At 72.3% G+C, this 43,757-nt stretch carries 44 protein-coding genes; 27 read left to right on the plus strand and 17 right to left on the minus strand.

Features of this window, described 5'->3' with window-relative positions:
* Positions 1–148 precede the first annotated feature (148 nt).
* The gene (locus ACFRCG_RS41215; protein ID WP_380041254.1) at positions 149–1,174 is read left to right on the plus strand and encodes an AraC family transcriptional regulator ligand-binding domain-containing protein; all 1,026 of its coding nucleotides are present in this window, start codon (positions 149–151) and stop codon (positions 1,172–1,174) included.
* On the opposite strand, the gene ACFRCG_RS41220 is transcribed toward ACFRCG_RS41215, so the two are convergent.
* From ACFRCG_RS41220 to ACFRCG_RS41230, 3 genes are all read right to left on the minus strand, one after another.
* A complete protein-coding gene (locus ACFRCG_RS41220; RefSeq protein ID WP_380041256.1) occupies positions 1,161–1,709 on the minus strand; it encodes a GNAT family N-acetyltransferase in 549 nt (182 codons plus the stop codon). The genes ACFRCG_RS41215 and ACFRCG_RS41220 overlap by 14 nt on opposite strands.
* 146 nt (positions 1,710–1,855) lie before the next feature.
* Positions 1,856–2,611, minus strand: a complete 756-nt coding sequence (locus ACFRCG_RS41225; RefSeq protein WP_380041258.1) for a class I SAM-dependent methyltransferase — start codon at positions 2,609–2,611, stop codon at positions 1,856–1,858.
* 28 nt (positions 2,612–2,639) lie between these two features.
* The gene (locus tag ACFRCG_RS41230; RefSeq protein ID WP_380041260.1) at positions 2,640–3,464 is read right to left on the minus strand and encodes a hypothetical protein; all 825 of its coding nucleotides are present in this window, start codon (positions 3,462–3,464) and stop codon (positions 2,640–2,642) included.
* Between the two features lie 318 nt (positions 3,465–3,782).
* Here ACFRCG_RS41230 and ACFRCG_RS41235 point away from each other — a divergent pair, with 318 nt between their 5' ends.
* Positions 3,783–4,760, plus strand: coding sequence for an acetylxylan esterase (locus ACFRCG_RS41235; RefSeq protein WP_380041261.1), 978 nt, complete (start codon positions 3,783–3,785; stop codon positions 4,758–4,760).
* A gap of 8 nt (positions 4,761–4,768) precedes the next feature.
* On the opposite strand, the gene ACFRCG_RS41240 is transcribed toward ACFRCG_RS41235, so the two are convergent.
* Both ACFRCG_RS41240 and pip read right to left on the minus strand, forming a co-directional pair.
* Positions 4,769–5,257, minus strand: coding sequence for a GNAT family N-acetyltransferase (locus ACFRCG_RS41240; RefSeq protein ID WP_380041263.1), 489 nt, complete (start codon positions 5,255–5,257; stop codon positions 4,769–4,771).
* Between the two features lie 67 nt (positions 5,258–5,324).
* A complete protein-coding gene (gene pip, locus ACFRCG_RS41245) occupies positions 5,325–6,281 on the minus strand; it encodes a prolyl aminopeptidase (protein ID WP_380041265.1) in 957 nt (318 codons plus the stop codon).
* A gap of 92 nt (positions 6,282–6,373) precedes the next feature.
* On the opposite strand from pip, the gene ACFRCG_RS41250 reads away from it, so the two are divergent.
* The gene (locus tag ACFRCG_RS41250; protein WP_380041267.1) at positions 6,374–6,964 is read left to right on the plus strand and encodes a MarR family winged helix-turn-helix transcriptional regulator; all 591 of its coding nucleotides are present in this window, start codon (positions 6,374–6,376) and stop codon (positions 6,962–6,964) included.
* On the opposite strand, the gene ACFRCG_RS41255 is transcribed toward ACFRCG_RS41250, so the two are convergent.
* Positions 6,933–7,823 (minus strand): hypothetical protein, encoded by an 891-nt coding sequence (locus tag ACFRCG_RS41255; protein WP_380041269.1) that lies wholly within the window; start codon positions 7,821–7,823, stop codon positions 6,933–6,935. The two genes, ACFRCG_RS41250 and ACFRCG_RS41255, sit on opposite strands and share 32 nt — an antisense overlap.
* Before the next feature lie 200 nt (positions 7,824–8,023).
* Here ACFRCG_RS41255 and ACFRCG_RS41260 point away from each other — a divergent pair, with 200 nt between their 5' ends.
* Together ACFRCG_RS41260 and ACFRCG_RS41265 are read left to right on the plus strand one after the other, a co-directional pair.
* A complete protein-coding gene (locus ACFRCG_RS41260; RefSeq protein WP_380041271.1) occupies positions 8,024–8,455 on the plus strand; it encodes a hypothetical protein in 432 nt (143 codons plus the stop codon).
* Between the two features lie 79 nt (positions 8,456–8,534).
* A complete protein-coding gene (locus ACFRCG_RS41265) occupies positions 8,535–8,966 on the plus strand; it encodes an ankyrin repeat domain-containing protein (protein WP_380041273.1) in 432 nt (143 codons plus the stop codon).
* A 12-nt stretch (positions 8,967–8,978) separates the two neighbouring features.
* On the opposite strand, the gene ACFRCG_RS41270 is transcribed toward ACFRCG_RS41265, so the two are convergent.
* Positions 8,979–9,887: a Gfo/Idh/MocA family protein gene (locus ACFRCG_RS41270; protein WP_380041275.1), complete on the minus strand. Its 909-nt coding sequence runs from the start codon at positions 9,885–9,887 to the stop codon at positions 8,979–8,981.
* Between the two features lie 594 nt (positions 9,888–10,481).
* On the opposite strand from ACFRCG_RS41270, the gene ACFRCG_RS41275 reads away from it, so the two are divergent.
* The 10 genes from ACFRCG_RS41275 to ACFRCG_RS41320 all read left to right on the plus strand — a co-directional run bounded on the left by ACFRCG_RS41275 (position 10,482) and on the right by ACFRCG_RS41320 (position 19,607).
* Positions 10,482–11,501, plus strand: coding sequence for an ACP S-malonyltransferase (locus ACFRCG_RS41275; RefSeq protein WP_380041277.1), 1,020 nt, complete (start codon positions 10,482–10,484; stop codon positions 11,499–11,501).
* A gap of 37 nt (positions 11,502–11,538) precedes the next feature.
* Complete coding sequence (locus ACFRCG_RS41280; protein ID WP_380041279.1) at positions 11,539–13,305, plus strand: SpoIIE family protein phosphatase; 1,767 nt, start codon at positions 11,539–11,541, stop codon at positions 13,303–13,305.
* Between the two features lie 161 nt (positions 13,306–13,466).
* Positions 13,467–13,937 (plus strand): hypothetical protein, encoded by a 471-nt coding sequence (locus ACFRCG_RS41285; RefSeq protein WP_380041281.1) that lies wholly within the window; start codon positions 13,467–13,469, stop codon positions 13,935–13,937.
* Positions 13,938–13,940: 3 nt separating this feature from the next.
* A complete protein-coding gene (locus ACFRCG_RS41290) occupies positions 13,941–14,666 on the plus strand; it encodes a class F sortase (protein WP_380041283.1) in 726 nt (241 codons plus the stop codon).
* A 206-nt stretch (positions 14,667–14,872) separates the two neighbouring features.
* On the plus strand, positions 14,873–15,034 hold the full coding sequence (locus ACFRCG_RS41295) for a hypothetical protein (protein WP_380003951.1): 162 nt from the start codon (positions 14,873–14,875) through the stop codon (positions 15,032–15,034).
* Between the two features lie 309 nt (positions 15,035–15,343).
* Positions 15,344–15,865, plus strand: coding sequence for a MauE/DoxX family redox-associated membrane protein (locus tag ACFRCG_RS41300; RefSeq protein WP_380041285.1), 522 nt, complete (start codon positions 15,344–15,346; stop codon positions 15,863–15,865).
* The gene (locus ACFRCG_RS41305; RefSeq protein WP_380041287.1) at positions 15,865–16,389 is read left to right on the plus strand and encodes a hypothetical protein; all 525 of its coding nucleotides are present in this window, start codon (positions 15,865–15,867) and stop codon (positions 16,387–16,389) included. The genes ACFRCG_RS41300 and ACFRCG_RS41305 overlap by 1 nt, the downstream gene beginning before the upstream one ends.
* Positions 16,386–18,206: an ABC transporter ATP-binding protein gene (locus ACFRCG_RS41310; protein ID WP_380041289.1), complete on the plus strand. Its 1,821-nt coding sequence runs from the start codon at positions 16,386–16,388 to the stop codon at positions 18,204–18,206. Before ACFRCG_RS41305 ends, ACFRCG_RS41310 begins: the two co-directional genes overlap by 4 nt.
* Positions 18,203–18,874, plus strand: a complete 672-nt coding sequence (locus ACFRCG_RS41315; protein ID WP_380041291.1) for a S26 family signal peptidase — start codon at positions 18,203–18,205, stop codon at positions 18,872–18,874. Before ACFRCG_RS41310 ends, ACFRCG_RS41315 begins: the two co-directional genes overlap by 4 nt.
* Before the next feature lie 145 nt (positions 18,875–19,019).
* Entirely contained in the window at positions 19,020–19,607 is a 588-nt protein-coding gene (locus tag ACFRCG_RS41320; RefSeq protein WP_380041293.1) for a septum formation family protein, read from the plus strand.
* Positions 19,608–19,838: 231 nt separating this feature from the next.
* Here the strand turns inward: ACFRCG_RS41320 and ACFRCG_RS41325 are convergent, their stop codons facing one another.
* The 3 genes from ACFRCG_RS41325 to ACFRCG_RS41335 form a co-directional block, all read right to left on the minus strand.
* Positions 19,839–20,804: an ABC transporter substrate-binding protein gene (locus ACFRCG_RS41325; protein WP_380041295.1), complete on the minus strand. Its 966-nt coding sequence runs from the start codon at positions 20,802–20,804 to the stop codon at positions 19,839–19,841.
* Between the two features lie 82 nt (positions 20,805–20,886).
* Positions 20,887–22,131 carry an ABC transporter permease gene (locus ACFRCG_RS41330; RefSeq protein ID WP_380041297.1) on the minus strand — a complete coding sequence of 415 codons (1,245 nt, stop codon included), beginning with the start codon at positions 22,129–22,131 and terminating at the stop codon, positions 20,887–20,889.
* The gene (locus ACFRCG_RS41335; protein WP_380041299.1) at positions 22,128–22,901 is read right to left on the minus strand and encodes an ATP-binding cassette domain-containing protein; all 774 of its coding nucleotides are present in this window, start codon (positions 22,899–22,901) and stop codon (positions 22,128–22,130) included. The genes ACFRCG_RS41330 and ACFRCG_RS41335 overlap by 4 nt, the downstream gene beginning before the upstream one ends.
* Before the next feature lie 337 nt (positions 22,902–23,238).
* On the opposite strand from ACFRCG_RS41335, the gene ACFRCG_RS41340 reads away from it, so the two are divergent.
* The 4 genes from ACFRCG_RS41340 (at position 23,239) to ACFRCG_RS41355 (ending at position 27,487) form a co-directional block, all read left to right on the plus strand.
* The gene (locus ACFRCG_RS41340; RefSeq protein ID WP_380041301.1) at positions 23,239–24,543 is read left to right on the plus strand and encodes an AGE family epimerase/isomerase; all 1,305 of its coding nucleotides are present in this window, start codon (positions 23,239–23,241) and stop codon (positions 24,541–24,543) included.
* Between the two features lie 103 nt (positions 24,544–24,646).
* On the plus strand, positions 24,647–25,678 hold the full coding sequence (locus ACFRCG_RS41345; RefSeq protein ID WP_380041303.1) for a LacI family DNA-binding transcriptional regulator: 1,032 nt from the start codon (positions 24,647–24,649) through the stop codon (positions 25,676–25,678).
* The gene (locus tag ACFRCG_RS41350; RefSeq protein WP_380041305.1) at positions 25,675–26,658 is read left to right on the plus strand and encodes a carbohydrate kinase; all 984 of its coding nucleotides are present in this window, start codon (positions 25,675–25,677) and stop codon (positions 26,656–26,658) included. Before ACFRCG_RS41345 ends, ACFRCG_RS41350 begins: the two co-directional genes overlap by 4 nt.
* 301 nt (positions 26,659–26,959) lie before the next feature.
* On the plus strand, positions 26,960–27,487 hold the full coding sequence (locus tag ACFRCG_RS41355) for a nucleotidyltransferase domain-containing protein (protein ID WP_380041307.1): 528 nt from the start codon (positions 26,960–26,962) through the stop codon (positions 27,485–27,487).
* Positions 27,488–27,848: 361 nt separating this feature from the next.
* On the opposite strand, the gene ACFRCG_RS41360 is transcribed toward ACFRCG_RS41355, so the two are convergent.
* Both ACFRCG_RS41360 and ACFRCG_RS41365 read right to left on the minus strand, forming a co-directional pair.
* Positions 27,849–28,592 carry a YqjF family protein gene (locus ACFRCG_RS41360; RefSeq protein ID WP_380041309.1) on the minus strand — a complete coding sequence of 248 codons (744 nt, stop codon included), beginning with the start codon at positions 28,590–28,592 and terminating at the stop codon, positions 27,849–27,851.
* Positions 28,593–28,659: 67 nt separating this feature from the next.
* Positions 28,660–29,631 (minus strand): ArsR/SmtB family transcription factor, encoded by a 972-nt coding sequence (locus ACFRCG_RS41365; protein ID WP_380041311.1) that lies wholly within the window; start codon positions 29,629–29,631, stop codon positions 28,660–28,662.
* 59 nt (positions 29,632–29,690) lie between these two features.
* On the opposite strand from ACFRCG_RS41365, the gene ACFRCG_RS41370 reads away from it, so the two are divergent.
* The 5 genes from ACFRCG_RS41370 to ACFRCG_RS41390 all read left to right on the plus strand — a co-directional run bounded on the left by ACFRCG_RS41370 (position 29,691) and on the right by ACFRCG_RS41390 (position 35,938).
* Complete coding sequence (locus ACFRCG_RS41370; protein ID WP_380041313.1) at positions 29,691–30,875, plus strand: MFS transporter; 1,185 nt, start codon at positions 29,691–29,693, stop codon at positions 30,873–30,875.
* A gap of 28 nt (positions 30,876–30,903) precedes the next feature.
* A complete protein-coding gene (gene ligA, locus ACFRCG_RS41375) occupies positions 30,904–33,024 on the plus strand; it encodes an NAD-dependent DNA ligase LigA (protein ID WP_380041315.1) in 2,121 nt (706 codons plus the stop codon).
* A gap of 222 nt (positions 33,025–33,246) precedes the next feature.
* On the plus strand, positions 33,247–34,392 hold the full coding sequence (locus tag ACFRCG_RS41380; protein ID WP_380041317.1) for a hypothetical protein: 1,146 nt from the start codon (positions 33,247–33,249) through the stop codon (positions 34,390–34,392).
* Positions 34,393–34,634: 242 nt separating this feature from the next.
* Positions 34,635–34,763, plus strand: coding sequence for a hypothetical protein (locus ACFRCG_RS41385; RefSeq protein ID WP_380041319.1), 129 nt, complete (start codon positions 34,635–34,637; stop codon positions 34,761–34,763).
* Between the two features lie 413 nt (positions 34,764–35,176).
* Positions 35,177–35,938 carry a putative protein N(5)-glutamine methyltransferase gene (locus ACFRCG_RS41390; protein WP_380041321.1) on the plus strand — a complete coding sequence of 254 codons (762 nt, stop codon included), beginning with the start codon at positions 35,177–35,179 and terminating at the stop codon, positions 35,936–35,938.
* 43 nt (positions 35,939–35,981) lie between these two features.
* Here ACFRCG_RS41390 and ACFRCG_RS41395 read toward each other — a convergent pair whose 3' ends face one another.
* A complete protein-coding gene (locus tag ACFRCG_RS41395; protein WP_380041323.1) occupies positions 35,982–36,605 on the minus strand; it encodes a MarR family winged helix-turn-helix transcriptional regulator in 624 nt (207 codons plus the stop codon).
* A 127-nt stretch (positions 36,606–36,732) separates the two neighbouring features.
* Here ACFRCG_RS41395 and ACFRCG_RS41400 point away from each other — a divergent pair, with 127 nt between their 5' ends.
* Positions 36,733–37,278 (plus strand): YceI family protein, encoded by a 546-nt coding sequence (locus ACFRCG_RS41400; protein ID WP_380041325.1) that lies wholly within the window; start codon positions 36,733–36,735, stop codon positions 37,276–37,278.
* 99 nt (positions 37,279–37,377) lie between these two features.
* Here ACFRCG_RS41400 and ACFRCG_RS41405 read toward each other — a convergent pair whose 3' ends face one another.
* Complete coding sequence (locus tag ACFRCG_RS41405) at positions 37,378–38,022, minus strand: HAD family hydrolase (protein ID WP_380041327.1); 645 nt, start codon at positions 38,020–38,022, stop codon at positions 37,378–37,380.
* 50 nt (positions 38,023–38,072) lie between these two features.
* Between ACFRCG_RS41405 and ACFRCG_RS41410 the strand changes: the two genes are divergently transcribed.
* Complete coding sequence (locus tag ACFRCG_RS41410; protein ID WP_380041329.1) at positions 38,073–38,831, plus strand: DeoR/GlpR family DNA-binding transcription regulator; 759 nt, start codon at positions 38,073–38,075, stop codon at positions 38,829–38,831.
* Positions 38,832–38,911: 80 nt separating this feature from the next.
* Here ACFRCG_RS41410 and ACFRCG_RS41415 read toward each other — a convergent pair whose 3' ends face one another.
* The 3 genes from ACFRCG_RS41415 to ACFRCG_RS41425 all read right to left on the minus strand — a co-directional run bounded on the left by ACFRCG_RS41415 (position 38,912) and on the right by ACFRCG_RS41425 (position 40,870).
* Positions 38,912–39,235 (minus strand): hypothetical protein, encoded by a 324-nt coding sequence (locus ACFRCG_RS41415; protein WP_380041331.1) that lies wholly within the window; start codon positions 39,233–39,235, stop codon positions 38,912–38,914.
* A 171-nt stretch (positions 39,236–39,406) separates the two neighbouring features.
* The gene (locus tag ACFRCG_RS41420) at positions 39,407–40,090 is read right to left on the minus strand and encodes a ferredoxin (RefSeq protein WP_380041333.1); all 684 of its coding nucleotides are present in this window, start codon (positions 40,088–40,090) and stop codon (positions 39,407–39,409) included.
* A gap of 174 nt (positions 40,091–40,264) precedes the next feature.
* On the minus strand, positions 40,265–40,870 hold the full coding sequence (locus tag ACFRCG_RS41425) for a TetR/AcrR family transcriptional regulator (protein ID WP_380041335.1): 606 nt from the start codon (positions 40,868–40,870) through the stop codon (positions 40,265–40,267).
* Positions 40,871–41,401: 531 nt separating this feature from the next.
* Here ACFRCG_RS41425 and ACFRCG_RS41430 point away from each other — a divergent pair.
* Positions 41,402–43,684 carry an MMPL family transporter gene (locus ACFRCG_RS41430; RefSeq protein ID WP_380041337.1) on the plus strand — a complete coding sequence of 761 codons (2,283 nt, stop codon included), beginning with the start codon at positions 41,402–41,404 and terminating at the stop codon, positions 43,682–43,684.
* The last annotated feature ends 73 nt before the right edge of the window (positions 43,685–43,757 follow it).

A 43,757-nucleotide genomic window follows, 5' to 3' on the forward strand; every position in this document is an offset into this window, starting at 1 on the left:
TTTCGCACCTGTGGAACACCACTCTCCGCCGCCGAGGCCCGCCCGGGGACACGACGACCCACCGGGGGACACTTCACGTCGACATGGGGACCGAGGACGACAGATCCCACATCCCCATTGCGGCCGACCGTGCGGATATGCTCCGGCAGTGATCGAGTACACGCTTTCCTCGCACGCGGCGCGCGTGGTGCGAGACGCTGCCCTGGAAGCCGGGGTGGCGCTGAGCGAACTCGCGCATCTGCCGGGCTTCGAGCCGGAGACGCTGGCGAACCCCTTGTTGCGGGTGCCCACCGCCAGCGTGGTCCGGACCTGGGAGCTGGCCGTCGCCACCGGCCCGCCCGACGTCGCCGTCCGGGCCGCGAAGAGCGCCACACTGGGTCGGCTGCACGTGTGGGACTACCTGTTCACCTCCGCCGGCTCGTTCGCCGACGGCTGCCGCGACGCCGCGCGCTACGTGTCGACGATGTCCGACCCGGTGGTCGAGATGACCGTGGTCGAGGACGATCGACGCCTCACCGTCACCTACGGCATCGCGAACTACTCGCCGGCCGCGGTCACCGCGATCGACGAATTCGCGATGGCGGTCATGCTCAAGCGGGCGCGCGACGCCCGCGGCCCGGGCGTGGTCCCCGTACACGTCGCCCTCGCGCACGAAGCCCCGAAGAACCACCGGCATCTGATCGAGGCGTTCGGCACGCGCGCCATCGACTTCGGCGCCCGAACGAACTCGATGACCTTCCTCGACATGGACGCCGAACGCCCGCGCCCGGCCCGCCCCGGCGACGACGAACTCGGGCTGATCCTGCGCCGATACGCGGACAACCTGCTGGAGAACGCCCGCCCGGCGGCCGGGTGGCACGGCAGGTTCCGATCGGTATTGGCCGGCTCCCTCGGCGGCGAGGAACTGAGCCTGGAGATGGTCGCCCACCGGATGGCGATGAGTCCGCGCACCCTCCAGCGCCGGCTGAGCGAATTGGAGACCACCTGGCGGGACGAGATCGAATCGGTGCGGCACGAGCACGCCGCCACGCTGCTGCGCGATACGGAGCTGCCGGTCCAGTCGATAGCCGGGCGGCTGGGCTACACCGACGCCCGCGCCCTGCGCCGCGCCTTCCAGCGCTGGACCGGCCAGACCCCCGACGCCTACCGGAGAACCGCCGTCACGGGCGCCTGACCCGCACCGGGGCATCGGCCGCCGGCTCCGCGCCGTCGGCGCCCGGCGACCACTCGATCGTGTAGTGCTTGAGCCCGGCCTCCTCCTTGACGAGCCGCATCCCCACCGCCGCCATCACGCGCTGCGACGCGACGTTGTCGTGCGCGGTGTCCCCGACGACCCGGGTCACGCCCGCGGCTCGGGCGAAGCTCAGCAGTTCACGCAGGGCCTCGGTGGCATAGCCGCGCCCCCGGACCGCCTCGATCAGGCCGTAGCCGATCGTGACCGTGCCGCTTTCGTCCGGCACGCCGTGGAAGCCGATACCACCGACCGCCATGCCGTCCTCCCGGCGGCGGATCTCGTAGTTGCCGAAGGCCCCCGGATCCCCGACGGTCGCGCAGGTACGCAGAAACCGGCCACCGCCGGCCACGTCCCCGGCCGTCGGATAGCCGACCTCCCATCGGTCGTCGGCGGCCGGCTCACCGGCCACCACCCGCTCCGTCTCGGCGACGGTCAACGGGTGCAGTACGAGTCGTGCGGTTTCGAGATCTCCCATGGGAGCCTGGAGTATCACGACCGAAGACCGCCCGCATCCGATTTCCAGCCGCGCCGACCTGCGGGAACACCCACCGACGCACACCCACCGACGCACACCCGCCGACGCACACCCGCCGACGCACACCCGCCGACCCCGCCCCCACCTCAGCCCTTGCGCGCCGCCAGGACCTGTAGGCCCCGCGCGCCCGGGCGGTTGTGCTCGACCGTCAGCCCGACGTCCCGGCAGCGCTCGGCGAGCCAGGTCGGGGCGATCCGCAACTTCGGGTAACTGCCGACGTGCTGGGTCCAGCCGGTGCCGTCGTGGACGTGCAGCAGATCGTGGACCAGGACCGTGTCGTCGTCCGGGTATTCGAGAAAGCAGGTGAACACCCGATCGTCCGTACTCCGTATCGGGATGAACCGGTCGATTCCATGCAGGGTTTCGGTCAGGTCGCGGTAGGTGACGACCAGGCGTCCCCCGGTGGCGAGGGCCTGGGCGATCTCGACGAGCAGCGCGCTCACGTCGTCCTTCGTCGACAGGTGGGTGAGCGTGTCGCCCATGCAGACCACGGCCGCGGCCTCGCCCGGCGCGGTCAACTCGGGCAACACCTTGCGGATGTCCCCGTACACCGGCTCGATCGCGGGCAACTCGGCCGCGTGTCGCGCCAGTTCGGCCAGCAGGATCCGGCTGGTGTCGACCGCCAGGACCCGACCGAAGCCGAGACCGGCCAGAGCCAGGCTCTGGTTGCCGGGCCCACAGCCCAGATCCACGGCCAACGCGGACGTCGCCGTCGGGGCGACGCCCAGTCCGGTCAGCAACTCGCCCTGCCCGGCGGCGATCGGTACCAGGTCCCCACCCAGTGTCCAGGTGTAGTTGGCGGCCAGGATTCGCTCGTAGTGTTCGGCGGCGGCGCGGGTCATCCACGGACTCCTGTCGAAGGTGTGACGCCTACGCCGTCGCGACCACGGCCGCGCGCGTGGGCGCGACCCAGCCATCGCACGCAGGAAGAATCAGAAGCGACTCGAACACTCGTCCCGAACCCCACCCGGACGACTCCGGCGCGGACGCCGTGGGCACGAAGGCGGGAGCGGACAGCAGAGCGGACACCACATCCGACGCGGAACGGGAGGCGGACGCGGACGCGGGGGCGCGCACGAACACCGGCTGCGGGGGCCCGAACACGGGCGCGGGCACGGACGCCGGCGCGGGCACGGACGCGGCGGCGAGCCCGGTCACGGACTCGCCCACGGCGGCACCGGCACCCACGGGCACACCGGCCTCCGCCGCCGCGCCGCCGACCCGCACCTCCACCGCCGTCTCCGTCTTCACTCCGGCCCCGATCCCCGTCTCCGCCTCCGCCGCGTTCGACCGCGCCCGAACCCGAACAACGAAGCGCAGGAAGAGGAACCGAGCGATCCCGGCGATCCCGGAAGCGGTCAGATAGACCGCCTGCTCCTTGACCACGCCGGGCGACGACTGCGCCGCGTGCAGCGCGAGCATCGCCCCGGTGGTGAACAGGTAGCACACCAGCGCGGACAGCGCGGCCTGGACGTGCAGTCGGCCCCGCGCCCGACCCGCGCCGAAGGTGAACCGGCTGTGCAACTCGGTCGCCAGGAGCGTGAAGACCACGGTCACCAGGGCGTTGGCGACGGCTATGGAGAGGTGCCCCGTGAGGGCCACGAGCGCGGCGCTCGACGCGAGTCCGGTGCCACCGCCGCAGACGACGAAGCGCACGAACGCGGCCACGGTCCCCGACTTCCCTGCGGCGCTCATGAGTCCCCTGGTTCCTCTTTGTCGACTGGTCGTCGTCTTCTACTCGACAAATCTAGAGGTCCGAAAGCACCGGTGAATCAGTCGTGTGTAGGTACTGCTGTTACTGCTTGGGGAGGACTCTCCCCTAGGGGTACTACTCCCGACGACGCAGTGGGACGACAAAAGTAGTGCCGGGAACCTACGTCCACGGCCCCCTACTCCTCAGGGAACACCCCTGGATCGGGCACCCGTTCGGTCGGCGCCACGCCCCGGATGATCACCACGATCCGCCGGCCTCGACAATGCCGATCAGAGCCGCCCCTCGGAGAGGAACCCGCCATGCCCCTGAGCGACCTGTCACTGCCGGAGTTGCAGCGATTTCATCCGGAACGATGCGAACCGGCGGACTTCGACGCCTTTTGGACCCGTACGCTCGACGAGGCCGACGCCCACCCCCTCGACCCGACGTTCACGCCCGAGGTCGGTCCGCTGACCGGAGTCGAGGTGTACGACGTCTCGTTCGCGGGTCACGGCGGCCAACGGGTGCACGGTTGGCTGGTACTGCCCGTGCGTCGGGACGGACCCCTGCCGTGTGTGGTGGAGTTCCCCGGATACGGCGGCGGCCGGGGCCTGCCGCACGAGCAACTGCTCTACGCGGTGGCCGGGTTCGCCCACCTCGTGATCGACGTGCGCGGCCAGGGCGGCAGTTGGCGCGCCGGCGCCACCGGGGACGACGCGCCCGCGGGCGACGGCTCCACCCACCCGGGCTTTTTGACCCGGGGCGTCACCGACCCTGATCGGTACTACTACCGCCGGGTCGCCGTCGACGCGGTCCGGGCGATCGCCGTCGCCCGCAGCCATCCGGCCGTCGACCCGACCCGGATCGCCGCGCTCGGCGCGAGCCAGGGCGGCGGCCTGGCCCTCACGGTCGCCGGCCTGGTGCCCGACCTGACCGCGGTGGTGGCCGACGTACCGTTCCTGTGCCACTTCCGCCGCGGCGCGGAGATCGCCGCGACGGGTCCCTACGGCGAACTGGCCCGCTACCTCGCCGTACACCGGGACCGCGTCGACCGGGTGTTCCGCACCCTCGACTACTTCGACGCGGTCAACCACGGCGCCCGCGCGAGCGCCCCGGCGCGGTTCAGCGTGGCGCTGATGGACACCACGTGCCCGCCCTCCACGGTGTTCGCCGCCTACCACCACTACGCGGCGGACAAGCGCATGGAGGTGCATACGTTCAACGGCCACGAGGGCGGCGGCGCCTACCAGGACGGCCTGAACCTGACCTACCTGCGCGGCGCCTTCGGCATCGACTGAACTCGAAGTCAAAGTGCCAAGTGCATGATGTGCAGCCCGACGTAGCCGTGCTTCGGGTGGTCGAACCCCTCCGGCAGGGTGCCGATCACCTCGAAGCCGAGGCTGCGGTACAGCCGCACCGCGTGCTCGTTCGTCGCCACGACCGCGTTGAACTGCATCGCCCGGTAGCCCTGCGCCCGGGCCCACTCGATGGTGTACTCGCACAACGCCCGGCCGACCCCCCGCCCCGAGTGCGCGGGGTCGACCATGTAGCTCGCACTGGCGATGTGCGACCCGTTGCCCATGTGGTTGCGATTCATCTTCGCGGTACCGAGCACCACTTCGGCCTCGTCCACCGCGACCACCGCGCGCGACGGCGGGGCCGGCAGCCACCACTCGCGGCCTTGGTCCATCCCCAGATCGAGCGGATAGGTGAACGTCTCCCCGGCCGCGACGATCTCGTGGAAGAACGGCCAGATCGCCGGCCAGTCGTCGCTTCCCGCTTCCCTGATCAACATTCGCCCAGCATGCCGATCCCACCGCGGACCCGCCACCGCCTTTCGCGGAGGTCGGCTCGGGCGGGGGTCAGGTCGTGGCGAAGCGGTCGAGGGCGGACAGGATCGTGGCGCCCATCGTGTCGCTGCCCAGGTGGCCGGCGTCGTCGATGACCTCCAGCGTGGCATCCGGCCACGCTCGGGACAGGTGCCAGGCGGTGTCGAGCGGGCTGCTCAGGTCGAGGCGACCGTGGATCAGTACGCCCGGGATGCCCGCGAGGCGGCCGGCTTCGCGGATCAGGACACCTTCGGGCAACCACGCGCCGTGCGAGAAGTAGTGCGCGGCGATCCGGACCAGCGCCGTGCGGGCCGCCGGTGGACGGCCGCCGTACGCGCCGGGCCGGCCGTTCGGTTCGCCCCCGACCACCGCGTCCTCCCACGCGCACCACTCCCGCACCGCGTGCTCGCGCACCGCCGGATCCGGGTGCTCCACAAGGCGGGCATAGGCCGCCACCGGGTCGTCGCGCTCCGCCTCGGGCACCACGTCCCGAAAACGCTCCCACTCGGCGGGCAGGAAACGCCCGACCCCGCGATACAGCCAGTCGATCTCGACCCGACGGGTGGTGGTGACGGCCGGGATGACGATCTCGGACACCCGCTCGGGATGGCGCTGCGCGTACGCCAGGATCAGCGTCGACCCCCACGAGCCGCCGTACAACAACCAGCGTTCCACGCCCAGGTGTTCGCGCAGCCGCTCGATGTCGGCGAGCAGATGATCGGTGGTGTTGTGCCGCATGTCGGTGTGCGGATCGCTCGCGTGCGGCGTGCTGCGCCCGCACCCGCGCTGGTCGAAGAGCACGACGCGGTAGCGACTCGGGTCGAACAGTTGCCGTACCCCCGTCGAACAGCCCGACCCCGGACCGCCGTGCACGACGAGCGCGGGCTTGCCGGCGGGGTCGCCGCAACTCTCCCAGTAGACGCGGTTGCCGTCCCCGACGTCGAGCATCCCGTGCTCGTAGGGCTCGATCGGCGGATATCGAACGGTCACGGCCGTCCCACCTTTCACGAGTGGTTCTTCGGTCGAAGAGGTGCGCGCGCAGGGGCCGACTCTAATACAACAGCGCTGTTATATTTACCGTCATGACCCCGCCACCCCCGACGCCGCCCGTCGGAGCGACCCCCGGCCCGCGCCCGTCCTCCGGCCCCGAACTGCTCGGGACCAGGCTGCGGCACCTGCTCGACGTGCTCGACGCGGGCGTCGGCGCGGCCTACGCCGACCTCGGCCTGGCCGGATTCCGCCCGCGTTACACACCCGTCGTCCGGGTCCTGACCGCGCACGGGCCCGCCTCGATCCGCGACCTGGCCGCCGCGATCGGCGTCACCCACTCGGCCGCGAGCCAGACCGTGGCGCACATGGCCAAGGCCGGCCTGGTCACCCTCTCCCCCGGCGCCGACGCCCGCCAACGCATCGTCACCGCCACCCCCGAGGCCGAACGCCTGCTGCCCGTCCTGGACGCCGAATGGACCGCCACCACCACCGCCGCCCGCGCCCTGGAGGCCGAACTCCCGTACCCGCTCAGCCGGTTGATCGACGAGGCACTGACCGCCCTGGACCGCCGCCCGATGCGGGACCGGATCGCCGACGCGATGGCCGCACACGAGGAGCAGCCGCGTCCACTCGCCCGGGAATCCGGACCCCTCAGCGCCCCGGCTCGAACGACTCGACCCTGAACCCCGCCGGCAACATGCCCGAGCCGATGGTCCCGGCCAGTTGCCGGGCATCCGCCTCCGTGTAGGTGCCGGAGATCACCGCGGCCCCGGGGATAGCGGATCGCACCGTCGGCGCGACCAGCACGCGACCGTCCCACACGATCGCGACCCGGTTGGCGGGCTCTTCGCGCCCGGCCGCGTCGGTGGTGAGCGTGGTGAAGGCGGCCTGACCCTTCTGCGTCCATTCGAGCTGTATCTCCCAACCACCCGAGCCCTGGGACGACGCCTTGGCCTCCGCCTTCGCCACATCGGTCCCGGTGATCACGGCGGGCGCCAACGTGAGCTTCTCCGTCGCCTTGTCGTCGCACGCCACGAGCGGCACGGCGGGATCGTCCACGCGCGGCACCGCCGGATCGCCGCACTCCGGCCCGCCCGAGGGCGCCGCCGTACCGCCCGGCCCCCCGGCCGCGGACGGGTACGGCGTCGCGGCCGTCACGGCGCGCACGCTCAACTGTCCGGTGTGCGCGATCGCCGCGAGTCGCTGCCGGGTGTCGTCCCCGGACGGCTTCACCGCGACCCGCACCACCAGCGCGCCGTCCCGCACGGTCACCGACTTCACCGGCAGCCGCCCCGCGCTCGCCCGTTTGCGGACGGTCTCCGCCGAGGCGGCCAACTGCCGCTCGTCCAGGGCACGTTCCGGAACCAGCCGGGCCTCGGCGAAGTCCCGGCCGGATGCCTCGTCCACCGGCTTGGTGTGGTCGCCGTCCTTGAACTTCACCGGGTCGTCCGACGAGCACCCGGCCACCCCCAGCACGGCCGCGACGGCGACGGTGGCGACGAGGGACCGGGCGGCGCGGCGCGTGTGCGTTGGCTGAGTCACCCGCCACACCATGCCGGCTCGCCGAGCCGGTCGGAAACGTCCCCGCCGTCCACGAACCCGTGCCCGAGGGCCCCGCGTCCGGCCGATCCAGGGATGATCCCGACCGAAAAGGGCACCTGTCCCCGATGTGATGCCCGCCGGTCCGCCCGGTCCGCCCGGGGCGGGCGGGTGCGGCCGAGTCGACGTGCGAGGAGACAACCGTGCTGGACAACCGCAACCTCCGTGAGCTGATCCGCCGGTGGCGGGCCACCCCGCAGAGCACCGTCGCGCTCTTCGCCGAGGCCGACGCCGCGATCCGGGCGACCCTCGCGACCAAGGAGCGGGTGTTGTACCCGGCGGTCCGCAACGCCGACGAGCAACGCGCCGGATACATCGACGCCGCGATCGCGCAGGGTCGCCGGATCGAGGCGTTCCTCGACTCGGCCGCGCGAATCGGCCCGGAGGGCCCGGGTTTCCACGACGAGGCGCAGGACGCGGCGTCCGCGATGGACGGCCTGCTCCTGCACGAGCAACGCGACCTGCGCCCCGCCCTGGACCACCTCTCCGAGAACGAGCAGAACCGTCTCGATCGCGACTACGAGGTCGCGTGGGTGCAGGAGAGCACCAGGGCCGCCGCCCGACACCGCGCATAGCACCGACCCGACCCCGGCCCCACCGGCGACCCGGAAAATCGTCGCCCTCGGTCGTGGTCGCCCCGCTACCCTCGCCGGCGTGAACAATCGCGAGCGCAAACGACTGTCGGCTCGGCTGGTGGCCGCCGCCGGACTGGGCCGGTTCGCGGCGGCGGCCGCCGCGTTGCGGGCGGGCGCCGATCCGGAGCGAGCCGACCGGTACGGCACCACACCCCTGTACGCCGCCTCGGTGCACGGCGCCGCGGACGTGGTGGCGCTCCTGCTCCGGGCGGGCGCCGCGCCCGACACCGAGAGCGGACACGGCACCGAGGGCACCCCGCTGTGCGCGGCGGCCTGTTGGGGGCACACCGAGACCGTCCGCGAACTCCTCGCCCACGGCGCGGACCCCCGGCTGCGCGAGGACCACGGCACCGGACACACCCCGCTGCATTGGGCCGAGATCGGCTCCCACACGGACACGGCGGCCGTGTTGCGGGCGGCGATCGCCCGAGCGGATCACGCGACGCGGTGATGGCCGGCCGGCTCAGGCGTTGTGCTTCTCCACCTCGGTGACCACCAGTTCGCACATCTCGTGGGTGCGCAGCACGTCGTCGAGGTCGGGGAAGGCGCCGGTGCGGACGGCGTCCACGAAGGACAGCACGAGCTGCTCGATGCCGCGTTGCCGGGCGATCGGCGTCCAGTCGCCGCGCCGCCGGGCCGTCGGCAGGCCGCGGTCGTGGTCGACCACGTCGGCCAGGTTGTACACCTCGCGCATCGTGTCCCGGCCGGAGACCTCCAGGATCTCCTCGTTCGACCCGCTGCGGAGGTTGAGCGTGCCGATCGCGCTGAACCCCGCGCCGGACAGGTGCAGGACGAAGTGTTGCGCCAGCCCGTCCACGACCCGCGCCCGCACGTCGACGTGCTCGATCGTGCCCGGTGCGAGGAAGCGCAGCGTGTCGACCACGTGGATCAGGTCGTCGAAGACGACGGTGCGCACCTCGCGCGCGGTGTCGACCCGGTTGCGCCGCACCACGATCAGATCGCGCGGCAACTCCCGGCTCGCCGCGTAGGCCGGCACATGGCGACGGTTGAAGCCGACCATCAGGCCGACGCCGCGCTCGCGGGACAACTCCAGCAGGCGCGCGCTGTCGGCCAGGGTGTACGCCAGCGGCTTGTCCACGAACGTGGGCACGCCCGCCTCCAGCAGCCGGGTCACCAGCGCCGGGTGCGCGGAGGTGGCGGCGTGGACGAAGGCCGCGTCCAGCCCCTCGTCGAGCAGCCCGTCGAGGTCGGCGTGGCAGTGCTCGGCGGGCACGCGGTACGCGGCGGCGATCCGGCGCAGCGTCTCGGGCGTACGGGTGTGCAGCCGCAGGTCGAGGTCCGGCAGCGTCGACAGGACGGGCAGGTAGGCCTTCTCCGCGATGTCGCCCAAACCGATGACGCCGACCCTCATCCGAACCCCTCGCGTATGTGCGCAGCCGGGCCGGATGCCCGGGTCGTGGCGTGGTCAGCATAGGGGTGCCCTCGCCGCGCGGGGCTCCCGGCTCCCGGATCCACCCTCGCCGGCTCCGGCGAGGGTGGCGGCGGCGACGGCGGCGAGTGCCCGGCCGCGGGTGATCACGTTCGGCCCAACGATCCGGGTGCGCGTGGGCGGCGGGCGGGCGGCGCTCTCCCCTCGAATCGGCGGCCGGCTCACGGTCGGGGCCACCCGGATGGCATACGGCCGAACGGCCGACGCGGGCCGCCCGGAGCCGGCTCGGGCCCGGTGGGCCGGCGTGTGTGCGGCCGGGCCCGGGGTGGTCGCGGCGTGGGGCGCGGTTGCGGGCATGGGCCGGCTCGACTCTCCTGGAACCCTGGGCCGTCTTCATTCCCGACCCGCCGCCCACGGCCCCGTCCCCAACCGCCCGACCCGGACCGCGCCCGACCCGCGCGCCCGGGCTTCCGCCATGAGCGGGGGCGATCCGCGAGCCGCGCGGCGCAGCCGTCGCCGCGAGGCCCGCGCATCGTCTCCTGGTGCCAGAGACCACCGAGCCAAGGGAGAGTCTCCGTGAGCGTGCCACGTACCGCGATCGTCATGCCCGGTGTTGGCTCCTATGTGCCGGGCGCGTTGCGCCGGCTCCAGGATCGGCCCGCCGTCCGCGACACCCTGGACGAGGTCGACGACGCGGTGGGCGACCGGGCCACCCTGCCGCCGTCGCGCCTGCTCGTCGATCCCCACGCGCCGGACGCGCACGAGTTGATGGATCGGCACGAGTTGGCCCTGCATCTGGCCATCTACGCGGGGGCGCTGGCCGCGTTCCGGTTGTTGGAGGGCGACTTCGGGGTCCATCCCGACGTGTTGCTCGGGCACAGCCTGGGCGAGATGGCGGCGCTGGCCGCGGCCGGGGTGTTCACCGCGGGCGACGGGGCGCGGTTGTACCTGGCGCGGGCCGCGGCGTGCACGCTGTACACCTGCGATCCGGGTGGACTGCTCACCCTGCGGCTGGCCCCGGGGCACACCCTGGAGCTGCTGTGTTCGGCGCAGTTGCCGGGGCTCGATCTGGCCTGTGACAACTCGGCGAAGCATACGGTCGTCTCCGGCCCGGACGAGTCGTTGGCGACGTTCGCCGCGTTGGCCGAGCGGCGGGCGGTGGCCTCGAAGCCGCTGACCGTGCGCACCCTGTTCCACAACCGGTTGCGCGAGTCGGCGGCGACCGAGTGGCGTCGCCTCGGTACCGATGTCGAGTTCCACCCTCCGCGCTATCCGGTGTTGTCGCCGCTGCTCGGGCGCGATTACGCCGACGAGCGGGAGTTGCGCGACGGCGTGGTCGGACAGTTGCGGCACCCGGTGCGCTATCGCAACGCGGTGACCACGTTGCGCGAGCGGGGGATCGAGCTGTTCGTGGAGACCGGGGCCCGGGACGTGCTGGGGGCGTTCGCGCGGGCCGCCGATCCGCGGGTGCGCACCGCGGTGCCGGTGGCGGCCGGCGCCGATTTCGCCGCCGTCGCGGGCACGCTGCGCGCGTGCGGCTTCTCGCCCCTCGACCCGGCCGCGCTCGCCGGTCCGTCGGGGGTGCCCGCGGGCTGAGCGTGGACGGCGGCGGTGGCGGCGAGGAGGGAGTGGCTTGCACAGGGATGTCGACCCGGCGGACGACGAGTTCGACGTGGGCGGACTGCTCGGCGTCGAGTCGCGGTTGTCGGTGCGCGCCCGGCTGCGGCTGTTCCACCGGGTCCTGGCCGAGACCAAGGCGCCGATCGCCATCCTGGACGCGCGGTTGCGGCACGTGTACGTCAATCCGGCGATGTCCGCGATCGACGGTCGGCCCGCGAGCGAGCAGGTGGGGCGGTCGATCGCCGAGGGCTTTCCCGGCCTGGAGGTGCCCGAGGACCTGCTGCGCGCGGTGTTGGCCGACGGGGTCGCGCGCGAGAGCACGATCAGCGGCGTCACCACCGTGCGCGGTCTGCCGCGCAGACGCTGGTGGCATGCCGCGTATCACCGGCTCGACGACGAGGGCGGGGTGTTCGGCGTGGTCGGGATCCTGATGGAGACGACCCGGTCGCGGCGCACCCGACTGGCCCTGGATCAGGCGCACCGTCGGCTCGCGCTGCTCGATCGGGCCGCGCTGGAGATCGGCACCACCCTGGACACCGACACCACGTGCCGCGAACTGGTCGAGCTGCTGGTGCCGGTGCTCGCGGACGTGGTGGGTGTGGAACTTTTGGAGCCGGCCGACCCGGACCAGGACAGCGGTCGCTCGCGCCCGGCGCCGGACACCGTGCGGCTGCGCCGGGCCGCGTGGACGTCGATCCCGAAGCTGCGCCACCTCAGCGCCGTGCTGGGCCGGCCCGGCGAGCACATCGACTATCAGCCGGGCGCCGACGTGGCGCGTGTGGTGCGCACCGGCGCCACCGTGGTGGACAACCGGCCGCCCGACGACCGGTTGCGGGCCACCGCGCCGGACGCGTCGCGGGTGGCGGTGTACCGCAAGGCGGGCCTGCACTCGGCGCTGATGGTGCCGTTGATCGCGCGCGGCGAGATCATCGGCTCCCTCAGCCTGATCCGGGCCGGCTCCTCGCCGCCGTTCACCGAGGACGACGTGGAGATGGCCCGCGACCTCGCGTACCGGGCGGCGACGTGTGTGGACAACGCGCGGCGCTACTCGCGCGAGCACGATGTCGCGCTGGCCCTGCAGCGCGCGTTGTTGTCCCGGCCCAAGGTGCCGCACCCGGACGTGGAACTGGCCACCCGGTATCTGCCCGCCGGGCGCAGCGCGGAGGTGGGCGGGGACTGGTTCGACGCGATCGCGCTGCCGCACGGGCGCACGCTGCTCGCGGTCGGCGACGTGATGGGGCACGGCGTGCAGGCGGCGGTGGACATGAGCCACTATCGGGCGCTGCTGCGGGTGTTGGCGGCCGGTGGGTTGGCGCCGGAGGAGATCCTGGCCCAGGCCGATCGGATGAGCCAGGAGGTGGAGTTGGATCGGGTGGCCACGTGTCTGCTGGTCCTGATCGACCCGCGCGCGGGCATCTCCACGTTCGCCAACGCCGGACATCTGCCGCCGCTGCTGATCCCGCCGGACGGAGCGAGCCGGTTGTTGCGCCTGCCGACCGGTCCGCCACTGGGCACCGGGTGCGGGGGTTATGCGTCGTACATCCGGCCGGACGTGGCCGGCGGGGTGCTGATCCTGTACACCGACGGCCTGGTGGAGCGTCGGGACGAGGACATCGACGCGTCGCTGGCCCGCCTGGCGTCGGTGCCGCTGGCGTCGCACGCGCCGTTGGAGTCGCTGGTGGACACGCTCCTGGACCGGCTGGTGGTGCCGCCCGTGGAGGACGACATCGCGGTGGTGGCGGCCCGGCTGCTGGACGCGGGCTCGGCGCGGGAGCGGTAAACCCCCCGCCGGGCGCGTTCCACCCCCACGCTCGGCGTGATCCACCGTTCGGCGGCGAGCGGTGGCGGGCGATTCGGCGGCTTTTTACGTTCCTTGTAGCGGAACTCCCCCTTGAGCCCGGTCTGTCGGGTTCGGGTTCCGGCTGTCCATTGGAGGACGAAATGCGCTGTGCCCGTCTCGCCGTCGTCGGCACGATCGTCGGTCTCACTGTATGCGGTTCGGCAGGCGCGGCGTTCGCCGCCACGCCGATGCAGGCCGATTCCGGTCGCCCCGGCGACACCGTGTTGTTGTCGGACGACAAGCACTGCACCGCGAACACCGCGACCGCGACCTCGGAGGCGTTCACGTCCTCGGTCACGCTCACCCGTTCCGGCGACGAGCTCAAGGGTCAGGCGACCATCAAGGACGTGGCCACCGGCGACTACGAGGTCAAGGTGGTCTGCGGTGAGGGGCAGGAGCTGATCGGCAGCCTGCACGTGATGGGCGGCGCGCCGACCGCGCCGTCCACGGCCGGCTTCGGCGGCACCCAGGGGGCGGACCCGGCGCTGCTGGCGGCGGGTGGCCTGGTGCTCGCGGGCGCGGCCGGCACCGGCTTCGTCGCGCTGCGCCGTCGGGCCGCGAACCCCGCCTGACCGATGGCCCGTTCCGTACCCGAGGCACCCGAGGGCGCCGCGGATCGGCAGCACCGACGCAGTGGCCGCCGCCTGGTCTGGGCGGCGGCCACCGGCGCGCTGGCGATCTGCGGCATCGGTCTGCTGTCCGCCGGGTTCGACGCCGACCGGCCGCCGCCGCGCCCGCCCGCCGCGGCGGCCGTGCCGATCACCGGGGCGGCTCCGGGGCCGGTGGGCGCGAGCGCGGGGCCGGTGGGCGCCGCCGAGGTGCCCGCGCCCACGCCGGAGGCGGCGCCGATGCGCGCGTCGTCGCCGACCCGGATCCGCATCCCGGCGCTGGGCATCTCTGCGCCGCTGGCGCGGGTCGGTCTGGACAAGGACGGCGGCATCGAGGTGCCCGCGCAGGGCGAGCGCAACCTGGCCGGCTGGTACCAGGGCGGCGTCACGCCCGGACAAAAGGGCACCGCGTCGATCGCCGGACACGTGGACACCGCGGCCGGCCCGGCGGTCTTCTATCCGCTCGGCGCGCTCCCGCGCGGGTCCCGGATCGAGATCGATCGTGAGGACGGCAGCGTCGCGGCGTTCGAGGTGGACGGGGTCGAGGCGTTCGCCAAGGACGCGTTCCCCACCGCCCGGGTGTTCGGCGACGCGGCCCGGCCGGAATTGCGGTTGATCACCTGCGGTGGTGCGTACAGCAAGAAGAATCACTACTCCGGCAATGTCGTCGCTTTCGCCCATCTCGTCCCGTAAGAGCGTCGTATCCAGTCGTATCCATATGTCCGCGCATGGATAAACGAGCCCGCCATTACCTGTCGGGAATTGGCGACGACCGCACCGGGCGATGTTGATCTTCCGGGGGGCGGTCGGAATTTTGGGTCTTGCCAATAAAAAGGGGAACTGGAAATAATCCGATCACCCAATCCAAACGGCCCTACCCGGCCGGGAGAGGAGACGTCATGATGCGTCTCGCCGACCGCCTGCTCAACCGCATGACCCAAAAGGTCACCGTGGAAGCCGGTTGTTCGACCCGCTACTACTGTCAGAACGGGTACTACTACCTGCGCGTCTGCTGCCTCAACGAGGGCTGCCAGACCACGCTGATCGCCAAGGGCTGCTGACGATTCGCCGATGACCCCGTCGCGGGTGGGGCAGGCCCCCAACCCTCCCCGCCCGCGGCGGGGTCACGAAATCGCTCTTCACCGCTCTCGCGACAACAGCTTTCCCCGGCGCAATTACTTCGCCACGCAATAACGTACAGCGGGATTACTGCCGTTAATTTCGGGACACCCGACTCACGGGATCGGCGTCCCGCGGATCACTCGACCACCGCTTCCGGCACGGAAGGACGAACGATCCCACCCGACTCGGCGGCGGGCCGCGATGATTTCGCCGCCCGCCGTTTCCGTGTGCCATAAAAGGGGGTGCCCATGGGGTATGTATATGTGGGCTGCGCGTGTCTGATCGGCCTGGTATTCGTCGTCTCGGCGTTCTCGAAGCTCCGGGATTTCTCGGGCTTCGTCGCGTCGGTGCCGCGACTGGTGCCCATGCCGATCGGGCGGGCCCGGCCGGTGGCGGTCGTCGTGGTGGCCGCGGAGACGGCGGTGCCGATCCTGGTCGCGGTCCCGCCCCTGGGCGCACTCGGGTTCACGGTCGCGGCGGGGCTGCTGCTCGCCTTCACCGTCGCGATCGCCGGCGCGCTGCGGCGCGGCCGGCGCTCCTCGTGCCGCTGCTTCGGCGCCTCCGACGCCCCGCTGGGCGCGCGCCACCTGGCCCGCAACGCGGTCCTGCTCGCCGCCGCCTGCGCCGGCGCCGCGGCGGCCGTCGCGGGCGGCACCGCCGACTCCCCGCCGCTCGCCGGCGGCCTGATCGCGGGCGTGGCGAGCCTGGTCGGCGCACTCCTGATCATCACCCTCGACGACATCGTCGACCTGTTCGCGAGGACTGCCTGATGCCCTACCTGGTCGCCGCCGTGGTCCTGCTCGCCCTGATCACCGCGGTCAATCTGCTGCTCACCCTGGGCGTGATCCGTCGCCTGCGCAATCCGTCGAGTCCGCCGCACGGCGGCCACACGCCCTCGGACCCACCCGCGCACGGGCTGCCGCTCGGCGCGCGTCCGGAGTTGTTCACCGCGACCACCACCGACGGCGAGCAGGTCTGCGACTCCGACGTCTACGGCATGGTCGGGTTCTTCTCCGCGCACTGCACGCCCTGCCACACCCTCGCGCCGGGGTTCGCCGAGCAGGCCAAGGTCATGGGCCGGGACCGGGTGATCGCGGTGATCGCGGACGCCGACCCGGAGTTGACGGCCATCCTCGCCCCGGTGGCCCGGGTGATCGTGGAGGACTACGACGGCGCGGTCCAGGCGGCCTTCCACAACAGTTGGACGCCGTGGGTGTATCTGCTCGGGCGGGATCGACGCGTGGTGGCCGCCGGCGGCCGGATGGCGGACCTGTTCAGCGAAGCCCCCGCGTGAGCGGACGGATATCCACCCGCGAGGCGGCCGGCGCCGCGCGGGTGGGGCTGGCGCTGATCCTGCGCGCCGCGCCCGGGCGGGCTCTCGCGTCGCTGGCGGCCACGATCGTTTCGGCGGGCCTGCCGATCGCCACCGCCTGGTCGACCAAGCTGGTCATCGACCGGTTGGCCGACCCGCACGACGCGATCACCGCGCCGGCGCTCGCGCTCGCGGGCATCGGGCTCGCCGTGACCGTACTGCCCGGACTCGGCCGCTATCTGCACGCCCAGATCGGCCGGGCCACCGGCGTACTCGCCACCGATCGACTCTTCGCCGCGGCCGAACGCCAGGTGGGGCTGCGCCGGTTCGAGGACCCGGCGTTCCTGGACCGGCTGCGGCTGGCCAAGCAGAGCACCACCGACTTCGGCGGCCTCGTCGACGGCGCGGGCAGCACCGTGCAGGGCACGCTGACCCTGGTCGGCTTCATCGGCTCGTTGTTGATCCTCAGCCCCACGATGACCGCCCTGGTGCTGGCCGCGGGTGTGCCGGTGCTGATCGCCGAACTGCGGTTGTCCCGTATGCGGGCCGCGATGGTGTGGGACAACGAGCAGGTGCACCGCCGGGAGTTCTTCTACGGCGGGCTGCTGACGGGTGTTCAGGCGGCCACCGAGATCCGGCTGTTCGGGATCGGGCCGGTGCTGCGCGCCCGGATGATGGGCGAACGGCGGCGCGCCAACGAGGCCGAACGGCGCATGGACCTGCGCGAGTTCGTCACCCAGGCGGCACTGGGCGCACTCGGCGCCGTGGTCGCCGGCGGCGGCCTGTGGTGGGCGGTGACGGCGGCCCACGACGGCAGGCTCACCGCCGGCGACGTGGTGATGTTCGTCGCCGCGCTGACCGGTATCCAAAACGCGCTGAACACGCTGGTCGCCTCGATCGCCGCCACCTACGGGCAACTGCTCGGCCTGACCCACTACGTCGCGGTGTCCCGGGCCGAACCCGACCTGGTCTCGGCGACCGCACAACCGACGCTGGTACCCGCGCCCGGGACGGGCATCGAGTTCCACGACGTCTGGTTCCGCTACAGCGAGGACCACCCCTGGGTGCTGAACGGCGTCGACCTGAGCCTTCCGCACGGCCGCGCGGTGGCCCTGATCGGGCTCAACGGCGCGGGCAAGAGCACGCTGGTCAAGCTGGTGTGCCGGATGTACGACCCGACCCGGGGCCGGATCACCTGGGACGGCGTGGACCTGCGCGAGATCCCGCCCGCCGCACTGCGCGAGCGGATCAGCGCGGTGTTCCAGGACCACATGAACTACGACATGAGCGCGGCGGAGAACATCGCGCTCGGCGACCCGGCCCACTGGGACGACCGCGACCGCGTGGAGGCCGCCGCGCGACGGGCGGGCATCCACGAGAAGCTGGCCGCCCTGCCGCGCGGCTACGACACGCTGCTGACCCGGATGTTCTTCAGCGAGGCGGACAAGGAGAACCCGGACACCGGCGTGGTGCTCTCCGGCGGCCAGTGGCAACGACTGGCCCTGGCCCGGGCGTTCGTCCGCGTCGGGCGAGATCTGATGATCCTGGACGAGCCCGGTTCGGGGCTGGATCCGCAGGCCGAGCACGAGGTGCACACCCGGATGCGCGAGTACCGCGAGGGCCGCACCAGCCTGCTCATCTCGCACCGGCTCGGCGCGGTGCGCGACGCCGACGTGATCGTGGTGCTGGCGGCCGGCCGGATCGCCGAACGGGGCTCGCACGAGGAACTGCTCGACCGCGAGGGGCACTACGCGAAACTCTTCCGGCTCCAGGCCGCGGGATATCAGGAGGCGAAGTGAGCGCACGGGTGCACGGACGTACGGTCGTGGCGACCGGGACGGCGGTCGCGGCGCTGGGCGGGGCGGCGCTGTTGTGGGTGCGGCGGCGCTATCTGGTGGCCACGGTCGAGGGGCCCAGCATGGAGCCCACACTCGCGCCGGGCGATCGGCTCCTGGTGCGCCGCGGTGTCCGGGTGCGGGCCGGTCAGGTGGTGGTCGTCCTGGTGCCCAATCCGGCGACTCTGCCCGGACTGCCGCCCGAGCTGGCGGGGTTGACCCCGGAGGAGTTGGCCGCGCTGCCGATGCGACCGGAGTCGGCCCCGCGGCCGGCCGGTCGGCTGATGATCAAGCGGGCGGTGGCGGTGGGCGGCGATCGGGTGCCCCGGGAGCGGTTCCCGGTGCTGCGCGACGTGGCCGAGGAACGTGTGCCCGAGGGCGCGTTGGTCGTGCTGGGCGACAACGCCGCCTCGAGTTGGGATTCGCGCGCGTACGGCTTCGTGCACCGCGATCAGGTGATCGGCGTGGCGGTGCGCCGGATCGCGCCGCCGGGCGGCGCGGCACGTTCCCCGCACGAGGGGCTGGCGTGGACGGCGCCGGCGTACGAGGATGAGGGGGCGCGGGAATCGGACACGATGGACGGCGCGTGGCGCGGGATCGAACCTCGTTGGTTCGACGCGTACCGCGACTGATCGCCGCGGCTGGTCGCCGCGGCTGAACCACCGTGAGCGGATACGCCGAATTCGGCGAATGTTCAAGTACCGTTTCCCTCAACCTTTCGACCGTGGATCGCGACAGGATCTTGGGCGTCCCGAAAAGCGAAAGGTTGTGTCCTTCATGCCCACCATCCACCGCCTGCGCACGATCGCGCCGGCCGTGGCCGGAGTCGTCGCCGCCACCGCCCTGCTGTCCGGCTGTCTCGGCAGTGACAAGAGCGACAAGAGCAGCAAGGCTCCCTCGTCCTCCGCGACCGCGTCCACGAACGCGAGCGCCACCGAGAAGCCCACCACGAGCCCGACCGGCAAGCCGACCGGCAAGGCGACGGGTCTGCCGAAGCCGACCGGCTCCGCGAGCGGCTCGGCCGACGTGATCGACGCGTTCACGTACAAGACCGGCCAGTGCATCAACCAGAACGGCACCAAGACCGACGACGTGCCGTGCAGCAAGTCGCACAACGGCCAGGTCGGCCGGGCCTTCGACCTGCCGTCCACGGTCACGCCGGAGACCCCCGGCTACGAGGACAAGGTCAGCGAGCTGTGCGAGCAGTACGTCGGCCCGATCGTCGACCGGCAGCCCGCCTCGCCGAAGATCACGTTCTCGTTCACGTACCCGCTGGACATGGAGTCGTGGCGACACGGCAACCACCAGGCCGCGTGCATCATCGAGCGCGAGGACAAGTTGCCGCTCACCACGATCATCAAGTAGCAGCGATTCCGCTGGTACCGGTCGAGGCATAGCGGCCCCCGGCCCCTCGACCCCTCCGAACCCCGGCCGGATCCGGCACGTCGCGTACGCCCCCTCGCGACGCGTACCGTCGCATCCGAGCGCACGTCCTCGGTCGAGCCCCCGTGACTCCCCACGGGGGCTCGACCGCGTCGAGGGCCCCTCCCGGGGACCGGGAGTGCGGGGGCCTCGCGGGGGGCGCGGGCCTCCGCTTCAGCAGGCGCCCTTGTACAGGTACTTGCTGACGTCGGGCTGGTCGACGTTCTCCTTGGTGACGGCGATCAGGTCGGTGGAGACGGCCTTGGGGACCGGCTTCTTGTCCAGGGCGGCCACGGCCTGTTCCACGCCCTGGGCGCCGATGTCGAAGGGCTTCTGCGCGATCAGGCCCTGGATGGAGCCCTTGCGCAGCGCCTCGACCTGCTTGGGGGTGGCGTCGAACGCGATCAGTTTGACCTGGCCGGCCCTGCCCGCCTGCTCGATGCCGGTGGCCGCGCCCTCGCCGCTGAACACGTTGGCGGCGAAGACCCCGACCAGGTCGCGGTGCGAGGCGATGGTGGAGGTGACGATCGAGGCCGCCTTGGCCGGGTCGTCGTCGTTGTACTGCACGCCGAGATAGGTGATGCCCGGGTGCTTCTTGATCTCGGTCTCGAAGCCCTTCAGGCGGGCGTCGGTGGTGGAGATGCCGGGCTTGACGCTGATCGCCGCGACGGCGCCGCGCTCTTGGACCTGGGCGGCCAGGGTCTGCGCGGCGAGCATGCCGCCGCGTTCGTTGTCGGAGGAGATCGCGGTCTCCCGGATCGAGGCGTCGTCGAGCTTGGTGTCCACCTCGATCACCTTCGCGCCGCGCGACTTGAGCTGCTGCTCGGGTTGACGCATGGCCTGGGTGTCGGTCGGCGCGATCAGCACCGCGTCCGGGCTCTTGGCCGCGACCGCGTTGACCACCGGGGTCTGGAGCGAGGCGTCCCACTTGTCCGCGCCGGTCACGTCGAGCTTGACGCCGAGTTCCTTGGCCTTCTGCTGCGCGCCGCAGGCCATCGAGATGTAGAACTCGTCGCCCTTGACGCCCTGGACGAAGGTGATCTTGCGCCCGCCCCCGGAGCCGCCGTCGTCGCCGCATCCGCTCAGGGCGGCGACCGCGGTCAGGGCGATGGTCACGGCGACGTAGGTCGGTGTCTTCATCGGGCAGTGCCTCCTGGCGGTGGTGGGGCGATGCGGGAGTGGTGGCGAGGGGCGCATGGTGGCTCGGCAACCGCCTTGTGGTTCACCGGCGTTGGCGACCGCGGCGGCGCAACTGGTCGGCGTACACGGCGGCGATCAGGACGGCGCCGACCGCAACGCCCTGCCAGAACGGCTGCACGCCGAGGATGACGAAGCCGTTCTGCAGGATCGCGGGGATGAACACGCCGATCAGCGTGCCGACGACGGTGCCGATGCCGCCGAACAGGCTGGTGCCGCCCAGCACCACGGCCGCGATGGCGCCCAGCGAGTCGTTGGCGTGGCCGCCGATCGTGGTGGTGGTGAAGCGGGCGAGGGACAGTACGCCGGCGAGCCCGGCCAGGGTGCCCGACAGGGCGTACACCGCGATCATGTGCCGGTCGACCGGGATGCCGGCCCGGCGCGCCGCCTCGGCGTTGGAGCCGACCGCGTAGGTGCGGCGGCCGAATCGGGTGGTGCCGAGCACGAGCGCGCCGACCGCGGTGACGAGGAGCGCGATCACCACCAACCAGGGCACGCCCAGGATCCGCCCGTTGCCGATGGTGTCGGTGAACCGGGTGGGCACGCCCCGGACGTCCTGACCCTCCGTCATCACCTGGGCCAGGCCGAGCGCCATGCCGAGGCTGCCGAGGGTGACGATCAGCGCCGGTACCCGGGCCTTGGCGACCAGGAATCCGTTGAACGCGCCCCACGCGGCACCGGCGGCGAGGCCGGCGAGCACGCCGAGCAGGATCGCGCCCCAGCCCGCGTCCGGACCGGAGACGGCGGTCATCGTCTTGGCCGCCGCGACGCCCGCGAACACCAGGACCGAGCCGACCGAGAGGTCGATGCCGGCCATGATGATCACGAAGGTCATGCCGACGCCGACGATCAGCAACACGGCGGCGTCCGTGGCCACGTTGCGCAGGTTGAACGTGGTCGGGAACTGCGACGGGCGCATGATCGAGAAGGCGGTCACCAGGACCATCAGGACCAGGAAGGTCCACCAGGTGTTGGTACGGGCGAGGCGGGGCCACAGGACGGTGCGGGCGAAGGCGACCGCGGGGTGTGGACGGGGCGTCGACGCGGTGTCGACGCCCGGCGGTTCGCGGTGGTCGGCGCGACGGCCGTCGGATCGGTTCGCGGGCCGGGCGTGCGGGTCGGCGTCCGGCTTGGCATCGTGCTTGCCGTGCGGTCGGGCGTCGGGCGTCGCCCCGGGTCGGGCCTGCGGGTTTTCGGCCGCGTCGTCTCGCGGCGGGTGGTCGGGGCGGTCCTGGGAGTTCGGTGTGGTGGCCGTGTCGTCGCGGTTCATGCCGGCGCGCCTTCCGTGTCGAGTGTGTCGAGCGCGCCGGTCATCGCGCCGACCAGTTCCTCCACCGTGGTCTCCGCCGCGGGGAGACTGGCCACCCGACGGCCGAGGCGCAACACCTCGACGCGGTCCGCGACCGACAACACCTCGGGCATGTTGTGGCTGATCAGCACGACCGCGATGCCGTTGTCCCGGACCCGGCGGATCACATCGAGCACCCGGCCGCGCTGGAGTACGCCCAACGCCGCGGTGGGCTCGTCCATGAAGATCACCTTGTCCGCCCACGCGACCGCGCGGGCGATGGCCACGCTCTGCCGCTGGCCGCCGGACAACGTCCCGATCGGCGCGTCCACGTCCTGGAGTTCGACGCCGAGTCGGGCGAACGCCTCGATCGCCCGCGCCCGCATCGTGGCCTTGTCCAGCACGCCGAGGCGGCCGGCCAGGCCGCGGCGCAGCAGTTCGCGGCCGAGGAAGAGGTTGGCCGGGCCGTCCAGGTCCGGGGCCAGGGCCAGGTCCTGGTACACCGTCTCGATGCCCAACCCCTGGGCGTCGGTGGGGCGTTCCATGTGCACCTCGCGGCCCTCGAAGAGGATCCGGCCCGCGTCGGGGCGTTCGGTGCCGGCCAGGGTCTTGGTCAGGGTGCTCTTGCCCGCGCCGTTGTCGCCGATCAACGCGACCACCTCGGCCGGGAAGACCGTGAAGTCGGCGCCGCGCAGGGCCTGCACCTGGCCGTATCGCTTGACCAGGCCGCGACCTTCGATCAGGGGTTGCACGTGCCCAACTCCTTCGGATTGTCGGGTCGTTCCCCGCGAGCCGGCTCGGCCGGACCCGGCGGGCGCCACGCGTTCGCACGTGTGTCGGGACGGGGACGAGGGGATCCGCGCCGCCTGCCGCTGACAACGGTGTCAGTACAGTGCCGGCCACACCGGCGGGTGTCCAGGGGTTGCGCCGCCTCGGATGAGGCGGAAACCGGGTGGGGATTACGGCGATTGCCCCGACAGGTACCGCCGAAGGCATGGCCACCGAGGACGATCGGGGCGGGATGTCGACAGCGCGGGGCGGGACGGGTACGGTCCGCATGACAACGATGTCAGAGGGAGCGTGCGGCACATGGCAGCTGAACCCTGGCCGAAACCCTGGCCGGACTCCCCCGAACACACGGCCCGGCTCGACGCGGAATGCGACCGGCTGATCCGCTTCGCGACCGGCGCCAAGTTGACCGGCGGCGGCTTCGGTTGGCTCGACGACGTCGGCCGCCCGCTGCCGGACGGGGTGGTGCACACGTGGGTGACCGCGCGGATGACCCACGTGTTCGCCCTGGCCCGCCTGCGTGCGGAGGCGCGCGGGTCGGCGTTCGACGCGGCCGAGGCGGGCGCGCTCGTGGCGCACGGGATCGCCGCGCTGACCGGGCCGCTGCGCGACCACGAATACGGCGGCTGGCATCCGGTCGTGGATCGCGCCGGCCGACCCGCGCCGGGCGACGGCGACACCGACGCAGACCCCGAACGGCCGGACGGCAAGCGGATGTACGACCACGCGTTCGTCGTGCTGGCCGCCGCGAGCGCGTGCGCCGCCGGTCATCCCGAGGCGCCCGCGCTGCTCGCCGACGCCCTCGACGTGGTGGAGCGCCGCTTCTGGGAGCAGGACCGCGGCGCCTGCGCCGAATCCTGGGACCGGACCTGGACCGTCGGCGAGCCGTATCGGGGCGCCAACAGCAACATGCACGCCGTGGAGGCGTTCCTGGCCGCCGCCGACGCCACCGGCGAGGCCCGCTGGCGCGAACGCGCCCTGCGGATCGCCGAGCGGGTGGTGCACGAGCACGCCCGGGCCAACCACTGGCGGCTGATCGAACACTTCGCCGCGGACTGGACCCCGCTGCCCGAGTACAACCGCGAGCACCCCGCCGACCCGTTCCGTCCCTACGGCGCCACCGTGGGCCACTGGTTCGAGTGGTCCCGCCTGCTGATCACGCTGTCCGAGGCGCTGCCGGAGCCGCCCGGGTGGCTGCGCGCGGACGCGGTGGCGCTGTTCGACGCGGCGGTGCGGGAGGGTTGGCGCGCCGACGGTCGGCCGGGCTTCGTGTACACCGTCGACTGGTCGGGGAAACCGCTGGTCCGGGCCCGGATGCACTGGGTCGTGGCCGAGGCGATCGCGGCCGCGGCGGCGCTGCGTCGGGCCTCGGGGGACGCCGACTACGATGACTGGTACCGAGTGTGGTGGGAGCATGCCGACGCCGTATTCCTGGACCGGGAGCACGGCGGCTGGCATCACGAACTCGACGCCGACGCGCGGCCCTCGGCCGACGTCTGGCGGGGCAAGCCCGACGCGTACCACGCGGTCCAGGCGACCCTGCTGCCTCGGCTCCGGTCCGCACCGACCATCGCGGAGGCGCTGCGTCGTCGGGCCGCGGGGTGAGCGCGGCGCCGTCCCGCTCCCGTGCCCCTTCCACGCGCGACACGCGACGCGCAACACGCACCGTGAGTGCCGGGTGTGAGCCCGGTCGCCCGAAAGGAATGCGATGGCCGGCCCGACGACACCGGAGCGACCGCGCGGGCGCGGGCGCTCCACGATGAAGGACGTGGCCGCCCTCGCCGGCGTGGGGATCAAGACCGTCTCGCGGGTGATCAACGGCGAGCCGAACGTGAGCGCGGTCAAGCGGCAGGCGGTGTGGGCGGCGGTCGCCGAGACCGGGTTCCGCCGCAACGACAGCGCCGCGCAGCTGCGTTCCGGGCACACCTCCAGCATCGGCCTGGTGCTGGAGGACGCCGCGGATCCCTTCTCGTCCGCGCTCACCCGCTCCATCCAGGACATCGCGCACCAGCACGGCACGGTGTTGTTCAGCGCGTCGTCGGCGGAGGATCCGGACAAGGAGCGCGACCTCGTGCTGGCGCTGTGCGCCCGGCGGGTGGACGGGCTGATCGTGGTACCGGCCAGCGGCAGCCATACCTATCTGCTGCCGGAGATCGAGGCCGGCATGGTGTGCGTGTTCGTCGACCGGCCGCCGGGCGACATAGAGGCGGACACGGTCCTGGTCGACAACGTGGGCGGGGCCCGGACCGGGGTCGGGCATCTGGTCCGGCACGGGCATCGGCGGATCGCCTTCATCGGCGACCGGCTGGAGATCTTCACCGCGCGCGAGCGGGTGCGCGGATACCGCGAGGCGTTGACCGAGGCGGGCATCGACGTCGATCCGCGCCTGGTGTACAACGGGCCGCCGTACGGTGAGGAACTGCGCGCGTGGTTGCGGGCGATGCTCGGCGGCGCCGATCCGGCGACGGCGGTCTTCTGCGGGAACAGCCGGTTCACGGTCGAGACGGTGCGCGAGATCCGCCGCTCCCCGGTACAGCCGGCCCTGGTCGGCTTCGACGACTTCGAACTCGCCGACATGCTCACACCGGCCGTGACCGTGGTCGCCCAGGATCCGTCCGGCCTCGGACAGGCCGCCGCGCGGTTGTTGTTCCGGCGGCTGGCGGGGGATCCGACCCCGGTGCAGCACGTGCACATGCGCACCCGGCTCATCCTTCGGGGCTCGGGCGAGGTGGGGCCGTGACCGCGCGAGACGCGAAGTGGGCGTACGACCAGGGAGGTTCGGCCGTGATCACGGTGATCGGCGAGGCGTTGATCGATCTGGTCCGAACCGAGGGCGGCGCGCCCGTCGCCCATCCGGGCGGCAGTCCCGCCAACGTGGCGGTGGGCCTGGGTCGGCTCGGGGTGCCGGTGCGGCTGATCACCCGTTATGGGAAGGACGAGTACGGCGAGTTGCTGGCCGCGCACCTGGCCGCGAGTGGGGTGGTGCCGGCGCCGGAGGGCGTGCACTCGGGGTCGACGAGCGTGGCGTACGCGCGGGTGGACGCGGCGGGGGTGGCCGACTACACCTTCGACATCGTGTGGGATCTGCCCGCGACGGTGCGGGTGCCGGCCGAGTCGCGGTGCGTGCACACCGGGTCGATCGCGGCGACGCTGGCGCCGGGGGCGCAGACGGTTCGGGAGTTGCTGGCCGCCGCGCACGCCGGACGCCGCGCGCTCGTGTCGTACGACCCGAACTGCCGGCCGTCCCTGATGGGCGAGCCGGAGGCGGCCCGGGCGCGGATCGAGGCGCTGGTGGATCTGTGCGATCTGGTCAAGGTCAGCGATCAGGACCTGGAATGGCTGTATCCGGCGCGGTCCCCGCACGACGTGGCGGACGAGTGGCTGCGCCGGGGGCCGGGTCTGGTCGTGGTGACCCGGGGGGCCGAGGGCGCGTACGGGCTCTGCCGGGCGGGTGGGGCGACGATCCCGGCCGTGCCGGTGCGGGTGGTGGACACGGTCGGGGCGGGCGACGCGTACACGGCCGGGCTGCTCGACGCGCTCCGTCGGCGGGAGTTGCTGAGCCCGAACGGGGTTCGCGGCCTCGATGCGTCGACCCTGGCCGAACTGCTCGTCGACGCCTCGTCGATCGCGGCACTCACCTGCTCCCGGCCGGGCGCGGATCCGCCGACGGTCGCGGAGGTGGAGGCGTACCGGCGGGAGGCACGTCTTGGAAATGGATGATGACCGTGTGTGACTGATCGGCGACCGAGGGGAAGTAGCGCCGGGCGGCGATATTCGGACACTCGGTCGAGCGCGGGTGCCCTCGGCGTGGCGGGTGACATGGGTCGGGGACCTCGTGGTGGTCCCGTGTCGGTGCTCCGGCGGGGCGATCGGGGCGATGGCCGATTCCGGTGGTGTCCGGTGGGTGGGGGCGGGTCCGGCACACGGCCGGAACCACGGTCGACGCCCGTTTCGGTCACGGGTGGATGACGGCCGGCCAAGACGGTGCCGAGGCGGGATTCGGGCGCTCTACGGTAAACCCATGACTGTGCCGTCGGATGCCGACAAACAGCTCGCACTGATCGTCCAAGTCCAGGACCTGGCCCGGGAATTGGGTATCGAGGTCTGGTTGCGCGGCGGTTGGGCGATGGATTTCTACCTCGGCCGGATCACCCGGGAGCATGTGGACGTCGACTGGTTCGCGTGGGCCGAGGACGCCCCGGCGCTCACGGTCGCGTTCGCCGCGCGCGGTTTCGTGCGGTTGGCCCGGGCACCGGCCGAACAGCAGCTCGATTACACGACGGGAGACGTGGAATTGGGTTTCGCCTTCCTGGCCCGCGACCCCGAGGGCCACGTGATCGTGGCCGGCGGCCCGTGGGCGGGCGCCCGCTGGCCGGACGGGATGCTCGACACTCCCCCCGGGAAGTTGGCCGGGGTGTCGTGTCCGATCATCTCGCCCGAGGCCCAGATCGAGATCAAGTTGATGACCCCGGTCTGGCGACCGCACCGGCCGCGCCGGGCCAAGGACGCCGAGGACATCGAGCGCCTGCGGGAGGGATTGGCCCGGTAGGCGGTGGGGTTCGCGGTGGGGACCGCGTGACCCGGGAGCGTGGGAAGGGTGGGGATGATGGGGATGCGCTGGGGAGCGTGCCGGGCTTCGCCCGGGCGGCGACACCGATTCGGCCGTGATCCGGGTCGGGCCTCGAGGCTGGATCCGAGGCGAAATCGCGGTCGGGGAGCCGACCGCGTCGTCGGTCGAGCGGACTGAGACCGACATCGGCAATCCGTGATCCGTATGCGGCCACTGGTCACCGGTCGCCCGTGACCGGGCAATTCGCCGCGCGCTCGTGCGCTCGCACGCTTTCGGGGTGTTGCGCGAGGCGGTGTTCGCGGTCGCGCGTCTTCGGACCCGACCCGGTCGCGGGTGTCGGTCAGGTGTCTTGGGCGACCGTGACGGGTGGGCCGAAGCGTACGGGTACGCCCGGGGAGTAGAGCGCGCTGGTCGGGGCGCCGGTGATGTTCGGGAGGCCGGCGGCGGCGATCAGGTTTTCGTCGAGGTGCAGCACCTCGGCGTGGTGCAGCGACCACTGCGGATGCGCGTTGGGCAGGTAGAGGGTGCGGCCGGCGACCGAGGTGTGCAGGCCCCAACGCGCCGTCAGGAAGTGTTCCAGCGGCCCGGGTTCGGTCACCGGCGCGCCGACGCGGACCTCGACCGTCGCCGCGTGCGGCGCGCCCTCGAGGCGGTGCCGGCGCGTGGTGTAGCGCACCCGGTCGCCGGCGCGCTCGATCCGCATCCGGGCCCAGCGGTAGGGCAGGCGCAGCGTGGCCCGGGCGGTCAGTACCGGCAGCAGGCGGGCTGCCTCCAGGGAGCGGAAGACGACGCCGCGACGGCCGGCGCAGTCCACGGAGTACAGCCGCACGTTGGTCTCCGGGAAGGTGCCCAGCCACGGGACGCGCGGCAGCCGCAGCAGGCCGACGTCGACCATCCGGAACGGGACCAGGCCCACGTAGGTCACCCCGTCCAGCACGTCGGGCCGGGTGCCCTCGGGGAGCAGCGGGGCGACCTCGGCGGGCGGCACGGGCCAGTGCAGGAAGGTGAGTTCGCTCCAGCGCTGGGTGAGCACCACGTGCCGGATCCCGCGCGGCGCCAACGGGGTGACGGGTTCGATCCTCATCGGGCCATGGTGGCGCATCCGCCGGGCCGGGGGTCGCCGCCTCGCCCGGTTCGGGGCCGGCGCCCGTTCATCGCGGTGTCTGGGCGGCGATCAGGGCCTCGCCCGTCGGGGAGCGGTAGTACAGGACGGAGCGGCCGGCGCGGCGGCGCAGCACCAGGTGGGCGTCCAGCAGGATGCGCAGGTGACGGCCGACCGAGCCCAGGCCCTGTCCGGTGAGCGCGACCAGTTGGCTGGTGCTCTTGGGCGTGTCGAGGCGGATCAGTACGCCGGCGCGGCCGGCGCCCAGGAGGCGGGCCAGCGCGTCGGCCGCGGCCGGTCGGGGGCCGTCGGCCAGCACGCCGGAGCAGGGGTAGACCACCGCGTAGTGCCGGGCCTCGTCCCAGGCCACCCAGCCGCGCCCGGGGGTGACCGGGACGAACGACAGCCGCGCCCGGCCGAGATCGCGCGGCGGGTAGTCGTAGGCGTTGATCCGCAGTCGGCTCGCGCCCAGCCAGCGCATGCCCGGGCGCAGGTCGTCCAGCGCCGCCGCCCAGCCGCCGCGGCCGAGGCGATCGGTGCGGGCGATGATGTCGGCCTCGATGATCCGGCGGCGGCGCGGCCAGTCGGGGCGGACCACCCCGCTCCAGACCCAGTCCAGGATGTCGCCGGCGCGGGCGGCGAGGTCGTCGCGCCGCAGCGCGGGTGGCAGTGGGCCGCCCATCGACACCTCCAGGTCCGCCCGGGCGTCGGCGGCGGAAGCGGCCCGGACTCGTTCCACTTCCGTGTCGAAGCTCGGCTCCGGGTCGCGGGTCGGCGGGGGCGTGAGGAAGTCGGCGTTCCAACCGCCGCCGTAGCCGACGCGCAGCAGCAGCGCGGTGATCGGGTCGGCGGCGAGCCGGGCCCGGTAGGCGGGCAGGTGCGCGGCCAGCCAGGCGCCCTCGCCGGGGTGGCGGGCCGTACCGCGCTCCAGGGTCTTCAGTGTCGCGGTGACCTCGGCCAGGGGTGAAACGGTGAAGCGGCTGCCCGCGAGGGTATCCGCGTCGACCTGCCACCACCCCATGCTTTCGCCTCCCGGCGAAACAGTAACGCCCCGGGCTCGGATGCCCCGAAGCTCTCGCCATGCGCACCTACCGAGAACTGTTCCGCACACCGGAGTACACCCCGTTGTTCGCCGCCACCTCCGCGCATCTGGCGGCGATGACGGTGAGCGGACTGGCCCTGGGCACCCTGGTCTTCGACCGGACGGGCTCGCCGCTGCTGGCCGCGCTCGGCATGTTCGGCGGCTCGCTCGCGCAGGTGGTGGGGGCGACCGCGCTGATGTCGGCGGCGGACCGGTTGCCGCCCCGGGCCGCGTTGGCCTCGACGGGGCTGGTGTTCGCCGTGGGCACGGCCGTGTTGGCGCTGCCCGGGATGCCGCTGTGGGCGCTGTTCGCCATCGTGTTGGGCCAGGGCGCGGTGGCCGCGGTGGGCGGTGGGGTGCGTTTCGGGCTGCTGAACGAGATCCTGCCCCGGGACGGCTATCTGCTCGGCCGGTCGGTGCTCAACATGAGCAACGGGACGGTACAGATCCTGGGCTTCTCGCTCGGCGCCGTGCTGGTCACCGCGCTGTCCGCGCGCGGCACGCTCCTGGTGGGGGCCGGGCTGTACCTGCTCGGGGCGGTGGTGTCGCGGTGCGGGTTGGCGGCTCGGGCGCCGCGCGCGGCCGGTCGGCCGTCGGTGGCCGAGACGTGGCGCAACAACGCGCTGTTGTGGTCGGTCAAGCCGCGCCGCTACGTCTACCTCGCGCTGTGGGTGCCCAATGGGCTGGTCGTCGGCTGCGAGTCGTTGTTCATCCCGCTCGAACCCGACCACGCGGGCCTGCTGTTCGCGGCGGCGGCGCTGGGCATGCTGGCCGGGGACGTGGTCGGGGGCCGGTTCGTGCCGGGGCCGTGGCGGCACCGGCTCGGGCCGCCGATGTTGTTGCTGCTGGCCGCGCCGTACCTGCTGTTCGTGACGGATCCGGCGCTGCCGCTCGCGCTGATCGTGGTCGCGATCGCGTCGGTCGGCTACTCGGCGAGCCTGCTGTTCCAGGAGCGGCTGATGGCCATGACGCCGGACGAGCTGAGCGGTCAGGCGCTGGGGCTGCACGCGTCCGGGATGGTGGCGATGCAGGGCGTCTGCGCGTCGCTCGCGGGCGGGATCGCGCAGGTGACGTCGCCGAGCACCGCGATGGTGGTGATGGCGGGGACGTCGATCACGGTGACGCTGAGCCTGACGGCGGGCCTGCGGGCGGGCCCGGGGGCGGCGGAGGTGCCCGTGGGGTGATGTCGGTGCTGTTCGAGAGCATGTACGCATGATCGACTCCCCGGCGCCGGCCGCCGTTCTCGCCGACTTCGACGCGTACACCCGGGCCGTCGCGGCCGTCGCCGACGCCGCGCGGGCCTACTACGGCGGCGCCGAGTCCACCGTCGACGACGACACCTACGACCGGCTGCTGCGCGGGATCGAGGCGTACGAGCGGGCGCACCCCGAGCACGCGGTCGCCGAGTCGCCGGTGGGCAAGGTCGCCGCCGGCGCGCTGCCCGGCGGGGAGGTGCCGCACACGGTGCCGATGCTGAGCCTGGACAACGTGTTCGACCCGGCGGGGCTGACCGCGTGGGCCGCGTCGTTGGAGCGCCGGCTGGGCCGGGCGCCGGCGGCGCTGACGGTCGAACCGAAGATGGACGGCCTGGCGGTCGCGGCGCGCTACCGCGAGGGCCGGCTCGACCGGCTGATCACCCGCGGCGACGGCGTCGCCGGGGAGGACGTCTCGCACGCCATCGGCACCATCGTCGGTCTGCCCGAGCGTTTGGCCGAGCCGGTCTCGATCGAGGTGCGCGGCGAAGTCCTGCTCACCGCCGAGCAGTTCGAGGCCGCCAACGAGATCCGCCGGGAGTACGGCGCGAGCGTGTTCGCCAATCCGCGCGGCGGCGCGGCCGGCACGCTGCGGGCCAAGGATCGGCTGTACGTGATCCCGATGACCTTCTTCGGCTACGTGGCCCTGGCGCTGCCCGACGACGAGAGCCCGTTCGCGGCCGAGTTGCGCACCGCCGACCACTCGGCGGTGATGGCCCGGGTGGAGGCGCTGGGCGTGCTCACCACCGGGCGTACCGCGGCGCGGCTTCGGGTGTGCGCCACGATCGCCGAGGTCCAGGCGGTGGTGGACGAAATCGCTTCGCTGCGCGCCGAGTTGCCGTTCGGGATCGACGGCGTGGTGATCAAGGCCGACGCCGCCGCCGACCAGGCCGAGGCCGGCAGCGGCACCCGCGCACCGCGCTGGGCGATCGCGTACAAGCTGGCCGCCGTGCACAAGATCACCCGACTCGTCGGGGTCGACTGGGCGGTCGGCCGCACCGGGGTGATCGCGCCGCGCGCGATCCTGGACCCGATCGAGATCGACGGCAGCGTCGTCGGCTTCGCGACCCTGCACAACCCGGCCGACATCGAGCGGCGCGGGCTGATGATCGGCGACACGGTCAGCGTGTACAAGGCGGGCGACATCATCCCGCGCGTGGAGGCCCCTTTGGTGCACGCGCGCACCGGTGCCGAGACGCCGATCGAGTTCCCCACCGCGTGTCCCAAGTGCGGTGGCGAGGTGGACACCTCGCAGCAGCGGTGGCGGTGCGCCCAGGGCCGCGCGTGCGGGCTGCACGCCGGGATCCTGTACGCGGTGGGCCGCGACCAGCTCGACATCGAGGGCATCGGCGGCCGGATCGTCACGCAACTGATCGAATCCGGCGCGGTCGCCGACGTGGCCGACCTGTTCACCCTCACCCGCGAACAGTTCCTCGCCCTGGATCGGATCGACAAGATCGCCGACCGGCTGATGGCGGGTATCGAGGCGGCCCGGACCAAGCCGCTGAACCGGGTGTTGTGCGCGCTGGGGGTGCGGTTGACCGGGCGCTCGATGTCCCGGCGGATCGCCCGCCACTTCGCCACGATGGACGCGATCCGCGCGGCCGACGTGGAGGCGATGGCGCGGGTCGAGGGGATCGGGCCCGGCAAGGCGGCGGTGATCGTCGCCGAACTGGCCGAACTCGGGGATGTGATCGACAAGTTGGTGGCCGCCGGGGTGAACATGAGCGAGCCCGGGGTGGTGCCGGGTGTGGGTGTGGTACCGGGTGTGGTTTCGGATGTGGATGGCGAGGCGGGCTCGGAGCCGGGCGACGCGGGAGGAGCCGGGCCGCTTGCGGGTATGGCCGTCGTGGTGACCGGGGCGATGACGGGTGCGCTCGCGGCGCTGTCGCGCAACGAGATGAACGAGTTGATCGAACGCGCCGGTGGCACCGCCTCGTCCGGGGTGTCCTCGAAGACGGCGCTCGTGGTCGCCGGGGACAAGGCCGGATCCAAGCGGGCCAAGGCGGAGCAACTGGGCGTGCGGATCCTGACGCCGGAGGAATTCGCGGAACTGGTAGGGGCGTTGCTCCCGTCCTGACCGACGAGGATGCCGGCGTTCGCGTCAATACCCGTTCCGGCGACGGTGATTCGGGCGATCCATAGCAGATCGACGAACACCGTGAGGCGAATAGGACGATATCGGTGTGCGAAGCCCCGGACGCCGGCATCGTCGCGTTCGGGAGCCGGTGGTGGCCGGGAAGGTTCGCAGCGCGCGGAACCGCCGGAGCCGCACCACCCTTCGACGACGAATGGAGTCCCCATGGTCGAGGCACATCCCCCGCGAATACCGCTGCCGTTCGCCCTCGACCGCAATCCGCACGCACCCGAGGCGGAACGCCGGCTGCTCGACTGGGCCCGACGCCACGACCTGCTCGACCACACCGACGCAAAGAAACGGCTGGTCGGCGCGCGGCTCGGGGACCTCGCGGCCTATACGCACCCCGACGCCGAGCCCGACCGACTGGTGCTGTACGCGCAGTTCATCACCTGGCAGTTTCTCACGCACGACCGCTACGCCGAACCGGACGAACGCACCGCAACCGGCCTGGAGCACCTGACGGCCCAGGTCGAGCCGGTGTACCGCACGGGCCGCGCCGATCCCGCGGCCGGGCCGATGGCGCGGGCTCTCGCGGACGTCCTGGGGCGGGTGTATCCGGCCATGAGTGCGAACTGGCGCGAGCGGTTCGTGGTCGAGGGTCTGGAGACGCTGCGACACGTGTTGCCGCGTCCGCCGGGCGGGCCGCGCACGGCGGGGCGCGATCACGCCGGTGGGGTCGAGGCGTATGTGCGGCATCGGCGGTTCGCCTGTGGGCAGTTCCCGTGTCTGCTGCTGGACGAGTACATGGCGGGCGGCGAACTGCCGGTGGTGATTCGGGACGGCGCGGCATATGACGATGTGCGGAACGCCCAGGCGGACGTGGTGACTTGGACGAGCGACTACTACGCGTCGCGGGACAGCGCGGGTTCCGGGACGGGGCGCGGGGCGGATTTCGGAGATGATGTGGCCACCGACCTGGTGGGTGTGTTGGCGTACACGGAGCATGTGGGTCGCGCGCACGCGGAGTCGGCGGTGGCCGCGCGGATCCAGGATCGGGTGGCCGACTTCCTGAGCGCGCGCCGGGAGTTGCAGGGGGGCGGCGGGGGCGCGGCGGCGTTGGCGGATCCGGCTACCGATCTGGTGCTGCGGCGCTGCGTTTCGGCGATGCACCATCGCATGGCGGGGACGGAGGCCTGGGCGTGGGAGAACGTCAGGTCGATCGATGGTCGGCGGGGGGCGGGTGGTGCGCGGAGCGCGCGGGACGCCGAGGGTGGCCTGCGGGTGCCGGAGTTCGTGGAGGACCTGTTGGATGTCCGGGGCCGGCGGCGGGGTTGGGACGGCGGAGCGGCGGGGCATCGGTGGCCGTAGGGGTCGGCGTGGTCCGCGCGTCCCGCGCGTGTGGTGAGCCCGGTACGGCTTGGCGTCCTCAAGCGCCGGACAGGCTGGATTTGGTGACGTTGCGGCATCGACTGCGGGGCCGGTGGGTGCTCCAGCGCCTCCTCGACCGGCACCGCATGCCAGTTTGCTGCGGGCGATTCGAGAAACATGCCTCTTCCTTTTGATGGTGGGGCATCGGCGGGTGGTCGCCGCCGCGGCGTTCGATAGCCGCCGTGATCCTCTCTCATGGCTACGACGGCATGCCGACGGGCGATCCGGCGATCCGGCGGCGGCCCGATCCGGAGGACGCGACGACCGGGCGGGCCGACGCGGTGTACGCCCGCAGGCAGCAACTCCCGTAGAGGGGGCGGGGTTTCGCCGACGACGTCCACGTCGGTGTCGTCGGGTGAGTCGACGCTGGTGACCATCGCCGTGCCGGTCCGGTCCGCGACCACGCCGGCTGCGCGCTGGTGGGCCGGGCGTTTCGGCGCCGCCGGCGCCCGTGCCTCCGGCGTACGCGACGGAACCCCGGCGTACGTGCCGACCTCCGTCGGGTAATGTTGCCGCCGCGCCCGGTCCGGGGCGCGGATCGCACTCGACGTCGAGGAGGTGGGACCCATTACCGCTGTTTCAGGTCGGGTGCTCTCCTTCCACGACCGAGCGGCCTCCTGGCATAGGTGAGCCCGCGAGAGCACCCTTCGGCATCCCGAAAGGCTCCAAGGCTCTCATGTCGGATTCCTCCGCCGCACCGTTCCCGATGTCCTCGGTTTCCTCGATGGCGCCCATCGTTGCCACGCTTCGTGCCGCCGGTTGTGTATTCGCCGAGGACGAGGCTCGGCTGCTCGTCTCCACCGCCGGCGATCCGGCCGAACTCGCCGCCATGGTCGATCGCCGGGTCGCCGGCCTCCCGCTGGAACACGTGCTCGGCTGGGCCGAGTTCCGCGACCTGCGGATCGCCGTCGACCCGGGCGTCTTCGTCCCGCGCAGGCGTACCGGGTTCCTGGTCGAACAGGCCGTCGCGCTGGCCCGTCCGGGCGCGGTCGTGGTCGACCTGTGCTGCGGCTCGGGCGCGTTGGGCGCGGCCGTGTCGGCCGAGGTGGCCGGCGTCGAGGTGTACGCCGCCGACATCGACCCGGCCGCGGTGCGGTGCGCGCGGCGCAACATCGCGGCCGATCGGGTGTACGAGGGCGACCTGTACGAACCGTTGCCCGCGTCGTTGCGCGGCCGGATCGACGTCCTGATCGCCAACACCCCGTACGTGCCCACCGAGGACATCCAACTGCTGCCCTCGGAGGCCCGGATCCACGAGCCCCGGGTCGCGCTGGACGGCGGCTCGGACGGCCTGGACGTGCAACGTCGGGTCGCCGCGGCGGCGCCGGATTGGCTCGCCCCCGGCGGCGGGCTGCTGGTCGAGACCAGCGAGCGGCAGACGGCGCTGACGGTCGAGGTGTTCCGCGCCGCCGGCCTGCGTACGCGGGTGGTCGAGTCCGAGGAGTTGTACGCCACGGTCGTGATCGGCATGCGGGCGCACGGTTAGGGGTCGGCGGGCCGCGACGCCCGCCTCCCCCGCCCGTCCCGGCCTACTCCGCGCCGTCGAGCGGACAATCCATCCCGGTGTCGATCTCCTCCATCTCGACACCGACACCGACGCCGACATCGACCCCGGCGTCGGCGCCCGCTCCGCCCCCGGACCCGACCTCGGCTTCGGGCCCGTCCACCCCCGCCGCCTCCGCCCGGGCGCTCGCGCAGACCCCGCTCAGGCCGTCTCGGATGGTCCGGCCGATCTCGGCCATGGAGGCCACCTGGCTCGGCGTCAACGTGTCGAAGACGTGTTCCCGCACGGTGGCCGCGTGGGTCGGCTCGGCCTCCGCCAGGGCGGCCAGGCCGGAGTCGGTCAGATGCGCGACCCAGCCCCGCCGATCCCCCTCGGCGGGGCCCCGGGAGACCCATCCGGACTTCTCCATGGCGGTCACGGCGTGTGACAGCCGGCTACTGGACGACAACGACGCGGCGGCCAGTTCGCTCATCCGCATTCGATGATCCGGCGATTCGGCGAGCAGGCCCAGGATCTCGAAGTACGTCATCGGCATGCCCGCCTCGCGGCGCATCCGCCGGTCCAGATGGGCGGCGAGTTCCCTGGTCCCGGTGAAGTACGAGCGCCAGATCTCGCGCTCGGAGGTGGTCAGCCGATCGTCGTCGTTCATGGGAACAGCATAAGACTTGTTGAATCCTCAACTTATGGGTGCTATGTTGCTGAGCGTTCAACAAACCCGGCGCGGAACATCGCGGCGGGCCGGTCCACCCCACCGCGACACTTTTCAAGGAGTTCCCATGACCACCTCCGTCGAGACCATCCCCGGCTACATCGCGGGCAACTGGACCATCGACCCGGTGCACTCGGACGTCTCGTTCTCGGTACGTCACCTCGGTGTCGCCAAGGTCCGCGGGCGCTTCGACACCTTCGAGGGCTCGATCGTCACCGCCGAGAACCCGCTGGAGTCCTCGGTCACCGCCTCCATCGAGACCGCGTCGGTCAACAGCAACAACAAGATGCGCGACGACCACATCCGCAACGAGGACTTCCTCGACACGGACGGGTTCCCGACGCTGACCTTCACCTCCACCGGTCTGCGTGCCGAGTCCGCGCTCGTCTACCAGGTCGACGGCGACCTGACGCTGCGCGGCGTGACCAAGCCGGTCACCCTCGAACTCGAACTGAACGGCTTCGGCACCGGTTTCGACGGCAGCCCGGTCGCCGGCTTCACCGCCACCACCGAGATCAGCCGCAGCGACTTCGGCGTCACCGGCGGTGCGGCGGGCGCGGCCGTCGGCGACAAGATCACCATCGTCCTGGAAATCGAAGCCAAGCAGGCGTGACCCCCGCCTGTAGCCGACCCCGCCCACGCCGGGCCCCGGTGCGCCCGCTCTCCGAAGCGCACCGGGTCCGGCGACCCCGCCCCGGCGGGCTCGGGGACGCTACAGGTGCGGCGAAGCGGCAGCGGTGATCCCGATCCGGGCGAGGTCGGCGCGCAGCGTCGGAGTGTCCGTGTAGTGGAGGGACTCGATGCCCAGGGCCCGGGCCGCCGTCAGGTTCTCCGGTCGGTCGTCGATGAACAACAACTGGTCGGGGCGCGCGTCGAGCCGTTCGCACAGGTGGAGATAGATGCGCGCGTCGGGCTTGGCCAGATTCAGGTCCGCGCTGAACACCCGGTGCCGGAACAGCCGTGACCAGTCCTGCTCCTCGAGGTGCCGGGCCATTTCGATCGGGGCGTTCGAGAGCAGCGCGAGACCGGGATCGGCCTCGCCCGCAGATTCGGCCAGCTCGGCCAACAGGTCGAGGGTGTCCTGGTTCATGTCCATCCAGACCGCGAGGTCGGCGGCCACGAGCCGGTCGAGCCGGGCCGCGTCCGGCGTCGCACGGCCCAACCGGGCGCACACCCCGTGCCAGAACCCGGCGGCATCCAGCGTGCCCGCGTCGTAGTCGATGCGATCCGGCCAGTACGCCGGCCACATCTGCGCCGCCGGCACCCCGACGACTGCGGCCAGGGCCTCGCTCGCCGCGTCGGAGGGCGGGAAACAGATGACCCCGCCGAAGTCGAAGACGATCCATCGGATACCCATGGGCGCTCCCTCCGTTGACTTTCGAACATCGGATACGTTTGATTGAACGCATGGAAAGTGCGGAACGTCAACAAACGCTCATTGAACGGATGCGTACGACGGAGCGCGTCACGGTCGCGGAGCTGGCCGAGGAGACCGGCTGCTCCGAGATGACCATCCGCCGCGACCTCGACCAACTCGCCGAGCGCGGTGTGCTGCGGCGGGTGCGGGGCGGCGCGGTGAGCCTGATGTTGCGCGGCGAGGTACCGCCGTTCGGTGTCCGGGAGCACGAGGCGACCGAGAGCAAACGCCGCATCGCCGCCGAACTGGACTCGCTCGTCACCGACGGCGAATCACTGATCCTGGACAGCGGCACCACGGGCCTGGCCATCGCCCGCGTCCTGGCCCGCCGCCGGGTCACCGTCGTCCCGCTCGACCTGCACGCGGCCCGGGTCCTCGGCGACGCGCCCGACGTACAGCTGCTCGTCCCGGGCGGCCGAAGCACACCCGGCGCGCTCAGCCTGAGCGGCCCCCTCACCGAGAACTCGCTGCGCACACTGCGAGTGGACACCGCCGTCCTCGGCGTCTGCGGCATCTCCGTCGAGCACGGGCTGACCGCCCACGATCTGGACGAAATCCCGGTCAAACAGGCGATGATCGCCTCGGCGCAGCGGATCGTCGCGGTCTGCGCCGGGGCCAAGTTCGGCCGTACCGGCCTCGGTCACGTCTGTCCGGTGACCGACCTCGACATGGTGATCACCGACGCGGACGCCCCGACCGAGGCGGTCGAGCGGCTACGCGACCTGGGCGTGGACGTACGGGTGGTCTGAACTCCCGCGCCCACGCGCCGAATCAACGGACGACCGGGCCACCGCGCCATCGGTTCGGCCGGACGCCGGACGTCCGGGCCTCATCCGCAGCAGAAGTCGTTGTCACACGCACGCCCCACCTCGCTGCCGTACGCCACCAAGTCCCGCACGGGCGCCAACGCCGCCTCGACGGCCTCGGCCGGCAGCGGCGGAACCGTCGGTTCGGCCCAAAGGTCCCAGTACGGCGGGGAGTCGTCGAAGTCGAAACGCCGCGCACCGTCGACGAACAGCGTGAACATCGGATGATCCGGAAAGACATTGAGGCGCAACACCCACCACACCCCCCGCACCATGGCGGCATGCGGAAAGTGTCGAATGCCGGTGCGTCGCCACGGCGGCACCGTCGCAAGCTCGGAACGCTCCATACCCGGCACCCTTCCCCACCACGGCGTCGTCGGCACCACCGGCGATGCCGCGGATGGCTGGGAGGGTGTCGTCGGGGTGAGCGGTGGCCGTCGACACGCCGGATGGCGTCGCCCGCGTTCCGGGATCCGAACGACATCCAACCGGGGCCGTACGTCGCGTGAGCCCGCGCCTCACAGGGGTGGCAGCGGATCGTGCCGGGTCGGCTGCCGGCCCGTGATCAGCCAGAACAGGTACCCGCGGAGATAGTCCTCGAGGCCGTGGTCGAGATGGGCCGCGAAGGCCCGCAGCGTCGCGGGGTCGTAGTGCGCCGGATCGGGATCGGCGAGCCGCGCGTCGATCCAGGCGCGAACCCGATCCCGGTCGGCCCACCAGGCGCGCACCGCCGCCGGGGTCCAGTACTCGTCCCCGTCCCACCCGCAACCGCCCGCCGGCCCGGTGGCGGCCACGCCGAGGAAGTCGTATACCTCGCACGGCGTGCGGGGTTGGCGGTGGACGAAGGCCCGCCCCCCGTCGTCGGCCAGGAGATGGGCGGCGGCCATCCGGGCGTCCGGGCCCACACCGCCCCCGATGAAGAACGGGCCCGGGACACTCAGCCAACTCCGGTCGGCCCAGCGGCCATTGCCGGTGCGGTCGCCGACGGCGTCGGGCGCGTCGAGCGCCTGGTGGGCCATCGGCAGCGGATCCCAGTACACGAGGCACGGGTCCCAACCGGCGGCCCGGTGGTCGTACCCGAGCAGGGCCCACGACCGCCGCGCCTCCCGCGCCTTCAGGTTCGCGTCGGCCAACGCCGCGAGCCGCATGACCGCGACGGCGGCGACCACGAAGGCCGACACGGAAAGCGGCGTCACGTCCATGACGCCGAACTTTATTGCGCGAACCGGAATCGGCCACCGGTATTACGCCGAGGCCGAGGACCGGCAAAACCGAGCAGACCCGAGCAGACCCGAGCGGAACGGAACGGAACCGCACGGACCGGAGCGGACACGGCCCGCCCGGTCGCAGCCGCCCCGCGTCGATCCGGCGCCCGGCTACCGTGAAACCGTCGAGCCGACGGCCGCCGCCCCCGCCCGGGCGCGCGGCGGCCGGATCCCCAACACGGCGCAGGCGGCCGCGACGGACGGCCCGACCAGCGGCCGCAGGTCCTCGTACCCCTCCAACGCGGCCAGCGGAACGGTGAGGGCCGCCAGCGCGGCCAGCGCCCGTACCTCGCCGACCATCGTGTCCTCGGCGTCGCTCCGGTTCAACGCCCGCTGGGTACGCCGCCGGCAAGCCAGCACCCGCGTGCCCAACACCGGCTGGGCCCGGAACGTACGGTCGAACATCAGCACCGTGAGCAGGCGACGATCCCGCGCGTACAACTCGCCCATCGCGACGAGCAGATCACGGGTCGCGGCGGGCGAGAAGCCGTGCCCCTCGGCCCGGTCGAGGATCGCCTCCAACTCCTCGACGGCCGGCTCGACCAGGTCGGCGAGGATCTCTTCCTTGGTGTGGAAGTAGTAGTAGAGGGCGGCCTTGGTCACGCCCATCGCGTCGGCGATGTCCTGGAGCCGGGTCGCGCCGTAGGTCCGCTCGGCGAACAGCGTCAGTGCGGCATCTCGGACACGGCGCCGGGTGTCGCCTCGTTGACCGGTCACGCGCGCATCCTTCCCGGGTGGCGGTGAACGCCTTCGCGTCCCCGCACGGCACCTGCTTTCCGAGTCCTGCTCCCGGGCCCTGCCTCCGGGTCCCGCTCCCGGGTCCCGCTCCCGGGTCCCGCTCCCGGGTCCCGCTCCCGGGTCCCGCTCCCGGGTCCCGCTTCCGGGTACCGGGTCCCGCTTCCGAGACCTACCACCGAGATCTGGTTCCAAGACCTGCCTCGAAGACTATTTCTACTGTACGGCCAGTAAAAACTACGCCCCACGTAGTACGCGCGGCCAGAACCTCCGAAGGACGTCCGCGGGGTTGATCGCGGTGAATACTTTCTACTGTCCGGCTAGTAGAAATGCTCGGCCGGACGGGGCCGCGACCTGCTCGCGCACGCCCTCACCTGCCCCTGTCTCTATTTCTCTGTCTCTCCTTTTCGTCACGCGTATCCAACCCGGCGGTTTCGACACGTGTCGTCCGGGTCGATGCCACACGTCCCGCCCCGTTCAGTCCCGACTCGCATGAGCCTGGAGACCCCTTTCATGGCCACTTTCCTGTATCGACTCGGCCGCGGCGCCTTCCGGCGACGGCGCCTGGTCGTCCTGCTCTGGGTGGCGATCATCGCCCTCGTCGGGTTCGGCGCCGCCAACGCGTCCGCACCCGCCGCCAAGCCGTTCACCGTGCCCGGCATCGAGGCGCAAAAGGCCGTCGACCTGCTCGGCGAGCGCATGCCCGAGGCGGCAGCCGACGGCGCGAGCGCGCGGATCGTCTTCCGCGCCCCCGCCGGCCAGCAGATCGACTCCGCCAAGAACAAGGCGGCCGTCGAGCAGGTCGTCGGCGCGCTCAAGGGCAGCGACCAGGTGGCCGCCGCCGACGACCCGTACACGGCGGGCACGGTGAGCAAGGACCGCACCACGGCCTACGCCGCGGTGTCCTACCAGGTCTCCGGCGACACGCTGAAGGACGCCACCCGCGACAACCTGAAGCACGCCGCGCAGAAGGGCCGCGACGCGGGCCTGACCGTGGAGGTCGGCGGCGACGCGCTGCAGGACGACTCCGGTCCGGGCAACGGCGAGATCGTCGGCATCGCGATCGCGGCCGTCGTACTCGTGATCACCTTCGGCGGCCTGGTCGCCGCGGGTCTGCCGATCCTCACCGCGCTGCTCGGCGTCGCGGTCGGCGTCGGCTCCATCACCGCCCTGGCCGGCGTGTTCGACCTCTCCCCCACCACATCGACCCTGGCCATGATGCTCGGCCTGGCCGTGGGCATCGACTACGCGCTGTTCGTGGTCTCGCGCTACCGCAACGAACTCACCAAGGGCCACGACCCGGAGGACGCCGCCGGCCGGGCGGTCGGCACCGCCGGCTCCGCGGTGGTCTTCGCCGGCCTCACCGTGATCGTCGCGCTGGCCGGCCTCGCGGTGGTCAACATCCCGATGCTGACCGAGATGGGCCTGGCCGCGGCCGGAACGGTGGCGGTGGCCGTACTGGTCGCGCTCACCTTCGTCCCCGCCATCCTGGGCTTCGCGGGCAAGCGCATCTTCGGCCGCAAGGCCCGCAGGAAGGCCGAACTGCTCGCCGCCGAGGCCGCCGAGGGCGGCAGCGTGCACCGACGGGCCTCGGAGAAGCCGAACATGGGTACCCGCTGGGCCCGGTTCGTGCTGCGCCACCCGATCCGGGTGCTCGTGATCGCCGTACTCGGCCTGGGCACCCTCGCGATTCCCGTCGGGAGCATGCAGCTCGGCCTGCCGGACGACGGCGTCAAGTCGACCGACACCACCCAGCGCCGCGGCTACGACCTGCTGACCGAGAGCTTCGGCCCCGGCTTCAACGGACCGCTGCTGGTCGTGGTGGACGCCGCGAAGAGCAACAACGGCAAGGCCGCCGCGGCCGAGGTCACCCAGGCGCTCGGCCGGGTCAAGGGCATCGCGTCGGTCGGCGAGGCCACGTTCGACAAGGCGGGCAACACCGCCATCATCGAGGTCACGCCGAACTCCAAGCCGAGCAGCGAGGCCACCAAGGACCTGGTGCACGCGATCCGCGACACGGCGGATCAGACCAAGGCCAGGACCGGGGCGGACACCCTGGTCGGCGGCGGACCGGCGCTGAACATCGACTTCTCCCAGCGCCTGAACGACGCGCTGCTGCCGTACCTGGCCCTGGTGGTCGGCCTGGCGATCCTGCTGCTGATGGCGGTGTTCCGGTCGGTCCTGGTGCCGATCAAGGCGGCCGGCGGCTTCCTGCTCTCGGTGGTGGCCTCGCTCGGCGCGGTCGTCGCGGTGTTCCAGTGGGGCTGGCTCGGCGGCCTGATCGGGGTCGACCAGACCGGGCCGATCATGAGCATGATGCCGATCTTCCTGGTGGGCATCGTGTTCGGCCTGGCAATGGACTACGAGGTGTTCCTGGTCACGGGGATGCGTGAGGCGTACGTCCACGGCGAAAGCCCCCGGCAGGCCGTGGTCAGCGGGTTCCGCCACGGGGCCCGGGTGGTCACCGCTGCCGCGCTGATCATGATCGGGGTGTTCGCCGGCTTCATCGGGGCGCCCGACTCGATGGTCAAGATGATCGGCTTCGGGCTCGCCTCGGCGGTGCTGTTCGACGCCTTCGTGGTCCGCATGACCATCGTCCCCGCCGTCCTGGCCCTGCTCGGCAAGTCCGCCTGGTGGCTGCCGGGTTGGCTGAACCGGCTGATCCCGAACGTGGACGTCGAGGGCGAGGGGCTGCGGAAGTACCTCGGCGACGACGACGCGAACACGGCGCCGGTGGACGCGAATGCGCCTCGGCGGTCGGACCGGGATCCGGATCTGGACACGGTGAAGGTGTGATCCGGGCGATCGAGGTCTGATCCGACCGGACAACGCGACGGCGGGGTGTGCCCGGGCTACGGCGCGGGCACAC

Origin of the sequence: Embleya sp. NPDC056575, assembly GCF_042793325.1 — a bacterium.
Classification (GTDB): domain Bacteria; phylum Actinomycetota; class Actinomycetes; order Streptomycetales; family Streptomycetaceae; genus Embleya.

What these genes read in the sequence shown, in the direction of transcription:
- ACFRCG_RS41220 (WP_380041256.1), bottom strand. Translation starts at nt 1,709, where the DNA reads ATGGGAGATCTCGAAACCGCACGACTCGTACTGCACCCGTTGACCGTC.
- ACFRCG_RS41225 (WP_380041258.1), bottom strand. Translation starts at nt 2,611, where the DNA reads ATGACCCGCGCCGCCGCCGAACACTACGAGCGAATCCTGGCCGCCAAC.
- ACFRCG_RS41230 (WP_380041260.1), bottom strand. Translation starts at nt 3,464, where the DNA reads ATGAGCGCCGCAGGGAAGTCGGGGACCGTGGCCGCGTTCGTGCGCTTC.
- ACFRCG_RS41235 (WP_380041261.1), top strand. Translation starts at nt 3,783, where the DNA reads ATGCCCCTGAGCGACCTGTCACTGCCGGAGTTGCAGCGATTTCATCCG.
- ACFRCG_RS41240 (WP_380041263.1), bottom strand. Translation starts at nt 5,257, where the DNA reads ATGTTGATCAGGGAAGCGGGAAGCGACGACTGGCCGGCGATCTGGCCG.
- ACFRCG_RS41250 (WP_380041267.1), top strand. Translation starts at nt 6,374, where the DNA reads ATGACCCCGCCACCCCCGACGCCGCCCGTCGGAGCGACCCCCGGCCCG.
- ACFRCG_RS41270 (WP_380041275.1), bottom strand. Translation starts at nt 9,887, where the DNA reads ATGAGGGTCGGCGTCATCGGTTTGGGCGACATCGCGGAGAAGGCCTAC.
- ACFRCG_RS41285 (WP_380041281.1), top strand. Translation starts at nt 13,467, where the DNA reads ATGCGCTGTGCCCGTCTCGCCGTCGTCGGCACGATCGTCGGTCTCACT.
- ACFRCG_RS41290 (WP_380041283.1), top strand. Translation starts at nt 13,941, where the DNA reads ATGGCCCGTTCCGTACCCGAGGCACCCGAGGGCGCCGCGGATCGGCAG.
- ACFRCG_RS41295 (WP_380003951.1), top strand. Translation starts at nt 14,873, where the DNA reads ATGATGCGTCTCGCCGACCGCCTGCTCAACCGCATGACCCAAAAGGTC.
- ACFRCG_RS41300 (WP_380041285.1), top strand. Translation starts at nt 15,344, where the DNA reads ATGGGGTATGTATATGTGGGCTGCGCGTGTCTGATCGGCCTGGTATTC.
- ACFRCG_RS41305 (WP_380041287.1), top strand. Translation starts at nt 15,865, where the DNA reads ATGCCCTACCTGGTCGCCGCCGTGGTCCTGCTCGCCCTGATCACCGCG.
- ACFRCG_RS41320 (WP_380041293.1), top strand. Translation starts at nt 19,020, where the DNA reads ATGCCCACCATCCACCGCCTGCGCACGATCGCGCCGGCCGTGGCCGGA.
- ACFRCG_RS41325 (WP_380041295.1), bottom strand. Translation starts at nt 20,804, where the DNA reads ATGAAGACACCGACCTACGTCGCCGTGACCATCGCCCTGACCGCGGTC.
- ACFRCG_RS41330 (WP_380041297.1), bottom strand. Translation starts at nt 22,131, where the DNA reads ATGAACCGCGACGACACGGCCACCACACCGAACTCCCAGGACCGCCCC.
- ACFRCG_RS41340 (WP_380041301.1), top strand. Translation starts at nt 23,239, where the DNA reads ATGGCAGCTGAACCCTGGCCGAAACCCTGGCCGGACTCCCCCGAACAC.
- ACFRCG_RS41345 (WP_380041303.1), top strand. Translation starts at nt 24,647, where the DNA reads ATGGCCGGCCCGACGACACCGGAGCGACCGCGCGGGCGCGGGCGCTCC.
- ACFRCG_RS41355 (WP_380041307.1), top strand. Translation starts at nt 26,960, where the DNA reads ATGACTGTGCCGTCGGATGCCGACAAACAGCTCGCACTGATCGTCCAA.
- ACFRCG_RS41360 (WP_380041309.1), bottom strand. Translation starts at nt 28,592, where the DNA reads ATGAGGATCGAACCCGTCACCCCGTTGGCGCCGCGCGGGATCCGGCAC.
- ACFRCG_RS41365 (WP_380041311.1), bottom strand. Translation starts at nt 29,631, where the DNA reads ATGGGGTGGTGGCAGGTCGACGCGGATACCCTCGCGGGCAGCCGCTTC.
- ACFRCG_RS41370 (WP_380041313.1), top strand. Translation starts at nt 29,691, where the DNA reads ATGCGCACCTACCGAGAACTGTTCCGCACACCGGAGTACACCCCGTTG.
- ligA (WP_380041315.1), top strand. Translation starts at nt 30,904, where the DNA reads ATGATCGACTCCCCGGCGCCGGCCGCCGTTCTCGCCGACTTCGACGCG.
- ACFRCG_RS41380 (WP_380041317.1), top strand. Translation starts at nt 33,247, where the DNA reads ATGGTCGAGGCACATCCCCCGCGAATACCGCTGCCGTTCGCCCTCGAC.
- ACFRCG_RS41390 (WP_380041321.1), top strand. Translation starts at nt 35,177, where the DNA reads ATGGCGCCCATCGTTGCCACGCTTCGTGCCGCCGGTTGTGTATTCGCC.
- ACFRCG_RS41395 (WP_380041323.1), bottom strand. Translation starts at nt 36,605, where the DNA reads ATGAACGACGACGATCGGCTGACCACCTCCGAGCGCGAGATCTGGCGC.
- ACFRCG_RS41400 (WP_380041325.1), top strand. Translation starts at nt 36,733, where the DNA reads ATGACCACCTCCGTCGAGACCATCCCCGGCTACATCGCGGGCAACTGG.
- ACFRCG_RS41405 (WP_380041327.1), bottom strand. Translation starts at nt 38,022, where the DNA reads ATGGGTATCCGATGGATCGTCTTCGACTTCGGCGGGGTCATCTGTTTC.
- ACFRCG_RS41410 (WP_380041329.1), top strand. Translation starts at nt 38,073, where the DNA reads ATGGAAAGTGCGGAACGTCAACAAACGCTCATTGAACGGATGCGTACG.
- ACFRCG_RS41415 (WP_380041331.1), bottom strand. Translation starts at nt 39,235, where the DNA reads ATGGAGCGTTCCGAGCTTGCGACGGTGCCGCCGTGGCGACGCACCGGC.
- ACFRCG_RS41420 (WP_380041333.1), bottom strand. Translation starts at nt 40,090, where the DNA reads ATGGACGTGACGCCGCTTTCCGTGTCGGCCTTCGTGGTCGCCGCCGTC.
- ACFRCG_RS41430 (WP_380041337.1), top strand. Translation starts at nt 41,402, where the DNA reads ATGGCCACTTTCCTGTATCGACTCGGCCGCGGCGCCTTCCGGCGACGG.